Source organism: Yersinia sp. 2553 StPb PI (genome assembly GCF_052217105.1).
GTDB lineage: Bacteria > Pseudomonadota > Gammaproteobacteria > Enterobacterales > Enterobacteriaceae > Yersinia > Yersinia enterocolitica_E.
Genome location: NZ_JAZGPX010000002.1, coordinates 746,176 through 803,846, shown reverse-complemented (window position 1 = coordinate 803,846; position 57,671 = coordinate 746,176). Strand labels below are relative to the sequence as shown.

Below are 57,671 nucleotides of genomic sequence, written 5' to 3'. Positions count from 1 at the left end.
CAAAACAAGCGAACTATTACCGTTGCCTGCAAACCCTATTGTTACTGACTCAGGAGCCGGATCGTGAAGCGGCACAATATTACACTGCCTTTGTGAAAATGTATGGTCAGGAGGCGGTAGATGCAGCCTCAGCAGCCTTGGTGGGTGAGGCGCGCTTCAATGGCCTGTTCAGTGTTGATGAGGATCTAAAAGCCTTACCAGCTCATCAGGCACTACTAGGTGCTTATGAGAAGTTGCAAACTGCCAAACGCCGCTATTGGGCTAAAAGCGAGTAAACATTTTCTGCCAGCAAATAGCTAAATGCTAATCAGCAGAAAACGACCCACGGCGTTGTCTTTTGGCAGCGCCGTTTAATTTAGTACTGCAATTAATCCTGACGAAAATAAATACAAATCGCCGCGCTCAACAATTGTTTTTGTCATAAAAAAACGTTATTTTCTGACGCCGTAATAGCACCTTTAGACAAACATTATTTAGCGACCAGATAAAATAGATAAATAGGTGAATGAATAGTTAATTTTTAATGACGGATAATAATAAAAATAACTACAAATACCCCTTTTAGTTAACCTTCTCAACGGCTTTAAAACAGTCCAATCAAAATTATTTGCAAATCTTAAAATATTTTTTTAAATTAATAATCAATAAGTTAATCGCATCACCCCTATGTTTTATGGTGTTTCACAGCTAACTAAACTCGCGCAATATGATCCATATCAATTTTCACGCTATACTGCTTTGCTAGTATCTCGTTGTGCTTTATTAACCCTTAAGAGAGAGTTAGTGTGAAAGCTGACAACCCCTTCGATGCATTATTACCTGCGGCAATGGCTAAAGTAGCCGAAGATGCCGGTGTCTATAAAGCCACCAAGCATCCGCTAAAAACCTTTTATTTAGCGATTACTGCTGGTGTGTTTATTTCAATTGCGTTTGTTTTTTATATTACAGCGACTACCGGTACTGCTGGCGTGCCTTTCGGCTTTGCCAAGTTGGTTGGTGGTATTTGTTTCTCCCTGGGGCTAATGTTAGTGGTGGTGTGTGGGGGTGATCTTTTCACATCGACCGTACTCACAACTGTCGCTAAAGCCAGCGGCCGTATCACATGGCGTCAACTGGCATGTAACTGGGTTAATGTCTATATTGGGAATCTGTTCGGTGCACTATTCTTTGTGTGTCTTATTTGGTTCGCAGGCCAACATACTGTGGCAAATGGTCAATGGGGTCTGAATGTTTTGCAAACAGCCGACCATAAATTGCACCATACTTTTATTGAAGCGGTGTGTTTGGGTATTTTAGCTAACCTGATGGTCTGTCTGGCGGTATGGATGAGTTACTCCGGCCGTACCATAATGGATAAAATGTTCGCGATGATCTTACCGGTGGGGATGTTTGTTGCCAGCGGCTTTGAGCATAGCATCGCAAATATGTTTATGATTCCTATGGGTATTGTGATTAAAAATTTCGCTTCGCCTGAATTTTGGCAATCCATAGGATCAACACCTGAGCAATTTGCTCACTTAACCGTAAGTAACTTTATTATTGATAACCTGATCCCAGTCACTATCGGTAACATCATTGGTGGCGGATTATTGGTTGGGTTGACTTATTGGGTAATTTATCTGCGCGGTGACCAGCAACATTAGTATGTGGCCGCTACGTCTGGTTTTCGAAGAAATTAACATTAAAAGGTAGATGCATTATGACCGAACTTAATGAAAAATTGGCCAAAGCATGGCAAGGTTTTACCAAGGGTGACTGGCAGAACGGTGTAAACGTTCGTGACTTCATCCAGAAGAACTATACCCCTTATGAAGGCGATGAGTCCTTCCTTGCCGGCCCTACCGATGCGACCGACAAACTGTGGGCGCAGGTTATGGAAGGCATCAAACTGGAAAACCGCACCCATGCGCCAGTTGATTTCGATACCGACGTAGCTGCAACCATCACATCTCATGATGCTGGCTATATTAATAAAGATCTGGAAACCATCGTTGGCTTGCAGACTGAAAAACCATTGAAACGTGCACTGATCCCATTCGGTGGCATTAAAATGGTAGAAGGCTCTTGCAAAGTTTATGGTCGTGAACTTGACCCACAACTGAAAAAAGTCTTCACCGATTACCGTAAAACACACAACCAAGGTGTGTTCGACGTTTATACCAAAGACATCCTGAACTGCCGTAAATCTGGTGTACTGACTGGTTTGCCAGATGCCTATGGCCGTGGCCGTATCATCGGTGACTATCGTCGTGTAGCCGTTTACGGTATCGACTTCCTGATGAAAGACAAACTGGCCCAGTTCAATTCATTGCAAGATGATTTGGAAAACGGTAAAGACCTGGAAATGACTATCCAGTTGCGCGAAGAAATTGCTGAACAGCATCGTGCTCTGGCTCAAATCAAAGAAATGGCGGCCAAATATGGCTGTGATATCTCAGGTCCGGCAACTAACGCCCGTGAAGCAGTACAGTGGACCTACTTCGGCTATTTAGCTGCGGTTAAATCCCAAAACGGTGCGGCAATGTCCTTCGGTCGTGTATCTACCTTCCTTGACGTGTACATCGAACGTGACATGAAAGAAGGTAAGCTGACTGAAATTGAAGCGCAGGAATTGATTGACCATTTGGTTATGAAACTGCGTATGGTTCGCTTCCTGCGTACCCCTGAGTATGATGAACTGTTCTCTGGTGACCCAATCTGGGCAACTGAGTCTCTGGCCGGTATGGGCGTTGATGGCCGTACTCTAGTGACCAAAACCAGCTTCCGCTTCCTGAACACCCTGTACACTATGGGGCCGTCTCCAGAGCCGAACATGACCATTCTGTGGTCTGAAAAGCTGCCACTGAATTTTAAAAAGTATGCTGCTAAAGTCTCCATCGATACTTCATCTGTGCAATATGAAAATGATGATCTGATGCGCCCTGACTTCAACAACGATGACTATGCTATCGCTTGTTGTGTTAGCCCGATGATTGTCGGTAAACAAATGCAGTTCTTTGGTGCCCGTGCCAACCTGGCAAAAACCATGTTGTACGCAATCAACGGCGGCGTTGATGAAAAAATGAAGATCCAGGTTGGCCCGAAAGAAGCGCCAATGATGGATGACGTGCTGGACTATGACAAAGTCATGGAACGCATGGACCACTTTATGGATTGGCTGGCTAAACAATACGTTACCGCGCTGAACATCATCCATTACATGCATGACAAGTACAGCTATGAAGCTGCGCTAATGGCACTGCATGACCGTGATGTTTACCGTACTATGGCATGTGGTATTGCAGGTCTGTCTGTTGCGGCTGACTCCCTGTCTGCTATCAAGTATGCCAAAGTAAGCACCATCCGTGATGCTGACGGCCTGGCTATCGACTTCAACATCGAAGGCGAATATCCACAGTTTGGTAACAACGATTCACGCGTTGATGATATCGCTTGTGACCTGGTTGAGCGCTTCATGAAGAAAATTCAGAAGCTGCGTACTTACCGTGGTGCAGTGGCAACTCAGTCCGTGCTGACCATCACCTCTAACGTGGTTTATGGTAAGAAAACCGGTAACACCCCAGATGGTCGCCGTGCTGGTGCGCCATTCGGTCCAGGTGCTAACCCAATGCATGGCCGTGACCAGAAAGGTGCTGTTGCCTCTCTGACTTCGGTTGCTAAACTGCCGTTTGCTTACGCGAAAGATGGTATCTCTTACACCTTCTCTATCGTGCCAAATGCATTAGGCAAAGACGACGAAGTACGTAAAGCTAACCTAGCCGGTCTGATGGATGGTTACTTCCATCACGAAGCGTCCATCGAAGGTGGTCAACACCTGAACGTGAACGTAATGAACCGTGAAATGCTGTTAGACGCGATGGAAAACCCGGAAAAATATCCGCAGTTGACTATCCGTGTATCGGGTTACGCAGTACGTTTCAACTCGCTGACCAAAGAACAACAGCAGGATGTAATTACTCGTACCTTTACACAGTCGATATAATTCCCTGCCGCAGTAAAATGGCATAAACTTAAAGGCTCCACTTTAGTGGGGCCTTTATTCATCCAGCGTTGGAGAAATCCTGCTATGTCAGTACTTGGTCGTATTCACTCATTCGAATCCTGTGGCACTGTTGACGGCCCTGGTATCCGATTTATCGTATTCTTCCAGGGCTGCTTGATGCGTTGCCTGTATTGCCATAACCGTGATACTTGGGATACCCACGGCGGTAAAGAAGTTACCGTTGAAGAATTAGTCAAAGAAGCCATCACCTATCGCCACTTTATGAATGCCTCTGGCGGCGGTGTGACTGCATCAGGTGGCGAAGCTATTTTGCAGGCCGAGTTTGTGCGCGATTGGTTTCGTGCGTGTCATGAAGTAGGCATCCATACCTGTCTGGATACCAACGGTTTTGTACGCCGTTATGATCCGGTCATCGATGAGTTACTTGATGCCACAGATTTAGTGATGCTGGATTTAAAACAGATGGATGACAGTGTGCATCAGAATCTGGTGGGGGTATCGAATCATCGAACACTGGAGTTTGCCCGTTACTTGGCAAAACGTAACCAGAAAACCTGGATCCGCTATGTGGTGGTGCCGGGTTGGTCAGATGATGATAAATCGGCGCACATGTTAGGTGAGTTTACCCAGAACATGACTAATATCGAGAAAATCGAATTACTGCCTTACCATGAGTTGGGTAAGCACAAATGGGTCGCCATGGGCGAAGAATACAAACTGGATGGGGTGAAGCCCCCTACTACAGAGATCATGGATCGGGTGAAAGGCATTCTCGAAAGCTATGGTCACAAAGTAATATATTAAGTCATTACAGTTGCAAGCAGCTAATGGTGCGGCAACTTCAAACAAGAAGGGGGGCGTAGTCAGTTAATTAACGCATCCCCATAGATACCGCCAAATTGGGTTATGCCACTGGCGGTATTTTTTTGGTTGTTATATGGCAGCGTAAGGGGTCTGTTGTTTACCTGGCTTACGCAGCAACATCATCAAATACACTAAGGCGACAGCGGCTATCATGATAAACAGTAAATTATCGGAATAGCGCTGCATCAGCAGCGAGGTCATTGTCGGGCCGGTCAGACTACCGAGGGTATAACTCATCAGTAATGCCTGATTCATTGCCACTAATTCATCAGCGCTGGCCTTTTCACACGCCCAGGCCATGGCGACCGGATAAAGGGTAAAACCGGCACACCCCAGAATAAATAATGCCGGGGCCAAGGCATAATTACCTAAAATGGCTACACTGCCGAGGATGACGACAAACACTTGAATGCGCAGCACCAGTAAACGACCATAACGGTCCGCCATTTTGCCTATCGGCCATTGACCGATAATGCCTGAGCTAACCAGCAAAGCCATCCACCATCCAACGCTGGCATCACTCATGCCCTGATGCGATAAATAGAGCGGCAACAGGCCATAGAGCGAACCTAACAGTACCCCTGAGATAATGCAGCCATTAATACCCAGGCGAGCGCTACGGCGCTTAAGCATCGGCCAAATGGCAATGTGTGAGGACTCACTGCTACCCTGATGTGAGAAGTGGGCAAACAGCAGCGGCAGCATAGCTGTAATAACCAATGTACTGACCGAAGGGATAACATTGAGTAATTGCGTTGACACGACACCTAATAATAATTGCCCGGTGACGGTTCCCAGATAGTAGACCATCATATAAGCTGCCAGCAGTTGCCCACGGTTAGCTAACGTGCCGCTGCGCAGTAACGCACTTTCGACAATGACCCAAATCAGGGCGCAAGCCACGCCGGCCAAAAAGCGCCACCCCAGCCAACTCCAGAAATCCACTGATAGCATTAATCCGCAAGTCGCCAACGCAAATAAAAAACAGGCGTAATGGTAGCTGCGATTAAATCCAAGTTGCTGGATCAAGCGCCCCGCAATCAGTGTCCCAACCAGATTCCCACTAAAATAAGACGAGCTAACCATCCCCACCTGCCAAGTCGGCAATTGTTGATGGGATAACCATAAGGGAACCAATGTATTTAGCACTGCGATAGAAATCGTAAACAGCAAAAGCCCACAGAGCAGAAGCAGAACCGGGCGAGAATATGCGGACATAATAAGACAGGAGCCGTCGGGACGATAAAAGTGAGCGCATCATGCCACCGGCGATATAAAAGTCAATTACTGCGCGGGAGGGGATAGCACGATATGTTGGAAGCACCTACGAGCAACCTTCAGCCTTTACTCTGGCTATACGCCAAAAAGAAAAAGCGCCCTGGGGCGCTTTCTGCATATTGGATTAGTGATTAATCCGTATGTTATTAACCGATAAAGTCCAGGCCACCCATATATGGGCGTAATACTTCTGGAACCTCAATTCGGCCATCTGCCTGCTGGTAGTTTTCAATCACTGCAACCAGGGTGCGGCCAACCGCCAAACCAGAACCATTCAGGGTATGAACTAAACGGGTTTTTCTATCGGTTTTATTGCGGCAACGAGCTTGCATACGGCGCGCCTGGAAATCCCACATGTTAGAACAGGAAGAGATTTCACGGTAAGTATCCTGCGCTGGCAGCCATACTTCCAAATCGTAAGTCTTGCTGGAACCAAAGCCCATATCACCAGTACACAGCAGCACTTTGCGGTATGGCAGGCCCAGTAATTGCAGAACTTTCTCTGCATGACCGGTCAACTCTTCCAGTGCCGCCATCGAATCTTCCGGGCGAGTAATCTGCACCATCTCAACTTTGTCGAACTGATGCATACGAATCAAGCCACGGGTATCACGACCATAGGAACCCGCTTCAGAACGGAAGCATGGGGTATGGGCCGTCATTTTCAATGGCAGAGTGTCTTCTTCCAGAATCTCATCGCGTACCAGATTGGTCAGCGGCACTTCAGCGGTCGGAATCAGTGCATAGTTACTGCTATCTGACTCTTCTTCCAGCGGTTTGGTGTGGAATAAATCTTCACCAAACTTAGGTAACTGGCCAGTACCATACAAAGTGGCATGGTTAACCAGATAAGGAACATAAGCTTCTTGATAACCGTGTTTTTCGGTATGCAGGTCGAGCATAAACTGGGATAACGCACGGTGCATACGGGCTATTTGCCCTTTCATCACCACAAAACGCGCACCGGTCAGCTTCACTGCAGCAGCAAAATCAAGACCACCGGCCATTTCGCCCAGCGAGACGTGATCTCTCACTTCAAAATCATACTTACGCGGCTCACCCCAACGGCTGACTTCAAGATTGTCTTTCTCATCTCTCCCCACAGGGACAGAATCATCCGGCAGGTTAGGAATAGACAACGCCAGTAAGCGGATTTCGTTTTGCAGTTTGTCCAGCTCAGCCTTAGCCGCATCCAGCTTCTCACCCAGCGCATTCACTTCCAGACGTAATGGTTCGATATCTTCGCCACGCGCCTTGGCCGCACCAATCAATTTCGATCGGGAGTTACGTTCTGCTTGCAGACTTTCTGTTTCAACCTGTAAAACTTTGCGGCGCTCTTCTTGTTGGCGCAACATCTCAACATCAAGTTTAAAACCTCTGCGAGCAAGTTTTTCGGCGACTGCGTCTAGCTCATTGCGCAGCATATTGGGATCGAGCATGCTAGTCCTGTGCTTGTAGTTATAGAATGCCTTTCATCTTTGAAGTTGCAGCGGTATTAGCAGCGTTCTCTCACCCGAATCACTTACCTCAGTAAACTCATCGAGACTCGCTTACTTGCTGCCTACCTGCCACTTCAACTATTTTGGGCATAATGGTTATTAAAGGAGAATTTCATGACATAAGCGGTATAAACAGCCACTTACCATATAGCGCTAACCTTACCGCAACAGCAAGACTAGCGGTAGCGTTTTATCGGGCTATTTTGATCCTGCTCAGCCAACCATGCCAGCTTTTCACCGATTTTACCTTCCAGACCACGGGATGAGGGTGAATAGTAGCGAGTCGCGGCCATTTCTGGCGGGAAATAGTTCTCACCTGCAGCATAAGCATGCTGTTCATCATGGGCATATCGGTACTCCGCCCCAAGCCCCATCTCTTTCATCAGTTTGGTCGGTGCATTACGTAGGTGTTCTGGCACATCAAAGTCAGGCTTATCACGCGCGTCCTGCATCGCTGCTTTAAACGCGGAATAAACCGCATTACTTTTTGGTGCACAAGCTAGATAAACAATGGCCTGAGCAATCGCCCTTTCACCTTCTGCCGGACCGACTCGAGTAAAGCAGTCCCACGCTGATATAGCCACTTGCATGGCACGAGGATCGGCATTACCGACATCTTCCGAGGCAATAGCCAATAAACGGCGGGCGACATAAAGGGGATCCCCCCCTGCAGTGATAATACGCGCATACCAATATAGCGCCGCATCCGGGGCCGAGCCGCGAATGGATTTATGCACCGCCGAGATCAGATCATAATAACGATCACCTTTGTTATCAAAACGGGCGCTCCGCTCGCCAGACACTTCTTTCAGCAAATCAGGGGTTAATACTCGCACCCCGTTGGCATCTATTTCTGCCATATCTGCCATCATCTCAAGGCTGTTTAACGCGCGACGAGCATCACCACCAACCAGCTCCGACATCATGCGGCGGGTCTCGTCCGGCAGTTTGATATTCTGCCCACCGTAACCACGGCTGCCGTCTGACATCGCTTGATCAATCACTTTCTCGATATCTGCGGCGGTTAATGCCTTAAGCAAATAAACCCGCGCTCTGGAGAGCAATGCCGAATTCAGTTCAAACGAGGGGTTTTCAGTCGTAGCACCGATAAAGGTAATAGTGCCATCCTCAATATGCGGCAAAAAAGCATCCTGCTGGCTTTTATTGAAACGATGGACTTCGTCAACAAACAAGATAGTGCGCCGACCAGCATCACGGTTTTGCCGTGCGCGTTCGATAGCCTCACGAATCTCTTTAATACCGGAGGTCACGGCAGAAATGCGTTCCACATCAGCTTGGCCGTAACGACCAATAATTTCGGCCAATGTGGTTTTGCCCGTCCCAGGTGGCCCCCAGAGGATCATGGAGTGTAACTGCCCCGCAACGATTGCCCGTGGTAGCGGTTTACCCGGTGCCAGCAAATGTTGCTGACCAATATATTGATCCAACGTCAAAGGCCGCATCCGCGCGGCCAGTGGTTGAAACTCATTTTGGGAAAAGTCGAGGGACATATTACTCACGCAAACCTCACTGCCGCTGGTCGTCCAGCGTCACCCCTTTTGGTAGGGTAAATTTAAATTTGCTGGCGTCAGCCGAGCTATTTTGTTGGCCTTTCAGGGTGTAAGCACTGCGCTGCCCATCTTGCTCAACCGCAGTAAAACTCTTGATAGTCCCCGTCGGCGTAACCGTAATGGCAAATTGCTTCAGATTACCGCTGGCACTTTTAGGTGTCAGTTCAAAATCATCGCCTTTCTGCTTAACATTGTACTGTTTCCAGTCATCCGGGTTGTTGCGGGTAATCAGCATAAACGGAGTGTTACCGGTTGCATTCTTCAACCAGGTTGCCGTGGCCTGCTCAACAAAGGGGTTGTAGAACCACAAGGTTTCCCCGTCTGAGATAAGTACGCTTTCATCCGGTGAGGTCATATGCCAGTTAAACAGATTTGGCCGTTTCACCCATAGCTCCCCTTCACCTTCCTGCACCGTCGCGCCATCAGCGCTGGTCACTTTTTGCGAGAAATTAGCATGGAAACTGTTCACCTTACTCAGACGACCTTGCAAATCGGTACTGACATCCGCCAGAACTGAAGCTGAAATTAAACCCGATAACAGACAGCAAGCAACAAGCAGTTTTTTCATTATTCTAAATACCTTATAAAATTCTCTGATAAATACGGGGTTATGCTTCTTTGCATAAGGGCCGCAAAGCGGCCCTGTCTATACCCGTCATCTTTCAAGATGCAGGGGTGTTAGCTGCCATCACTCACCCAACTCATTGAGTTATCTCAACTCCTTGGGTTCATTTCGTTGCCGCCTACCTGCAACTCGAAATCTATTGGGTATATGTTAACTTCCTCAGAGCAAAATATGACTACTCATGTGGCGGCGGGGCCAACACTTCACGATTACCATTATGGCCCGGCGTACTCACAATCTGCTGGGCTTCCATCTGTTCGATAATACGTGCAGCACGGTTATACCCAATACGGAATTGGCGCTGCACGCCAGAAATTGACGCCCGGCGTTTCTCTAACACAAAGCTCACGGCCTGATCAAACAGTGGGTCCAGCTCTTCATCACTGTCCAATCCAAGACTACCGCCTTCCCCTTCTTCACTACCACTAAGAATGCTCTCAATGTATTGAGGACGACCTCGGGCTTTCCAATCATTAACCACGGCATGCACTTCTTGGTCACGGACAAAGGCACCGTGCACACGTACCGGAATCGAAGAGTTTGGTGCCATATACAGCATGTCCCCCATCCCCAGCAGTGATTCCGCGCCGCCCTGATCGAGGATAGTCCGTGAGTCGATTTTACTGGAAACCGTAAATGCGATACGGGTTGGAATGTTAGCTTTTATCAAACCGGTGATGACATCTACCGATGGACGCTGGGTAGCCAGCACCAGATGGATACCGGCAGCACGGGCTTTCTGTGCCAGACGTGCTATCAACTCTTCAACTTTTTTGCCCACTGTCATCATTAAATCGGCAAACTCATCCACCAGCACCACGATATAAGGCAGTTTCACCAGCATCGGCGGTGAGATGTCCATGCTATCGGATGGCTTCCAGAATGGATCAGGGATTGGCCGCCCCATAGCTTCAGCCTGAGCTACGCGCTCGTTATAGCCTGCGAGATTACGCACGCCCAGCGCCGACATCAATTTATAGCGCCGTTCCATCTCGCCGACACACCAGCGCAATGCATTCGCGGCATCCTTCATATCAGTAACCACTTCGGTTAGCAGATGAGGAATGCCTTCATACACCGATAACTCCAGCATTTTCGGGTCAATCATGATAAAGCGCACCTCATCTGGTGTGGCTTTATACAAGATACTGAGGATCATCGCGTTCACCCCAACCGACTTACCAGAACCGGTAGTACCGGCCACCAGCAAGTGTGGCATTTTGGCTAAGTCTGCCACCACCGGCTGCCCGGCAATATCTTTACCAAGCACAATAGCAAGCGGAGAAGGGTTATCACGGAATTTGGCACAGTCGAGCACTTCCCTCAGGTAGACCGTTTGACGATGCTTATTCGGCAATTCAAGCCCGACATAAGGTTTGCCCGGAATAACTTCCACTACACGCACAGCGATAGCTGATAGAGAACGGGCCAAATCGCGGGAAAGATTGGAAATGCGCGACGCTTTAACACCTGGAGCCAAATCCAACTCAAAGCGAGTAATGACTGGCCCTGGAGAAATACCCACTACTTCCGCTTTTACCCGATAATCACCTAAACGTGCTTCAACCAGACGAGCTGTTTGCTCTAAAGCAAACATATCAACTGGTTCTTCCTCCGCTGGCGGAGAAGAAAGTAAATCAAGCGTAGGCAGTGGTGTGGTCGGTTTAATCAACGGCTGATCATTACGCATCAGGAACGGGTGAATCAAGCTGTCCATTGCTGGCGTTGGTTGCACGGGGGCGACAGGTGGTACCGGTATTGTTGGCTCAACAGCAGACGGGGCTATTGCCGGAACATGTGCTGTTGTCGGTGCATAAGTAGGCGTTGCCGCAGACTGCGTATAGGGTGCTGGCACCGATGTGACTTGCCCTGAATGCGTTTGATGCACTGATGGCTGCTGATATTGCGCTGGTTGCTCAGGCGAAATAGCGTCTGGAGAAGCGACGTGGTCCTCTTCATCAACATAGGGAGAAAGCGTGAACAAGGGCTCACGAGGGCTATCATCAACAAGATCTGCGACCGGCGAGAATGTATAGGCGCGGCGGATATCAACAGGCTGCATTCCTTCTGCGGCACTGTTTTTGTGATGAGTAGAGTCTTCGTGATGAACAACGTCTTGGTGCTGAACCGCCCCATAACGATGCTGTTGTTGTGCTGCGAATGCCTGCCGTAATGCGGCTTCTTCTAAAGCTTGCTCATCTTCTGGCTCAGGGGCGGTGAACGTATTACCCCCTGCGTCTGATGATTGCTCGTAACGCTCGGATTGCTGGTCGGCAAACGCTTTACGCAAGATAGCCTGCTGCAACGCATCATCATCTGCTGATAGAGGCTCGCTGTCGAACGACGCTGCAGTAACCTGAGGATTTTGCGCTTCTTGTTCGCGTTGTTCCTGTTCCGCCATACGTTGTGAAGGCAACTTGATACCGTAAGAGGCCAACTCACGCCGCGTTGGAATACGCACAGGGTTAGGCCGTGGTAACTCAGGACCGATACCCTGTTTTACCTGAGAACCGGTGTCACTAGTAGCAGTAAATGCTGGCATAAACGTCGCTGCTGCACTCACAGCGGCGATGGCTGTTCCCGACAAACCGTGATGAGACAATGGGTTATTTGACAAGCTGCTATTGATCAATGGGTCACTAATCAGTGGATCACTGGCCGAACTTACTGCGGCCAAACCATCAAGGGCACGGCCAAAACCAGTGTTCGCATTAGGAACACTATCGACCTGATCACTATGGCGCTGTGCTGTTGAGAAATCGAACGGCGAATGGCTGACAGGTGCAGGTGGTACATCCCATGCCCCCATTTGTGGCTCTGGCCGCTCAACAGGCGTGGCAACGCGAGTCTGAACCGGTGATGGCGTCTCTTGCGGAATTTCAAACGAATATAACGGCGGTGTCGCTGTCGAGTTAGCCGTCATCGGTGCCGTGCTATGGCTGCTAACAGACTCGGCTATCACCCTAGGAGCAGGTTGATAGTCATCATCTGTTGCCCGCAGGCTGCTTAATAGAGGATCATAGTCGCCATTGGACCCCGGCGCTGGGGATAAGGCCGGCTCAGGCGCATTGGCGATGGCGTCGGTTGCTGATGGCGCGGAGAATAGCACGTCGTCATCAGCATGAGCCGCAGATGCCGCAAGTGCGGCGCTAGCCGCGCCTACTGCTAGCGCTTTATTTGAAGCCGCCCGCTGCTCTTGTTCAGCAACGTCGGAATCTTCAACCTGATAATCGTCATCTTCATCGTCATAGCGTTCTTCACGACGTGAGCGATTAGTCATAAATGTCAGTGAGCCTAAGACCACTCCGCCAATTTTCTCAGCAATGACCAACCATGACCAGCCGGTAAACAGCGTCAGGCCAACAGCCCAGATACAGAGCAATGTCAGTGTTGCACCGACACCATTGAACCACGGCAACATGGCATTACTGAACAAACTGCCAATTACCCCACCAGAGGCAAAGTAATAAAGATCGTCAACATTCAATGCGGCCAGGCCACATGACGTTAAAATCAGGGCTAATGTGCCAATCAGACGTAAAGAAAGAGCAAAGTAATCAACGTGTTCATTGGCATCGCGCTGACGGAAAGCCGCCCAGCACAATATCACCATAATCACAGGGATTGCGTAAGCCAAAACACCAAAGGTGAAGAACAGTGTATCGGCCATCCAAGCACCAATACCCCCACCAAGATTGTGGATAGGCTCATGCCATGCAGTTTGGGACCAGCTTGGGTCCGAAGGATTAAAACTGAGCAGCGCCGCCATCAGGTAGGCTGCCAAAATTGTTACCACAATCAAAACCGCCTCAAGTAAACGACGCCCGCTGCTGAGTTTTTTCAGGGTAACTTCTTTATCTTCTGTATATTCCTGGCTCAAGAAAGGCTCTCCAGGTTCCTGTTAACTGGTATGAGTGACAACGCCGAGAACCCTCCCGGCGTTGAAACTGTATGAATAAACAGGAGTGTAACCAAATTACTCAGGTTTTGCACCTGCCTGTTTACCGCGTTTTAATGACTAGGCGGTTACTCTGCTTCACTTCTTCCATGACCACATAGGTACGAGTGTCATTGACGCCCGGCAGGCGAAGCAAGGTCTCACCGAGTAATGTACGGTAAGCAGACATATCAGGTACGCGGGTTTTCAACAAATAGTCGAAATCGCCGGAAACCAGGTGACACTCTTGAATTTCCTCAAGATTTTTAACAGCGGCATTAAATTGCTCAAACACATCCGGAGCGCCACGATTCAGAGTAATCTCAACGATAACCAGCAGCGATGCATCCAAATACTGTGGATTAAGCAGTGCGGTATAACCTTGGATGAAACCCTGACGCTCTAAGCGGCGAACTCGTTCCAAACATGGTGTTGGTGATAATCCTACTCGTTTTGAAAGCTCAACGTTAGAGATGCGCCCATCCTTTTGTAATTCATTCAGGATGTTACGATCTATACGATCAAGCTCTTTCCCCGGGCGTTTTTTATTATCTATCATCTTATAGTCTCTCTTAATTTCCTTGAGTCTGTGACATGCTCTCATCGTGCTTATACTTCGAGCCTGCTACAGACAACGACCCGCAGCCTGTTTTATGCAAATATATCAACACGTTGTTATCTCACACCCTGTCTGTCCAACTGTATGCGAGGTACTCGATGATTATTAGCGTTGAGGAAGAGATAGCACATCACGAACCGCCGTAGAAACTCCCCCCTACAGTTGTTCGAGAACTTACTTCACACGCCATCCAGCATTAATCGAAAACGTTCCAGGGTTTTCGCTTGGCATCACTGATACCAAATCTGAAATTTATGGCGCGCAGATAATTTCTTCTTCCTATGATGTTTTCGCAAATGCACAGCCGATTGTCAAAGTAAAAGAAGTTAAATCAGTAGAACGTGCCAGAATTAAAATCCCAGAGTGTTTCCCTTAGCTATTTTTTCGTCCTAAATTTGCTATAAAATGGTGCAAAAAGGTGGTTTTGTGTCATGGCTATTTTTTGCTCAATCGGCTTGCAAGCCACATTTTTTATAGGGTCAAAGCTTTTCAGCGCGAATTGGCGCGTAACGTAAAAATTAATTTGGGTCCAATTTGCCCGCAGCCTGACGTCACTTCACCGCTAACTGCCGATTCTTAATACATTTAGTTCATTAAATAGGCATCACCTATCAAACAAATCGCTAACAACATTTTTGTCTGCTTTTTTTAATGCCCAATTTTCCCTACAATCGCTAACATTGTCCGCCATTGTGGGAAAGAGGTATTCATGAGCACGGCTAAACATAGCAAATTGATTATTCTGGGTTCTGGCCCTGCGGGTTACACTGCGGCGGTTTATGCTGCACGCGCCAACCTGAAACCTGTATTGATTACCGGAATGGAGAAAGGCGGTCAGTTAACCACCACTACTGACGTGGAGAACTGGCCTGGTGATCCTGAAGGCTTGACTGGTCCTGCTCTGATGGAGCGGATGCATGAGCATGCAGAAAAATTCCAAACAGAGATTCTATTCGATCATATCAACTGCGTTGATTTGCAAAACCGCCCATTCCGCCTGTTTGGTGATGGTGCTGAGTACACCTGTGACGCGCTGATTATTGCTACAGGGGCTTCTGCCCGCTATCTGGGAATGGCGTCAGAAGAAGCCTTCAAAGGCAAAGGGGTCTCTGCCTGCGCGACTTGTGATGGTTTCTTCTATCGGAATCAGAAAGTGGCGGTAGTCGGTGGCGGTAATACTGCGGTTGAAGAGGCGTTGTATCTGGCGAATATCGCAGCTGAAGTTCATTTAATTCATCGTCGTGATAGCTTCCGCTCAGAGAAAATCCTGATTGATCGCCTGATGGAAAAAGTAAAAAACGGCAACATCGTATTGCACACTGATCGCACCTTGGACGAAGTTTTGGGTGATGATATGGGTGTCACCGGTGTCCGCCTTAAATCCACCAAAAACAGTGAGACAGAAGAGATTGCTGTTGCTGGCGTCTTCATTGCGATTGGTCACAGCCCAAATACCGCCATCTTTGATGGTCAGTTGGCACTGGAAAACGGCTACATCAAAGTTCAGTCAGGTCTGCAAGGCAATGCCACACAAACCTCCATTCCGGGTGTGTTCGCTGCGGGCGATGTTATGGACCATATTTATCGCCAGGCAATTACCTCCGCCGGTACCGGCTGTATGGCGGCACTGGATGCAGAACGCTATCTGGATGGGCTAGTAAACGATAAGTAACGATTCCGCATGGGGATCCAAGCGCTATGTGGCGGGTGGTTTACGATAAGTGAACCACCCGTTTTTTATTTTCACTCGCCCGCATCCCAATTAAAAACAGTAAATTACTCCTGTTGTGGAATGCGGCGACTATCACAACCTAATGGTTTCACCTCTCGTCATGACAAGGTAATATTGCCTTTCGCGAGTTTGCCACCGTCAACGGTGACAGACACTTTTTGATATTTTCTAGCTCCCTGCGCAGATAAATTGCCTGATGAATAAAACAAGACAGTATGAGTTGATTCGTTGGCTGAAAAAACAAAGCGCCCCCGCGCAACGTTGGCTCCGCCTGTCCATGTTACTTGGCCTCCTCAGCGGGTTATTGATCATCGCTCAGGCATGGTTACTGGCCACCCTGCTGCAATCTCTGATTATAGACCAACTCCCCCGATCGGCATTGACTGCTGATTTTTGGCTACTGGCCGGAACCTTTGCATTGCGCGCCGTGATCAGTTGGTTGCGTGAACGGGTGGGATTTATCTGCGGAATGAAAGTTCGCCAGCAGATCCGTAATGTCGTTTTAGACCGATTAGAACAGCTCGGCCCTGCGTGGGTGAAAGGTAAGCCCGCGGGCAGTTGGGCAACCATCATTCTGGAACAAATTGAAGATATGCAGGACTACTACTCCCGCTATCTACCACAGATGTATCTGGCCGTATTCATTCCATTGCTTATCCTGATTGCCGTCTTCCCTATCAACTGGGCGGCAGGTTTGATCTTGTTTGTCACCGCGCCATTGATCCCGCTGTTTATGGCACTGGTCGGGATGGGTGCCGCCGACGCCAATCGGCGTAACTTTGTCGCACTGGCACGGTTGAGTGGCAACTTCCTTGATCGCTTACGCGGATTAGACACGTTACGGTTATTTAACCGCGCTAAAGCAGAAACCGACCAAATTCGTGATGCCTCAGAAGATTTCCGCCGCCGCACCATGGAAGTGCTGCGTATGGCATTCTTATCTTCAGCCGTATTAGAGTTTTTCGCCGCCATCTCTATTGCCGTGGTTGCCGTCTACTTTGGTTTTTCCTATTTGGGTGAACTGAATTTTGGTAGTTATGGTTTTGGCGTCACCCTGTTTGCGGGTTTTCTGGTATTGATCCTGGCCCCTGAATTCTTCCAACCGCTGAGAGATTTAGGCACGTTTTACCACGCAAAAGCTCAGGCAGTTGGCGCAGCAGAATCGCTGGTCACATTTTTGAGTAGTGAAGGCGAAGCGATTGGCCAAGGTGACCAAGTGCTGACAGGTAACCAAGCTATCACCCTGGAAGCCGACCAACTGGAAATTCTGGCCCCTAATGGCACCCGGTTGGCCGGACCGTTGACGTTCTTATTACCCGCAGGCAAACGCGTTGCCATTGTTGGTCTGAGTGGCGCAGGTAAAAGTTCATTACTCAACCTGCTGCTGGGCTTTTTACCCTATCGCGGCTCACTGAAAGTGAACGGGGTTGAATTACGCGAACTGGAAGCACCAGCGTGGCGTAGACAATTAAGCTGGGTTGGCCAAAACCCATATTTGCCGGAACAGACGCTGGCGGCCAACATTTTGCTGGGCCAGCCAGATGCGTCACACAGCCAATTACAACAGGCGGTGGAGCGTGCCTATATCAATGAATTCCTGGCTGATTTGCCACAAGGGCTGAATACTGAAGTCGGCGACCATTCTGCACGTCTCTCCGTTGGGCAGGCGCAACGTGTTGCCGTTGCCCGCGCCTTACTGAATCCGTGCCGCTTATTGCTACTGGATGAACCCACCGCCAGCCTTGATGCTCACAGTGAACAGTTGGTGATGAAAGCACTAGAGGAAGCCTCTCGCAGGCAGACGACGCTACTGGTTACCCATCAGTTAGAAGATACGCTGGGTTATGATCAAATCTGGGTAATGGATAGTGGCCTTCTGATTCAGCAAGGTGATTACTCCACCCTCAGCCAGTCTGACGGTTCATTTGCCAATCTGCTGTCCCATCGCAGTGAGGAGCTTTAATTATGCGCGTACTTCTTCCTTTTTTGGCGTTGTATCGCCGCCATTGGTTCCTGATTTGTCTGGGTATCGTGCTGGCAATTGTCACGCTGCTGGCCAGTATCGGCTTGCTGACATTATCCGGTTGGTTCCTTGCGGGTACCGCCATCGCTGGCCCTGCTGGATTATATACGTTTAACTACTTACTACCGGCAGCCGGTGTCCGAGGGGCCGCAATTACCCGTACGGCGGGCCGCTACGCAGAGCGAGTTGTCAGCCATGACGCGACATTCCGTGTACTGGCACATCTGCGGGTCTTCGCTTTCCAGAAGATCCTACCACTCTCCCCTGCCGGTATTGCCCGTTTTCGCCAAAGTGAACTGCTGAACCGGTTGGTCGCCGATGTTGATACCCTCGATCATCTCTATCTGCGCGTCATCTCACCGCTGGTGGCCGCCATCGCAATTATTGCTGCCGTGACGTTTGGTTTAAGCTATCTGGATGTCAATCTGGCCCTGACACTCGGTGCAATTCTGCTGGGGTTATTACTGCTCGTCCCATTGATCTTCTACCGTGCCGGTAAGCCCATTGGTCGTGACCTGACGGACCTGCGTGGTCTTTATCGTTCGCAACTGACCTCTTGGTTACAGGGGCAGGCAGAGTTATTGGTATTCGGTGCGTTGCAGCAATTCCGTGCCTCGTTGCAGGATATTGAACAACGCTGGATGAAACGCCAACAACAGCAAGCATCCTTGGCTGGTTTAGCGCAGGCGCTAATGATTCTGGCTACTGGCCTAACGGTCACGCTAATTTTATGGCTCGCCGCTGAAGGTATTGGCGGGAATAATCAACCAGGCGCATTACTGGCGCTCTTTGTTTTTACCTCTTTAGCCGCATTTGAAGCCTTGCTGCCGGTGGCTGGTGCATTCCAACACTTGGGGCAAGTTATCGCTTCCGCAACCCGCGTTGCGCAATTGATGGAACAACAGCCTGAAGTGACATTCCCGACCCATGGTCCAGAGGTGACCGCACAGGTGGCGCTAGAAGTGACAGGGTTGAGTTTTACCTACCCACAGCAGCCTTTACCCGTTTTGCAGAATATATCGCTGTCACTGGCCGCAGGGGAGCATATTGCGCTACTTGGGCGCACGGGCTGTGGAAAGTCCACACTGTTACAATTATTAACCCGGGCCTGGGATGCCAGCCAAGGCAGTATCACGCTTAATGGGGAACCATTGGCCAATTATGACGAAAATACCTTGCGCCAAATGATGACAGTGGTCAGCCAGCGGGTACATGTCTTCAGCAGTACGTTACGTGAAAATCTGTTGCTGGCTTGCCCTACGGCATCTGATGCACAGTTGAAAACGGTTTTGGAACACGTCGGGTTAGCCAACTTACTTGATAACAGTGAGGGACTGAATGCCTGGATGGGGGATGGTGGCCGGCCACTCTCTGGCGGTGAACAGCGTCGTTTAGGAATTGCCCGTGCCTTGCTACATCCAGCGCCTCTTTTGCTACTTGATGAACCTACCGAAGGGTTAGATGCTGAAACAGAACAACAAATTCTGGCTCTGCTGCGCCAACACTGTCAGCACAAGAGCCTGATCATGGTCACTCATCGTTTATACGGTCTGGAATATATGGATCGAATCTGCGTGATGGATGGTGGCAAGATAGTCGAGCAAGGCAATCACCACAGTTTATTGCAACACAAAGGGCGCTATTACCAATTCCATCAACGCCATTGAACAGTGGGCTGCGTGAATTGTGAATGAGTCACCTGATGCGAGCAGGTAATTAGCATAATTCGCGCTAATATGAATAAAAACCACTGAAGAAAAAGTGGTATTCATTGTTATTTATTATACCCAGCGAACTGAGCGTAACAGCTAACAACGCTGTGGCTTCAAGTACCAAGGCTATGGAGCCTGAAGATATCATCAGGGGGATTTATGCGCATTACACAGCTATCTTCTCAGTCATTTGCATTCCCCTCACCTGAGCTGGCTCTGCGCGAACCTAATGGTTTGCTGGCTCTTGGGGGCGATTTAGCCGCTCCTCGCCTGCTGGCAGCTTACCAAAAGGGGATTTTTCCTTGGTTTAGCCCCGGAGAGATGATCCTATGGTGGTCACCGGACCCGCGCGCGGTGTTATTCCCAGAAGATTTGCATATTAGCCGCAGCATGCGCCGCTTTCTGCGCCGTTGTCCTTATCGCCTCACACTTAACCATGCTTTTGCCGATGTGGTCAGCGCTTGTGCTGCGCAACGTGATGAGGGGACGTGGATTGGCGAGGATGTACAGCAAGCTTATTGCCAATTACATGCATTAGGGCACGCGCACTCAGTTGAAGTTTGGTTGGAAAATGAACTGGTTGGCGGATTATATGGCATTGCAGTAGGTAAACTGTTTTGCGGAGAATCGATGTTTAGCCGAGCTGACAATGCTTCAAAAAGCGCATTAATGGTTTTTTGTCATCATTTTACCCGTCAAGGTGGAGAACTGATTGACTGTCAGGTCCTCAACGCTCACACTGCGTCGCTGGGTGCGATTGAGATCCCACGAAACTTTTTTATGCAGCAGTTGAGTCAACTCCAGTTTAGTCCACTACCGGCTGAATGCTGGTTACCGCAATCGTTGAATTTTTCATCCGCGATGCAGTAAAGATCAACCGTTGAGAAAGTACCCCACATTAGGCTTTATCCCCTCTTACCGGCAGACTAATTTTGCTGAAATGGTGCGATGACCGCCAACACTTCTTTACATAATGTGGGTTTTTCGGCATTATCTTGCCGGTTAAAAACTAAGGTAGTAACACCTAGAGGATTCGATGGCCAAAGAAGACAATATTGAAATGCAGGGCACCGTTCTTGATACGCTGCCGAACACCATGTTCCGCGTTGAATTGGAAAACGGGCACGTGGTAACCGCTCATATCTCCGGTAAAATGCGTAAAAACTATATCCGCATCCTGACGGGTGACAAAGTCACTGTAGAGCTGACCCCGTACGACCTGAGCAAAGGCCGCATTGTCTTCCGTAGCCGTTAATCGGCTAATCTGTCGCCAGTTTAAGACTGGCGAGCTCTGAGGATGTAGTCCCCCTCCGGCGCCCTTCCCATTTATGGCAAGGGCGTTTTGCGTTTTCTTTTTTATCGATTGAGTAGGTTTATTCATCGTGAAATAAACAGCAAAATGCAAAAGTCACTAATCGTGGAAAACAAAAAGGGCGATAAGTTTATAGCTTATCGCCCTTTTTTATTGCCCGGTATACTTGACGCAGTAGTCGTGTAACGCCGATATCCCCCGAATCACTCAATACTCACTCATCGGGAATCTTTCATTTGCCATCGACTGCAACGCCACTTATTTCGGACATCTTACATTTAATGAACGGCACCTTCAGTTTTGCGTTTTTGCGCACTCTGAAACTCATAAGCCAGTTGTTGTTTTTCTTTATCCAGCCCAACAGTGACCGAGCCACCATCAACCAGAGAACCAAACAACAGCTCGTTTGCCAGCGGTTTCTTCAGATTCTCCTGAATCACCCGCGCCATTGGTCGTGCACCCATCGCTTTGTCATAGCCTTTATCAGATAACCAATTACGGGCTTCTTCACTGACTTCCAGCGACACGCCTTTAGCATCTAATTGCGCCTGCAACTCAACAATAAATTTATCGACCACCTGCTGAATAACAGTAGGTGACAAGTGGTTGAACCAAATAATGTTATCCAACCGGTTTCGGAATTCCGGGGTAAACACTTTTTTGATCTCTTCCAGTGCGTCAGTGCTGTTATCTTGCTGTTTAAAACCAATTGAGGTCCGTTGCGTTTCACGCACACCAGCATTGGTGGTCATCACCAGAATGACGTTACGGAAATCAGCTTTACGCCCATTGTTATCCGTCAGAGTGCCGTTATCCATCACCTGTAGTAACAGGTTAAACACATCTGGATGGGCCTTTTCAATTTCATCCAGCAGCAGAACTGCATGAGGATGTTTGATAACCGCATCGGTCAACAGACCACCTTGATCGTAACCTACATAACCCGGAGGCGCACCAATCAGGCGGCTGACAGTATGGCGCTCCATATATTCAGACATATCAAAACGCAGCAGTTCGATATCCAGTGCTTTGGCCAATTGCACCGTAACTTCTGTTTTACCAACCCCTGTTGGGCCAGCAAACAGGAACGATCCGACCGGCTTATGCTCGTGCCCTAATCCTGCGCGGCTCATTTTGATCGCCTCAGATAGCGCATCAATGGCTTTATCCTGACCGAATACCAACATATTCAGCCGATCACTCAGATTTCTCAGCACATCGCGATCACTGGCAGAGACGGTCTTCTCAGGAATACGGGCGATACGAGCCACCACGGATTCAATATCCGACACATTGACAGTTTTCTTACGTTTGTTAAGTGGCATCAGGCGGCTACGAGCACCAGCCTCGTCAATCACATCAATGGCTTTATCCGGTAAATGGCGGTCATTAATATACTTAACCGACAACTCCACCGCTGCGCGTATCGCTTTCGCGGTATAACGCACATCATGATGTGCTTCATATTTCGGTTTCAGGCCGTTAATAATCTGAACGGTCTCTTCCGGTGTCGGCTCAGTAATATCAATTTTCTGGAAACGCCGTGCCAGTGCACGATCCTTTTCAAAGATATTGCTGAATTCCTGATAAGTGGTAGAGCCAATGACCCGGATCTTGCCACTAGAAAGCAGTGGTTTAATCAGGTTAGCTGCATCCACTTGCCCACCGGAGGCAGCACCTGCGCCGATAATAGTATGAATTTCATCGATAAACAGGATGCTATCTTTGTCATTTTCTAACTGTTTCAGCAGCGCTTTGAAACGCTTTTCAAAGTCACCACGGTATTTGGTTCCGGCCAGCAGTGAACCGATATCCAGTGAGTACAGAGTGCATTCCGACATCACTTCAGGAACATCGCCCTGCACGATACGCCAGGCCAGGCCTTCTGCGATAGCCGTTTTACCGACACCGGACTCTCCGACCAACAGCGGGTTGTTTTTACGCCGACGGCACAATACCTGAATAGTCCGTTCCAGCTCTTTGTCGCGACCGATAAGTGGGTCAATGCCCCCCACCCGAGCCAGTTGATTCAGATTGGTGGTGAAGTTTTCCATACGGTCTTCCCCTCCTGCCTGCTCTTCATTTACCGGGTTTTCTGCATTCGGTGCTTGACCCGGTTCGTCCTTACGAGCGCCGTGGGAAATAAAGTTCACTACATCCAGACGGCTGACATCATGCTTACGCAGCAGGTAGGCCGCCTGAGACTCTTGTTCACTGAAGATGGCGACCAACACGTTGGCACCCGAGACTTCATTGCGCCCAGAGGACTGGACGTGGAAAACTGCACGTTGTAACACGCGCTGGAAACTGAGCGTAGGCTGGGTGTCACGCTCTTCTTCGCTAACAGGTAATGTTGGTGTGGTTTGTTCGATAAACGCTTCCAGCTCCTGGCGTAACGCTACCAGATCAACCGTACACGCCTCCAGCGCTTCCCGCGCAGCCGGATTGCTTAGCAATGCCAGCAATAGGTGCTCCACGGTCATAAACTCGTGTCTGTGCTCACGCGCTCTGGCGAAAGCCATATTGAGACTGAGTTCAAGTTCTTGATTGAGCATAGGCACCTCCCAATAATTGCCTTAATCAGGCTTTTTCCAGCGTACAAAGCAATGGATGCTCGTTCTCCCTGGCGTATTGATTTACATGTGCGACTTTCGTCTCTGCAACTTCAGCAGTAAAAACACCGCAAATCGCCTTTCCTTGATAATGCACATTGAGCATCAGTTGTGTTGCACGTTCAATATCATAAGAAAAGAACTTTTGCAGAACGTCAATCACAAATTCCATCGGTGTGTAATCGTCGTTGTTAAGTATAACTTTATACATAGACGGCGGTTTGAGCGCCTCTTTCTGTTTATCTTTGACTAAATGTTCAAAATTTAGCCAATCGTTGTTGTTACCCATTGCCTGCCCATCGTTTCACAGAACCATACAGGAGCAATACCTCACTCCGGTTATAAGACCATTTCATGCAGATATCTATTATTATTTTAACATCACTTATGCCATAACGCCGCCAGAGAAAGAAGTCGGTTTTTTTGCGTTAAAAGTGATTAAATTGTAACCAGATAAACACAATAGCGTTAGCTACATCAAACTTTGAATAACTGCCTTGGTCAGACAAAAGCCCTCCCCTTGACGTTAAGGCCATTTCCACTAGAGTGTATTTTCGTGAGCTGTTGGAGTTTTAACCAATTCGCGCTCACTTTAACCAGTTATTACCTCATCTCAAACTAGAATAGCCTTGCGAGGAACGTAGAAGTATGGAGACGGGTACTGTTAAATGGTTCAACAATGCCAAAGGTTTTGGCTTTATTTGCCCTGAGGGCGGCGGCGAAGATATCTTCGCTCACTATTCAACTATTCAGATGGATGGCTACCGCACATTAAAAGCCGGTCAGATGGTTAACTTTGATGTCCATCAGGGACCAAAAGGAAACCATGCCAGCCTGATAGTTCCACTCGGGTTAGAGGTCCTATTGCAAGAAGCCATACCGCAGGAGCTCGCTGCAATGGCCTGACACCACGCATTCACTCGCCTGCACCTGCCCATCAGCGAAACAGTCTGGTGCCAACGGTATTTCCCGGGCGGCGTGTTGCTACTAACATCGATTGCGTTTCAAAATGCCAGCCAACGATGACTGGCATTTTTATTTCTCATACTTCTAATATGCGGCCATATGAACCAAGTTCAATCCTTTGACTGATCTATTCACCAGCTAATTTATTCTCGAGCCAATTTATTCTCGAGCTAATGCATCAATCGGGTTTAGTCGAGCAGCACTGCGGGCCGGTAGATAACCAAACACAACACCTATCACTGTAGAGCACAAAAATGCGCTGAACAATGCAACCGGCGGGAAAGCTATCTGCCAGTTAGGCAGAAACATCTCTACAACCAGACCGATGGCAAAGGATAGCGTGATACCCAGAGCTCCACCGACCAGGCAAACCAGAATCGCTTCAATTAGGAATTGCTGCATAACATCACTGGATCTCGCCCCTACAGCCATGCGAATACCAATCTCTCGAGTGCGTTCGGTCACCGAAACCAGCATAATATTCATCACCCCAATTCCCCCCACCACTAATGAAATTACTGCCACCAGTGTCAGGAACAATTGCATGGTACGGGTAGTTTTTTCCGCCGTTTGCAACAAACTATCCATGTTATAGGTGAATATGTCTTTCTTGCCGTGGCGCATCGTCAACAACCGCACTAGCTGCTGCTCAGCTTCTTTGCTGCTATACCCCTCTTTAATGCGGATAGTTATCGAATCAAAGTAGGCACGCCCCATCAGACGGCTCGCCATGGTGCTGTAAGGTACCCATATTCGCAGCGCTTTACTGCTACCAAACATAGATTGCTTTTCTTCTACCACCCCAACCACGGTGGCAGGCATATTCCCCACCAATATGACCTGCCCTACGACGTCTTTCATATGCGGGAACAAGCGGCGCTGGGTATTACGGTCAATAACAGCAACTTGCGACTGGCGTTCAACCTGCTCACGGGTAATGGCCGTTCCCTGTTCGAGTTTCATACCATATACACGGAAATACTGTTCACTGACCCCCGATACGCTGGCGGCAACATCAATATTGCCATAGCGGAGCCGCATACTGCCTGCGATGGTCGGGGATACAGCACTGACGTAGGACTGTGCTTTCAGTGCTGCCATGTCGTCATAAACCAATGCCTGCCGGGTACTGGGGTCGTCATCACCGAAATCTTTGCCGGGATAAACATCAATAGTATTGGTGCCAATAGCCCGGATATCAGCAAGAACGAGTTGTTTGGCCGCATCCCCAACTACCAAGATAGAGACAACAGAGGCAATACCGATAATGATGCCCAACATGGTCAAGGCCGTGCGCATTTTATTGGCCGACATAGCACGCCAGGCCATTAATAAAGCCTCGCGGAAACGACCCGCCAGTTGCTGCCATGATGGAGCGGGTGGCGTCAGACTAATTGCCTCAGAAGCGGCCACTGCTTGCACCGTTTTCGAGCCTGAATCCGCCATAATGCGGCCATCTTTTATTTCGATAACCCGCTCAGCTTGAGCCGCAACAGTAGGGTCATGAGTCACAATAATAACCGTGTGCCCCTGCTGCTGTAGCTGTTTCAGAATAGCCATAACTTCAACGCTGGAATGACTATCCAGTGCACCGGTTGGCTCATCAGCCAAAATCACCTGCCCACCATTCATCAGAGCACGGGCGATACTGACACGCTGCTGCTGCCCACCAGATAGCTGGTTGGGTTGGTACCCGACACGGTCGCCCAGCCCCAGACGGGTGAGTAACATATTGGCCCGCTCGCGGCGTTCATTTTTACCCAAACCGGCATAGACCGCCGGTACTTCGACATTGTGGGCAGCACTGAGATGCGGCAGCAAATGATAACGCTGGAAAATAAAGCCAAAGTGCTCACGGCGCAGAGCCGCGAGTGCATCATTATCCAATACCGCCACATCCTGCCCTGCGACGCGGTAAACACCAGCACTAGGCTTATCCAGACAACCCAGAATGTTCATCAGCGTCGATTTACCCGAACCGGAAGCGCCGATAATTGCTACTAACTCACCGGCATTAATTGTCAGTGAGACATCCTGCAATACATCCACGGTCTCTTCACCGGACTGATAGCTACGACGGATGCCTTTTAACTCAAGCAATGCCGTCATTACGTCTCCTCCGTGCCACCGCGGCTAACGATGACCTCATCACCGATATTCAAACCAGAAATCACCTGTGCATCAACGTTATTACGGATACCAATCGTCACTTCACGTTTCTCTTCTTTACCGTCTTTCAGCACCGCGACCTGATAACGGTTAGTCCCTAACTCATCACCCAAGGCCGATAACGGAATAACCATTGCCTGTTTTACATTGGCAAGTTGAATTGAAACCTGCGCAGTCATTTGCAGGCGCAATAAGCGATCTGGATTCGGCACCTCAAAACGTGCCGAGTAGAAAATGGCATCATTTACTTTTTCTGGTGTTGGTTGAATATCTTTTAACACCCCATCAAAGTGTTTCCCAGGATCACCCAGCACGGTAAATGAAGCTTTCATCCCCGGTTTAAGATGAATGACATCCGCTTCGGATACCTGCGCATTCACCAACATAGTGCTCATATCCGCCAACGTCAGAATATTAGGCGCTTGCTGAGCGGCGATCACTGTTTGCCCCTGCAAGGTGGTGATTTGCACCACATCGCCATCCATTGGCGCAGAAATTTTGGTGTAATCGAGATTAATATTGGCTGTATCCAAACTGGCTTTAGTTTTATTAATTTGCGCATTAATCGTCTCTACCTGCGCTTTTTTCACTGCCAGCGTGGTACTGGCCTGATCCAAGTCTTGGCGTGATACCACCTGTAATTTTGCCAAATCCTGTTGGCGGCGCAGGGTGACCGCGGCCAGTTGCATTTCAGCCTTCGCCTGTGCCAACTGAGCATTCAAATCCTGTAATGTCGCCTCTACTTCTTTAATTTGGTTCTGTGCCTGTTGCGGGTCGATCATCGCCAGCAATTGTCCTTGCTTAACTTGATCGCCAATCTCCACATACAGTTTTTCCAACTGGCCACTGACCTGTGCACCCACATCAACTTTACGTACCGCATCGAGTTTGCCGGTTGCCAGAACATTCTGTTGCAAGTCACGATTGGCAACTTTTACTGTTTGGTATTGCACCGGGGCTGGGGCCGTCAGATGTCTGATGAGGAAAAAACCCCCGATAATTAACACGGCAATTATGGTAAGCCATCGGCGCTGACTGCGACTGAACTGAATCAAATCAATTACCTTCCCTATTCGTCAATTTTTCAATCTGCTGAAAATAGCATCAGAAATTCTCATTTAACTAAACCAAATATCAATACAACCGTGCTATAGGCGAAATCTAAGATGCATTGAGCCTCTGTTTAGTTCCCGTTTGTTTGAATAGCGCCAGAAACACAGCGATATTACGGATTTAATCATGCATAACATCAATAACACAGCATCAATCCCCAACAATATTAACCGTTGGGGGTTAATTACATTGCTATTCAAAGGTAGTCAGGCTCTGGGTGGCTCATGGCAAAAATTGCAGTTTCGGCTTAAATTTATCGCCCGGACCCTTATCAGCCCAAAACTGACCTTTCGTTTATTGGGTGTACTGGTAAAACAACCGTTACTAAACAGTATACTGCGCGCACAACCCGATTTGCCTTGTAAGTTGCATCGTCCTTATCTGACTAACACGTTCAATAATCGCCAAAAACTGGGGGTGCTACAGGATCATTTCCTCTTGGTAAACCAATGTATGCCTGCAGCATTACGTCGCAACTACTTGCATACTTCGCCCTATAAACTGGCTGAATTAATTGGCAAGAATGAGGAAAAGTATTCTCTTTATTTGGGTGTTATTCCAAAACTCAATAAGGAAGGAGAAATTACGCTGATGCTGGCAAATGAGCAACAGCAAACGCTGGCGGTGCTGACTTTCAGCCTATTTTACTATCAACAGCAAAAAACATTGTTTATTGGTGGGTTACAAGGTGCCGATAATGGAACACCACACAGCGCAATTCACACCAGCACTAAAGCTTGTCATGGTTTATTCCCTAAACGTTTGGTATTGGAAGCCGCATGCTGTCTGGCAGAGTTAATGGGAATAACACAAATTAAAGCCGTGGGGAATGAAACGCACATTTATCAAAACTGGCGCTATCGGGCCAAGAAAAAAGAGAAATTGCATGCTGACTATGACAGTTTTTGGTTGTCTGTTGGCGGAGTAGCGTGCACAGAAGGCCATTTCAATTTACCGACCAAAATCGCGCGTAAACCGATTGAAGATATTGCTAGCAAAAAACGGGCAGAATATCGCCGCCGCTATGAGTTACTTGCACAACTTGAGGGGGCGTTAGCCACGCATTTTACTCACGACGTGGCGTGACCCGTGTTGAAGTGATCTGGTGCTAATCGGCTCGACCACGCGCCAGCCAAACTACTTGAGAGAACATTTTTTTCAGTAATAGGGGGACAGATTCTACCCCCCTCTCTTTGGCCTGACTGGCAACCTCAATAGCCAGATCCGGCTTGGAGGTACGGTGAATCGCCTTTTCAATCACTCTACGCGGCTGCATTTTGGCATTGGCAGGAATTGCTGAGATCCGATGATAGACATCATCAAAGCCAGCGCGATATAAAAAGTGTTCCATATCTGGTGCTGGCAATATGGTCAGGCGATCCCGTTCATGATCGCGCCCATTGTCCGCCATATTACGCACCGTGGCGGCATACTTTTTACCGGCATCATCGCCATCAGTCAGAACATGCCATTGAATGCCCATCCGGTTGGCAAACTTAAGCAGCGGGCGCAAACCACTCTGAGCGAACTCAATCACTTTTACCCCTTCAGCTTCAAAGTGGTAACCACACTGGCGAGCAAACTCATTGAGTAACCAGATCTCTGTTTCACCTTCCACCAGCAGCCAGCAACGAGCAAACAGGGCTGAGGGCCGATTGAAACGAATATGGAAAGCGATACGGCGGCTATCTTCAGGGCTCATGCCACGAGAGCCAATACGATAAGTCGCGACTTTTGCCGATTCGCGCACCAATCGGCAAATGCTCTCTATCGGCACTAATGACACTAACTCACCGGAATTTGTCGTGGTAATCCGTTGCAGAGGGAGCTGGCTGAGCAACCCCCAGGCGACGGACAGCATTATCGGATGCAAGCGGGTTTCAGGGTCTTCTACCAGTAGCAAGGGCCGAGAATGGGGATCGAGACTCAATGGCCCTTTAGCCTGCAATAACGTTGAAAACATCCCTAAAAGTATCAACCGCATACTGCGGCTGTTCGGCTCAGCCACCATCCGGTTTATATTGTCGAGGGCCAGCCAAGCTTCACGTTCCGGTTGTGGCCGATAACGGTGATTACGCAAACCGGCGGACTGCGATCCAGACTCGGCAAAGTAGTGTTCCAGCAGTTGGCGCATCGCCTCCAAGCCCCGGCGTAATTCTGAATTAGTCAGTTTCTGTGGGTTACGGACCAACTCACGGCTTAATTGATCCAATTGCTGGTTCAACGCCACTTTATCAGGTGCATGGCTGTTTTCGGTGCTGCTACGGAGCCGGCGCATAAAGCGCGCATCACGCAATCGCAATACCGGGTGGATACGAATAACGCCACGTGCCAACTTCTCAATATCGTGCAAAGACAGTGGCTGGCCTTCTAAATCAAGGAACGTACGCCAGGTACACACCGTGCCATCATCAGCCAGTTCCCCCTCGACCCGATAATAAATACGATGCAGACCATCATCATTTTTTATCCATAATGGGGCTAAATGGCGGTAACGTGGGGAGTGCCAATGACCAATGTCTTTCTCACAAAAGGTAAAAATAACCTGTAAATGGCGCTCTTTAGCCGTCTCGTCCCCTGCCGGATAATAAAAATCCTGCACGGTAAAATGATAGAGTTGAGGTTCGGGAGACAACAGCAACGTGAGCGCATCTAATAAGCTGGATTTACCCCAGGCGTTCTCACCGATTAGCACAGTATTATCGTCAAGGCTCAATGAAATACGATTAATACCGCGAAAACCGACAATATCAACACGTTCAAGATACATGCTACGCCTCCGGTGCGAATTTATTCATACTGATACTACAGATAACACTGTTAACTCAGCAATCATAGTCGATTGTCTTGACGCCAGACGCAAAAAAACCTTACGGGTCAAGTGCCGCGGCCCGTGCGTACTGCTTTACTCTGCCGCTGATTTTAGATAGCTTATTGCGCCACAGCTCATTATTCATCTGCTCATGATAACCAAAGTCATTGGCGTTACAACAAGTCCACAAACGAATGATTAATCGGTCTCGAACCGATTTGCATAACATTCATGCTCGTTCACAGGGTGAGTCTCAAGTAGGTTCATTCATTCCGATGAGCTTACATCGATAAGTGATTCGGGTGGGCAAGTGCAGCTAACACCACAGTAACCTCAATGAAGAAGGGTATAGGACGGTATAACTCGTGTATTCAGGATTGTTGATCATACTTTTGCCGTTAATTATTGGTTATCTGATCCCACTTAGTCGCAAACCATTAATTCAATTAATCAACCGCTTATTAAGCTGGATGGTTTACGTTATTTTATTTTTTATGGGGATCAGCTTGGCCTTTTTGGAAAACCTCAGCGCTAACCTGCTGCTCATTTTCCAGTACACCGGCATCTTTTTTCTGTGTATTTTTTGTGCCAATTTGCTCGCACTGTTTTTGCTCGAACGCAAAATACCGTGGAAGAATACTCATCGGCAGGAAGCATTACCCTCACGTCTGCATATGGCGCTAGAGTCATTAAAACTGTGCGGCGTAGTCATTGTTGGCTTCCTGTTGGGTCTAAGCCAATGGGAGTGGTTGCAGTTTGCCGCCAAAGGCAGCGAGTTGGCACTGATTTTCCTGCTGTTCTTAGTGGGGATTCAATTGCGTAACAGTGGTATGACACTCCGCCAGATAGTGTTGAACCGCCGTGGCACCATGGTGGCATTTGTGGTAGCAATCAGTGCCTTACTCGGTGGTATGCTTGCTGCACTACTGATCGGTTTGCCGGTTAAAACCGGGCTGGCGATGGCCTCTGGCTTTGGTTGGTATTCACTGTCTGGTATTTTGCTGACTGATGCGTTCGGCCCAGTAATTGGTAGTGCCGCATTCTTTAACGATTTGGCGCGTGAATTAGTGGCCATCATGCTGATTCCAACCTTAGTCCGCAGTAGCCGCTCCACGGCGCTTGGCTTATGTGGCGCCACTTCTATGGACTTCACCTTGCCGGTATTGCAGCGCAGTGGTGGGCTGGAGATGGTCCCTGCCGCTATCGTCCACGGTTTCTTGCTAAGCTTACTGGCCCCGGTATTGATCGCTTTCTTTTCTTAATCACTTTATTACCCAGCGCCGTGGATCAGCCGATTCACTGTGCGCTGTTCCTACCTAATAGTGAATAAATTCTCATTCGCAGCAAAAGTTGCGCCAAATCAAAACAAGTGGAAGTTGCATTAAAAAAGCCTTTTTAAACCTCGGGTGCACCTCTATGCTTTTAAATACGCATTACAAATGCAACTTTAAAAGGAAAAATAATTATGTTCTGTGTGCAATGTGAACAAACTATCCGAACACCTGCGGGTAACGGCTGCTCTTACGCGCAGGGGATGTGCGGAAAAACCGCCGAAACCTCTGATTTACAAGACCTATTAGTTGCTGTACTGCAAGGGCTTTCCGCATGGGCATTGACCGCCCGCGAACTTGGTATTATCGATCATCAGATTGATAGCTTTGCACCCAGAGCTTTTTTCTCGACCCTGACCAATGTGAATTTCGACTCAGACAGAATCGTCGGTTACGCGAAAGAAGCCATCTTATTGCGCCAATCACTGGCCATTCGTTGCCGCTTGCTTGATAGCACTATCACGGTTGATCACCCACTGGCTGAGCTACAACTACTGTCCGACGATATCCCTACCCTGCAACAACAATCGCTGCAATTTGCGCTAAACAACGATAAAGCTGACGTCGGTGACGATATCCACGGCTTGCGCATGCTGTGCTTGTATGGACTGAAGGGGGCGGCGGCCTATATGGAACATGCCCATGTCCTGGGGCAGTTCGATGAGCAGATTTATGCTGATTATCATGCTTATATGGCCTGGTTGGGTACCCAACCGCGTGATGTCGACACGCTACTGAATAATGCAATGGGTATTGGCAAAATGAACTTCAATGTGATGGCCATTTTGGACCACGGCGAAACCCAAGCCTATGGCGATCCACAGCCAACGTCGGTGAATGTGCGCCCGGTTGCCGGTAAAGCTATCTTGATCTCCGGTCATGATCTCAAAGACTTACAAATGCTGTTGGAGCAAACTCAGGGAACCGGCGTTAATATTTATACCCACGGTGAAATGCTGCCTGCTCACGGCTACCCTGAGTTAAAACGCTATCCACATCTGGTGGGTAACTATGGCAGTGGCTGGCAGAATCAGCAGACCGAATTCGCCAAATTCCCCGGTCCGATCCTAATGACATCTAACTGTATCATTGACCCGAACGTAGGCAATTACGGTGATCGTATCTGGACCCGCAGTATTGTTGGCTGGCCGGGTGTTAATCACCTGGATGGGGAAGATTTCACCCGCGTCATTGAACAGGCATTGGGGATGGCTGGCTTCCCGTATAATGAGCTGGAACACTTGATTACTGTCGGTTTTGGCCGCCAGACCTTGTTGAATGCGGCAGATACCGTTATTGATTTGGTCGCCACTAAAAAGCTGCGTCATGTATTCCTGGTCGGGGGATGTGACGGTAGCCGTACAGAACGTAGCTATTTCACTGATTTTGCCCGCAGTGTGCCACAAGATTGCATCATCATGACACTGGCTTGCGGCAAATATCGCTTCAACAAACTGGATTTTGGTACCTTGGAAGGCTTGCCACGCCTGCTGGATGTCGGCCAGTGTAATGATGCTTACTCCGCCATCATGCTGGCGGTTAAATTATCAGAAAAACTGGGTTGTACCGTCAATGACCTGCCACTCAGTCTGGTACTGTCATGGTTTGAACAGAAAGCCATTGTCATTCTCCTGACCCTGTTGTCATTGGGTGTCAAAAATATTTATACCGGCCCGACCGCGCCAGGTTTCCTGACTGACAACCTGATGGCCATCCTCTACGAGAAATTTGGTATGCGTCCTATTACCACCGTAGAGCAAGATATGAGTGCGATTTTGGGGAGTTAAGTCAATATTTTGGCTCATTAAGTAATGGCACATTGCCCGGCCAGAGTGGTTTATTGCCACTGGTCGGGCACTATTAATGGCTTTTTGCCCGAAAATGACCTGATTCGTTGTGAGGTTTTGATGACTGATTTTATCCCAACCGCTGATTTTATCCCAACCGACTGTCCTACCGCCCTGTGCCCTAACCGCATGCAAGTTCATTCCATCTGGCAAGAAACACCCGATGTCTGGAGCCTGCGGTTAATTAATCACGATTTTTATCCTTATTTGCCGGGCCAATATGCCTTGGTAAGCATTCGCAATAGTGATGAAACGTTGCGGGCATATACGCTTTCCTCGACACCCGGTTTAAGTCCGTTTATCCAGCTCACCGTGCGCTGTTTAGCTGATGGGGAAGGATCTCGCTGGTTGACCCAGCAAGTCAAGGTGGGGGATTACCTGTGGCTTTCCGATGCTCAGGGCGATTTTACTTGTGCTCACGCTGATGATGACCACTACCTGATGCTAGCTGCTGGCTGTGGTGTCACTCCCGTGATGTCGATGTGTCGTGACTTACTGGCACGGCGTGCACAAGCAGATATCCGGGTGATATTTAATGTGCGCTCACCAGCAGATGTCATTTTTGCCGCTAGCTGGCAAGCCTTGTTACAGCGCTATCCACAACAATTACAGCTCACATTGATGGCTGAATCAGAGGCCAGCGATGGGTTCGTTGCAGGTAGAATCAATGCACAAATAATGCAACAGGTAGCACCTGACATTGCCCACCGCCGGGTGATGACTTGTGGGCCCGCGCCCTATATGGATTGGGTTGAGCAGTATTGCCGCGAACAATCAGTTCCAGCAGATCATTTCCAGAAAGAGCAGTTCCGCACCCGTGACGACGTTGTCGATAGCGGTAATGAATTGACGATGACCATCAGCCATCCTTTGCGCAGTGTTAAAGTCCCGGTGGGTACGTCCCTGCTATTCGCCTTGGAACAACACAAAGTACCGGTGATGGCCGCCTGCCGCGCGGGTGTTTGTGGTTCTTGTAAAACCCGTATTCTGCATGGCGAATATACCACCAGCAGCACCATGACGCTGACAGCAGAAGAGATTGCTCAAGGTTATGTGTTAGCTTGTAGCTGCCAGTTACAAGGTGATGTCCAACTGGCCTGAATGCCGATTAGCCTCCATTAATGGCGCAATTATTGCCAAACGCGCCATACTTTGACCTCATAGAATAATGACTCGCCATTAATCCTTGAGGGAACACAACTATGAAGCAAACTGTGGCAACACTGGTCGCAAAAACGTTGGAACAAGCAGGTGTTAAGCGAATATGGGGTGTAACCGGCGACTCACTCAATGGCCTGAGTGATAGTCTGCATCGGATGGGCACTATCGAATGGCTGGGTACTCGCCATGAAGAGGTGGCCGCCTTTGCCGCCGGGGCTGAGGCACAACTCACCGGGCAGTTAGCAGTCTGTGCCGGTTCCTGTGGCCCGGGTAATTTGCATTTGATTAATGGCCTGTTTGACTGTCATCGTAATCATGTCCCCGTATTGGCTATTGCCGCACATATTCCCTCCAGTGAGATTGGCAGTGGTTATTTCCAGGAAACCCATCCGCAAGAACTGTTTCGCGAATGCAGCCACTATTGTGAGCTGGTTTCTAACCCGGAACAGTTGCCACGGGTGCTGGAAATCGCCATGCGTCAAGCTATCCTCAATCGCGGCGTATCAGTGATCGTATTGCCAGGTGACGTGGCGTTACAACCTGCACCAGAAGATGCCGCCATCGTGTGGCAAACACCCAAATTACCGCTAGTTCAGCCGCTGATGAGTGAGTTGAACATTTTGGCGCAAACGCTTAATCAGGCGAAAAATATCACGCTAATGTGTGGTAGCGGCTGTGCTGACGCCCACGATGAAGTGGTGAAGTTAGCTGAAATGCTGCAAGCCCCGGTAGTACATGCCCTACGCGGGAAAGAACATATTGAGTGGGATAACCCTTACAGCGTTGGCATGACAGGGCTGATTGGTTTTGCCTCCGGTTATCATGCCATGCTCAATGCCGATACCCTGATTCTGCTGGGAACACAATTCCCCTACCGTGCATTCTATCCAACCAACGCCAATATCATCCAAATTGATATCAACCCCGGCAGTATTGGTGCGCATTGCCCGGTCAATATGGCGCTGGTCGGCGATATCAAAACCACGCTTAGCGCGCTGTTGCCACAACTAGAAGTCAAAAGTGACAGCACATTTTTGCAAAAAGCGTTAGAGCACTACCGTACCACCCGTAAAGATCTGGATGGTTTGGCGATCGCCAATGATAATCAACCCATCCACCCGCAATATCTGGCACAACAGATTAGCCGCCATGCCACTGATGACGCAATATTCACCTGTGATGTCGGCACACCGACGGTATGGGCGGCCCGCTATCTGGAAATGAACGGTAAGCGGCGTTTACTGGGATCGTTTAACCATGGATCGATGGCCAATGCCATGCCACAAGCCATTGGCGCGCAAGCAACGGCCCCTGACAGGCAAGTGGTTGCCTTATGCGGTGACGGTGGTTTCACCATGCTGATGGGGGATTTTCTCACTCTGGCACAATTAAAACTGCCGGTGAAAATTGTGGTGTTTAACAACAGTGTTCTGGGGTTTGTCGCCATGGAGATGAAAGCCGGTGGCTATCTGACCGATGGCACTGACTTGCATAATCCAGACTTTGCCGCCATTGCCAATGCCGCCGGTATCAAAGGGATTCGGGTCGAGAAAGCCTCCGAATTAGATGCCGCACTAGAGAGTGCTTTCGCTCATCCGGGGCCGGTTTTGCTCGATGTGGTCACCGCCAAGCAAGAGCTGTCGATGCCACCACAAATCAAATTTGAGCAAGCCAAAGGATTCAGCCTTTACATGCTAAGGGCTATCATTAATGGCCGTGGCGATGAGGTGGTCGAGCTGGCAAAAACCAACTGGCTCCGCTGATTCCCTAAGCCATCTGGTAACAGAATAATTAGCAATGAAAGTGGTTTTTTAATCACTTTCATTGTTTCCCCCCTCCAGTTTCTGATTGAGACAGAAATTATCCTTATATTTTATGTGTCATAAACGACATTTTTTACTCGTCACCCAGCAAAATAGCAAATAGAGGCGTACTGTCTTTTAATCAGTGGTTGCCATTATTTATCAGGATAATTGTTAGTAGCTATATAAGCAGCACGCTAACTTTATTTATGGTGGTGTCATTATGTCAAAGAGAGCCAAATCAGGGACTTCGGCTACGGCTGAATTAACCTGTTTACTGCGGGCAAAGTCATACGGTGATAAACGGCCTTATTTTAAAAGTGATGATTACGTGGCGGTTATTCTAAGCCAGACCTTCCATTCATTCTTTTCTATGATGCAGAAAACCTTTCTATTGGGCGATGATAGTTTACATATCGCTACCCCGGCAGGAATTTACCCTTATATTGTCGCCAGAACCTTGTATATCGATGATCTATTTAAGAAAACCGCGGGTCGATTTAGTAAAATATTTATTCTGGGTGCGGGCTTTGATTCAAGAGCAATTCGTTTCTATCACGCACTGCAACATAGCCGGGTTTATGAGATAGACCATCCAGCCATGCAACAATCTAAAATAGAGAAACTCCGTGAGTGCGATATCACCCCACCTACCAATCTAACTTTTTTACCCCTTGATTTTAATCTGCAAAGTCTGGCGGACATTCTGGCGGATATCCCGTTACAGGCGGGTGAAAAATGCCTGTTTCTGCTGGAGGGGTTATTGATGTACCTCGAGCCAGAACAGGTAAAAACACTGTTTAGTGCCATAAGTGACTACTGCAATGAAGGTAGCCAAATTATCTGCGACTTTGTTTACGCTCATCTGTTGACGGAACTCTCGGTATTAACCGACGAAGAAGGCTTACCCCAGCACAACCCGGAATATGGCGCAAAAGAGAGTGTTGAACGTGTGCGCAGTATTGGCGAAGAGTGGACGTTTGGTATCACTACCCGCGGCATAGATACCTTGCTGGAGCAATACGGTTTCATATTATTGGATAAGGCTGATGCCCACGAACTGGAAACGCGGTTTTTTACCGATAAACAAGGCAAATGCCTGGAGGAAATTAATACATCTTCGTGTTTGGTCTATGCCCAGCGAGAAAAATCCTAATAAATCAGCCAATAATGCCAATTCGAATTAATTATCAGTTATCACGATAAATATTACTCACCAAATAGCTAAATAATACCTTTCACTCCTTTCTTGTTTTATCAATCTGGCTATGATGAAGAATATCTTCTTATTCTGACCGCGAGAAAATTATGCTGATCGATTTACGTAGTGACACAGTAACTCAACCTGACACCGCAATGCGCAATGCGATGGCTAACGCTGAAGTGGGTGATGATGTCTATGGCGATGACCCAACGGTTAATGCCTTGGAAGCTAAAGCCGCCAGCCTGTCAGGTAAGGAAGCGGCACTGTTCCTACCAACCGGCACCCAGGCCAATCTGGTGGCACTATTAACCCACTGCCAGCGGGGTGAAGAGTATATTGTCGGTCAGAAAGCCCATAACTATCTGTATGAAGCTGGTGGCGCGGCAGTGCTTGGTAGCATTCAGCCACAACCTATTGAAGCCAATGATGACGGTACCCTGCCACTGGATAAAGTGTTGGCAGCCATCAAACCCGATGATATTCATTTTGCTCAGACCCGGCTGTTGAGTTTGGAAAATACCCATAGCGGCAAAGTGTTGCCTCTTCGTTATTTACAGCAAGCTTGGGCGCTGACTCGAGAGAAGAAACTGGCACTGCATATCGATGGCGCACGTATTTTTAATGCTGCCGTCGCCTTAAATGTGCCACTAAGCGAGATCAGCCAGTATTGCGATACCCTGACGATTTGCCTCTCAAAAGGGTTGGGCACACCGGTGGGTTCCCTGTTGTGCGGCAGTGCTGAGTATATTCAACGCGCCCGCCGCTGGCGTAAAATGACCGGTGGCGGTATGCGTCAGGCGGGTATTCTGGCCGCGGCAGGCTTGTATGCCTTAGAGCACAATGTCAGCCGGTTAAAAGATGACCATGACAATGCAATATGGCTAGAGCAGCAACTGCGCGCATTGGATATCGAAATTGCAGCACCCGGAGCGCAGACCAACGTACTGTATATTAAGCAATCCGCCGAGGCTGCCGCCAAGCTTGGCCCTTGGATGCGTGAACGCGGTATATTGATCAGTGCAGGCCCGGTAACTCGAATGATTACTCACCTCAATATCAGCCGCCATGATCTGGAGAAAGTGGTTGCGCTGTGGCGTGAATTTTTGACCGAGCAGCGCTCATGACACCGCAACGGATATTGGTATTAGGTGCCAGTGGCTATATCGGCCAGCACCTGGTTCCAAAGCTCAGCCAACAAGGACACCATGTTATTGCCGCCGCCCGCCGCATTGAGTGGTTAAAAGAGCAACAGTGGTCGGGAGTCGATTGTCGCTTCGTTGATCTTTATCAGCCAACCACCCTCAGTGCTGCGTTGCAAGATATTGATGTCGTTTATTATCTGGTTCATGGTATGGGCGACGGGCAGGACTTGATTGAACAGGAACGTATTGCTGCTAATAATCTGAAAACGGCGCTACAACACAGCGCCGCAACCTCATCGCCCACGGTGAAACAGATTATTTATTTAGGTGCATTACAACCCGAGGATAACAGCTCGCCTCATCTGATTGCGCGTAAGTTAACCGGTGAACTGCTGCGCCAAAGCGGCATTCCGGTCACCGAACTGCGCGCCAGTATTATCGTCGGCCCCGGTTCGGCCGCGTTTGAAGTGATGCGCGATATGGTTTATAACCTGCCCATCCTCACCCCGCCACGCTGGGTTCGTTCTAAATCTTCGCCCGTTGCACTGGATAACCTGCTGGTGTATTTGACTGAATTACTCAACCATCCGGCACAAGATAACCGAATTTTCGAGGTTGCCGGGCCGGAATACATCAGTTATCAGACCCTGTTTGAGCGCTTTATTGCGATCAGTGGTAAACGGCGTTGGCTGATTCCGATCCCACTCCCTACCCGGTTTATTTCGGTTTATTTCATCAATCTGGTCACCTCGGTACCCACGTCGATTGCCAGTGCATTGATTGCCGGATTGAACCATGATTTACCAGCCAATGGTGAGGCTTTGCAGGCGATTATCCCACAACAGCTGATAAGTTTTGACGACGCGGTCAAAGAGACACTGCGCCGTGAAGATGAAGTGGTCGACTCCGCCGACTGGGGCTACGACCCCGAGGCCCGCGCCCGCTGGCGGCCCGGCTACGGATTTTACCCTAAACAGGCCGGTTGCCAGCTATCGACTACCGCCTCCAGTGAGGCGCTGTGGCACGTGGTGCAACAAATCGGCGGTAAAGAAGGTTATTTTTATGGCAATCCGTTATGGAAAATCCGCGCCTGGATGGATGACATCGCCGGTGGTGGCGTGGTATATGGCCGCCCAGAGCGGGAAACACTGGCATTAGGCGACCTGATTGATGGTTGGAAAGTCATTACAATCAAACCATTACGCCAATTAGCCATGATGTTCGGCATGAAAGCGCCGGGTCTGGGCCGTCTCACTTTTACTATCAAGGATTTAGGTGGCTGCCGAAGCATTGATGTGCGGGCGTGGTGGCATCCGGCCGGTTTTAGCGGTTTACTGTACTGGTTTGTAATGATGCCAGCACACCTGTTTATTTTCCGGGGAATGGCAAAACGCATCGCGGCGCTGGCCGAGCAATATGATCGTGAACCTACCGCACCCGCGCACAACGAATCAGAGCCTTAAATCAAACGGCGTGATGCATCCCCTATTTAATGGGCGTTGCAGCTAATAACGCTGCAAATTCAAGTAAGCAGGGGATTCTGATTGCATAGCACCGCATTTCACGAAAGAATGGCATCTTATTTGCTGGGCGAATGATTCCAAACGCTAGCATTCTGATTTTTGGTGGGAACCGAATTCGCTATGAAGGTATTGGTCACCGGTGCAACCTGTGGGTTAGGCCGAAATGCCGTTGAATATCTCCGTCGTCAGGGTATTAAAGTCATCGCCACCGGCAACAATCCGGCGATGGGCGCATTGTTGACAAAAATAGGTGCTGAATTTATTCATGCAGATTTGACAAACCTGGTCTCCTCGCAGGCGAAAGCCATGCTGGCAGACGTCGATACCCTATGGCATTGCTCTAGTTTTACCTCTCCTTGGGGCACCGAACAGGCGTTCGAACTGGCTAATGTGCGCGCCACACGCCGTTTGGGGGAATGGGCCGCAGCCTATGGTGTGGAGAATTTTATTCATATCTCCTCACCTGCTATCTATTTCGATTATCACCACCATCGAAATATTCAGGAGGACTTCCGCCCGGCACGTTTTGCTAACGAGTTCGCCCGCAGTAAAGCTGCCGGTGAAGAGGTTATCAAACAATTAGCACTTTCCAATCCACAAACCCATTTCACTATTTTACGTCCGCAGGGGTTATTTGGCCCTCACGACACCGTGATGCTGCCGCGCCTGTTACAGATGATTAAGTATTATGGCACTTTGCTGTTACCCCGTGGCGGTAATGCGTTGGTGGATATGACTTACCTGGAAAATGCAGTGCATGCGATGTGGCTGGCGACTCAACGTGAGAACACGCTGTCCGGTCGCGCTTATAATATTACCAATCAGCAGCCCCGCCCGTTGCGCACCATCGTGCAACATTTACTGGAAGAGTTGGATATGACATGCCGTATCCGCTCCGTGCCCTACCCGATGATGGATATCATGGCCAGAGCCATGGAGAAACTGGGGAATAAAGCAGAAAAAGAGCCGGTGCTGACACATTATGGCGTCGCTAAGCTCAATTTTGATCTAACGTTGGATACCCACCGAGCTGAAGAAGAATTAGGCTATCGGCCCATTGTCTCACTGGACGAAGGGATTATCCGTACCGCCCGCTGGCTGAAAGAGCACGGTAAGTTATGCGCTAAGTAAAACAGCACCCTAGGTAAAAATTGGTGGAAATGGTTGATTTACTGACCAACTGCAACTCTGATGACTTTGGGTATATACTGAAATAACTTTCATAACAGATTCTTTCACCTAAGGTCATCATATGAAAAAGAAAAATATTGCCGTTGTTCTTCCTCTTGCCATTCTACTTAGCGCCTGTACCAGCACCGTTGATCCCGCTTATAAGGATATCAGCAGCCGTACTGCACCTTGTGTTGAAGGTGGGCCGGATACCGTAGCGCAAAAATTCTATGACCTCCGCGTGCAACAAATTGGTCATCAAAGTGGCTTGCCTGATGATAATCTCTCGGCCCAATTTCGCCCTTATTTGAGTCAGGCGTTGTACGAACAAATTCAGATTGCCAGAAAACAGACTGGCAACCGCACTACGACCCAGGTGAATAAAACTCAAACCATAAACGGCGATATTTTCACCAGCCTGCGGGAAGGGAGTACCAGTGCCGACGTTGCCAGTGCCTCAACCATTCCCAATACCGATGCCAGAAATATTCCGCTGCGGGTTAATTTGACGCATCAAACTGCAGGTGGCCAATCGGTGATGTGGCAAGACGAAGTGCTGATGATACGTGAAGGGACATGCTGGGTTGTCGACGATATCCGTTTTATGGGGGTATCTGCACCGGCAGGGAGCTTGCGGCAGCTACTGGGTGATCACTAACCAGCCCAAAATGCCACCAACACCCCTGCAATTTGAAAGAAAATGAGTATCCCCTATAGATTTCGGATTGCAGGTAGGCGGCAAAAGAGTGCATCCCGATGAGCTTACACTGGTAAGTGATTCGGGTTGGCGAGAGCAGCCAACACCCCTGCAATTTGAAAGATAACGGGGATAGCTCTGTCAGATTTATGCATCGCGTGACAAATTCCCTCGGATATCAGTCAAATCCAAATGTTATGCTGTTTTGCTGGGTTTATTCTGGTTATTAATAAATTTTAACGCACAAAGATTGCATAAGTATGCCGCGGAAGTTACCATTCACCGCATCATTGGCTATTCAGATTTGGCGCATGAGTATTCAACTTAACGGAATTAACTGTTATTACGGCGTACATCAGGCGCTGTTCGACATTACATTAGACTGCCCGGCCGGCGAGACCTTAGTGCTATTAGGGCCAAGCGGTGCAGGTAAAAGCTCATTACTGCGCGTACTCAATCTGTTGGAAATGCCCCGTTCAGGGACTTTGCAGATCGCCGGTAATCACTTCGACTTTACTCAGGCTCCCGGTGCAAAAGCGATTCGCGAATTGCGCCAAAATGTGGGTATGGTGTTTCAGCAATATAATCTTTGGCCACATCTGTCAGTGGTACAAAACCTGATTGAAGCCCCTTGCCGTGTGCTGGGTCTATCAAAAGATGAAGCCATGGCACGGGCGCAGAAGCTGCTGTCACGGTTGCGTTTGACTGATTTTGCTGACCGCTTCCCCCTGCACCTTTCTGGTGGCCAACAACAGCGAGTGGCGATTGCCCGCGCGTTGATGATGGAGCCGCAAGTTTTGCTGTTTGACGAACCCACAGCGGCACTTGACCCGGAAATTACCGCACAAATCGTCAGTATCATCCGTGAATTGGCTGGCACCGGCATCACTCAGGTGATTGTTACCCATGAGGTTGAAGTGGCCCGCAAAACGGCCAGCCGTGTGGTCTACATGGAAAACGGTCATGTGGTGGAACAAGGTGATGCCAGCCACTTTACACAACCAACAACCGAAGCTTTTGCCAGCTATCTGTCACATTGATATCTATTTGGGAATTTGCGATGAAAAAATTAATAATAGCGGCCGTCCTTGCCAGTATCAGTCTGTCCGCCTCTGCCGCGGAAACTATCCGTTTCGCGGCTGAAGCCACTTACCCGCCATTCGAATTTATTGATGCTAATAATAAAATGCAGGGCTTCGATATCGATCTGGCTAATGCGCTGTGTAAAGAGATGCAAGCCGAATGTACCTTTACCAACCAAGCCTTTGACAGCTTGATCCCAAGCCTGAAATTCAAACGTTTTGATGCGGTGATTTCAGGTATGGACATTACCCCTGAGCGCCAAAAACAAGTAGCCTTTACTAAACCTTATTACGATAACTCCGCACTGTTTATCGCTGAGAAAGGTAAAGTGGCTGATTTGGCGGCCCTGAAAGGCAAACGAGTCGGGATGCAGAATGGTTCTACCCATCAGAAATACCTGATGGAAAAACACCCTGAGATTACCGCCGTACCTTATGACAGCTATCAGAATGCTATTCTTGATTTGAAAAATGGCCGTCTGGACGCAGTATTTGGCGACACTGCGGTCGTCAACGAGTGGTTGAAGCAGAATAACCAACTCGCTGCGGTGGGTGACAAAGTGACTGACGCTGACTATTTCGGTACCGGTTTAGGTATCGCAGTGCGTCAGAACAACACCGAGTTACAGGGTAAGTTAGATGCTGCACTGGCGAAAGTTAAAGCAGATGGCACCTATCAGACAATTTATAAAAAATGGTTCCAGCAGTAATCTAAACACCCATGAATGAATTTCAACCTTTAGCAAGCGCCGCCGGTATGACCGTCGGCCTTGCCGTTTGTGCACTGGCCCTCGGTCTGGTTCTGGCGATGCTGTTTGCCGTCTGTGAATCATCACGGGTGAAAGTGGTCAGCTACCTGACTACCGGCTGGGTCACCATTTTGCGTGGGCTACCGGAGATTCTGGTGGTCCTGTTTATCTATTTCGGCTCCTCCCAGTTGTTGATGATGCTGTCGGACGGTTTTACCCTGAATCTTTATCTGTTTGAGCTACCCATTAAGCTCAATATCGATAATTTTGAGGTGAGTCCGTTCTTGTGCGGTGTTATCGCACTCGCCCTGCTCTATTCTGCTTACGCCTCGCAAACCTTACGCGGCGCACTGAAAGCAGTGCCTATCGGGCAGTGGGAGTCCGGTCAGGCATTGGGTTTGAGTCAGGCGGCCATCTTCTTCCGTTTGATCATGCCGCAGATGTGGCGTCATGCATTGCCAGGCTTGGGCAATCAGTGGTTAGTGCTGCTGAAAGACACGGCGTTAGTGTCACTTATCAGCGTCAATGACCTGATGCTACAAACCAAAAGTATTGCAACCCGGACCCAGGAACCTTTCACTTGGTATGTAATTGCAGCGGCAATCTACTTGGTGGTGACTCTGCTGAGCCAGTATGTGCTCAAATGGATTGAACTCCGTACCACTCGTTTTGAACGGAGCCCATCCTGATGCTGGAATATTTACCCGAGATCCTTAAAGGGCTGCATACCAGCCTGACGTTGACGATTGCATCACTGTTGGTGGCACTGGTGTTGTCGCTGCTGTTTACCATTGTGTTAACGCTAAAAACACCGATTATCACGCCACTGGTTAAAATTTATATCACACTGTTCACCGGCACCCCGCTGCTGGTGCAGATCTTTTTGATCTATTACGGTCCAGGTCAATTCCCCGCTATCCGTGAATATCCGTGGTTATGGAGCTTATTGTCGCAACCTTGGTTGTGCGCAATGATTGCGTTGGCATTGAACAGTGCGGCCTATACTACGCAACTGTTCTACGGTGCAGTTAGGGCAATTCCATCGGGTCAGTGGCAATCTTGCGAAGCATTGGGGATGTCAAAAGCCCAATCGTTACGCATCCTACTGCCATTTGCCTTTAAGCGCGCATTATCATCCTATTCCAATGAAGTGGTCTTGGTATTCAAAAGTACCTCATTGGCTTATACCATCACATTGATGGAAGTTATGGGCTATAGCCAACTGATGTATGGCCGTACCTATGACGTGATGGTGTTTGGTGCCGCCGGGATTGTCTATCTGTGCGTGAATGGTTTGCTGACGTTGCTGATGAGATTGGTGGAACGCAGAGCACTGGCGTTTGAGCGGCGCAATTAAGATTATTCTTTTGATTTTGTGACCAATTTGGTTGTTAGCTGTTTAGTTATCATATTCGGTTGTTAGGGCTTCACAGCTCACCTGACCTCCAATGAACCAACCGGCAAAGGGGCCATAAGCGTGGCCCCTTATGCAATCCCGCGCTTGCGCGAAATATTGCCCTGTGGGTAAACCTCCTGCGTCTTTCGGGCTAACGAGCCAGCGCGATTCGCATCCCTGCTCAAGCGCGCTTTTCGCGGGGGTAATTTGTCCCATCCCTGGAACTCACCCCTTCGGGGCCGCTGCTAGCAGCGTTCAAATCTGCTCCCGGCAGATTTGTCCATGCCCGCTCACTCTACCCTCCCTCCTGGTCGGCAACATTCCTGATTGCGCTCAACGTCAAAAGCCAATTCAAAACCATGGTTTTTAGGTTTTGATGTTTAAAAGCACATTTGAGCAGCCGAGTGAAGAGTGGAGTAAGGGAAATCCGCCATGGACGGCGGGTTGAGGCGTCATGAGCAGGGACGCGACAACACTGCGAAGCAGTTTTGAACAACGCTTGCGTTGGCCCGGAGGCTAGCCTCAAAGAGGCCATAATAAAGCCGTCCGCTAGCCGAAATGATGAGCCGAGGGTACCTGCGAAGCAGGCTGGGGATACGTGCGCAAGCGCAGGGGTTCCAAGGGGTTACGCGCTTGTAACCCCCTTGGCGGTTGAGGCACCACATGGCGAGGTGATCACCGCACTCATGTCAACCAAACCCAAACATCTCGCCTGTCCTGTCCTTCCAGTGATTAAAATAAAATTAAATTTTTAATCACATTACTTGCATATAAATTCATAAAATGGCAATGTAAATACCATAATTTATCCGAATAGAACGTGATGAAAAACCACCAGTTATAATAAAATCAATAACTAATAGCTCATTTTATTTAAAAAATTCAGACAGGAGTTTAAGCATGAAAAAGTTACTATTGGCAACCCTACTAAGTGGTATGGTTTTCAGCGCGACTGCCGCAGAAACTATTCGTTTTGCTGCCTCAGCCACCTATCCGCCATTTGAATCAATGGATGCCAATAACGAAATCGTCGGCTTCGATATGGATCTGGCAAAAGCGTTGTGTAAACAAATGGAGGCCAACTGTACCTTCACCAATCAGGCTTTTGATAGTCTTATCCCAGCGCTGAAATTCAAACGTTATGATGCCGTCATTTCTGGCATGGATATTACCCCTGAGCGTAGCAAGCAGGTCGCGTTCACCCAACCTTACTATGCAAACTCCGCCATTGTGATTGCACCAAAAGGTAAATTCAGTTCTTTTGCCGATCTGAAAGGCAAGAAAATCGGGATGGAAAATGGCACCACTCATCAGAAGTATTTGCAAGACAAACATCCTGAAATTCAGACGGTGGCTTATGACAGCTACCAGAATGCCATCATTGACCTGAAAAATGGCCGTATTGATGGGGTGTTTGGTGATACTGCGGTAGTGAATGAGTGGCTGAAAACCAACCCGAACCTGGCATCAGTTGGCGAACATGTGACCGACCCACAATACTTCGGCACTGGCCTTGGCATTGCGGTACGCCCGGAGAATACCGCATTGTTGGAGAAGTTGAATAAAGCCATTGATGCAGTGAAAGCCGATGGGACATATAAAGCTATCAATGATAAGTGGTTTCCAAACTGATTTAATAACTTCCCCAAAGTCATTGCAGTTGTAGGTAGGCGGCAAACGAACGCATCCCGATGAGTTTACTCAAGTAAGTGATTCGGGTGAATGAAGGTAGCTAACAACCCTACAACTTCAAGGCCGCAGGGTAAGTAAGATTAGAACTTCATAGTGGGCGGTATGCGGAAACATATCAAACAACTGCACCCGCTCAATATGGTAATCGGCTAATAGGCTGATATCTTTCGCCATTGTCTGCGCATTACAGCTTGAATAGAGTATGAATTCAGGTGCCATCTGAGCAAGATAGTCACACAGTTCAGCACCAATGCCACGCCGTGGGGGGTTAACCAATACCAACTGCGGCACTTGCGTTTCTGCGGTGGCGAAACGGGTGGAATCCAGTGCAGCAAAACTGACATTCTTTAATCCCAACTGCTGCGCCGATTGGCGTGCGCAGGCGATGGCTTCCGCGTTGATTTCAATACCGATGAGTTGCGTCTCGGTGCTGGCACAATGCAAACCAAAACCACCTACTCCGCAAAACAGATCCCACATACTGCTGATATCCAGCTCCCGCACCCATTGCCGTGCCGTGGCATACAGTGAGGCGGCAACCTGAGGATTGGTCTGGAAAAAACTTTGTGGCCGGATAAACAGCGGCACCTGATTAAACAGTTCGGGCAGCGCCTGCTGTTCAGTTAACGGGACTTCTTGCTCCCCTTCCAAGATTGCCATATGCACTGGCTGAATATTAGCCGAGATAACAGCCAGTTGAGGCAATTGCTGCTGTAACCATGGCAGTGCTGCGCGTAATTGCACCAGCTTGGTTTCAGAACGCAGTACAAAGCGCAGCATTAACTCACCGCTATAAGTACTTTCAGTCAATAACAGGAATTTAAGCTCGCCGCGTTTACGTGCAACGTTATAGGGTGTGAGACCGGCGCGGGCTATAAACGTTTTCAGCACGGTAAAGACCGGGGCAAAACTGGCCGGGTAGAGTGGACAGTCAGATAAATCGACCGGGGTACCGTCACGATGCAACATCCCTAATAGCGGCCGTTCAACACTACCACTGACCACCATTTTCGCTTTATTACGAAAAGCGTTCTCACGCCCGAAAACCGGCGCTAACCACTGAACCACAGGGTGACCAGCTAGCAGACTCTCCAAATGATGTTGTTTGTCAGCCAGTTGTTGTGGATAGGGTTTATCCAGCCACTGGCAGGAACGACAGCGACCCGCCGTATACTGTGCGCAATGCATTAATATTGACCGTTATAATCTGAGAAGTTGAATAATTTGCAGCCGAGGCTGTTGATGAGGCGAATTGTAGCATTGTGCCGCGCTAAACACTCATTTTGACTGAGGGAAATAGCGGTACCAGGGGAAAAACAGCAAACCGATAATCACCACATCAGGGATCTTCTGTAACAGTAGGCTATGTAGAATTTCGCTGCCGGTATCACCTTCAACCCGAAAAACATCTAAATACAACCAGTCCAGTGATACCATCAACAAATAAACACTCGCGATAATCTGACACGCCAAATAGCACCAACGCGCCCAGTTCTTGCGATAACACACCGCAGCGCCGCAGACAATCTCTAACAGCAATAGCACCACACTGGCCAAGAAGATCAGGCCAAAATCCCAGCTTTGCAGACTTTCACTGATAAATTCACCGGTACCCACCCACCCCAGAGTCGCAACCAATAATAATACGCCGAGGATACGGGTAGCAATAATGGCAGTACCGGCGATGAGGACCGGTACTGGCGTCGTTGCAGAGGATGAAAATGCTAAGGATGAAAATAGTTTTCTCATGTCGCCCTATCTGCCCTCAGTCCGGTTGCTGCAACCTAATGTTATCCCTGACAATAACGCCGCTGGTCAGCGGCGTTAAAGCAGAATGAAGCCTAACAGTTTTAACGGCAATCAGCTACGGGCAGCTTTTCGTAATTCACGCAACCGCTGCTTTTCCGAACGGGACATAAACCACCACGCGATTAAACCGATTATCCCAACCACCAGCAAGATAAGTGTGGCAAGGGCATTAATCTCTGGATTAACCCCCATCCGCACACTAGAAAAGACCAGCATCGGCAAGGTTGTCGCCCCTGGGCCGGCAACAAAGCTGGCAATCACTAAATCGTCCAGCGATAAAGTAAAGGCCAATAACCAGCCGGAGATTAATGCCGGTGCAATCATCGGCACGGTAATCACGAAGAACACTTTCAGTGGTGTGGCCCCCAAATCCATGGCGGCTTCTTCAATAGAACGGTCCAGCTCACGCAGACGAGAACTTATCACTACCGTCACATAGGCAGTACAGAAGGTGACGTGCGCCAGCCAGATGGTGAACATGCCGCGCTCTGCTGGCCAACCGATAGCATGCCCCATAGCAACAAACAGCAGTAGCAATGATAAACCGGTAATCACATCGGGCATCACCAACGGCGCTGTCAGCATAAAAGCAAAACCGGTTGAACCGCGAAAACGGCCAAAACGCACCATCACCACCGCGGCTATTGTCCCCAGAACCACCGCCATCGTGGCGGAGGCGGCGGCAATAGTCAGACTCAGGCCAACGGCAGATATCATCGCTGAATCATTAAATAGCTCTGTATACCAACGGGTTGACCACCCCGCCCATACGGTTACCAGTTTAGAGCTGTTAAATGAGTAGATAACCAGCATCAACATCGGCGCATACAAGAAGGTATAACCGACAATAAGGATCACCCGACGCCAGACCGAACGTACTTCCGGTAGGTTATTCATACCGGGCCTCCTATCTCTTTATTCTGATGCTTGTGGAACCAGAGTATCGGCACAATCAGCAGCACTAACATCACCGTCGCAACCGCCGAGGCAACCGGCCAATCGCGATTGTTAAAGAACTCTTGCCACAAAATACGACCAATCATAATGCTGTCCGGCCCACCGAGCAGTTCAGGGATAACAAACTCACCCACCGCAGGGATAAACACCAACATGGAACCGGCAACAATGCCACCTTTGGTCAATGGCACAATGACACTGATAAAGGTCTTAAATGGCTTGGCCCCCAGATCCAGCGCCGCCTCCACCAACGAATAATCCAGTCGGGTCAGCGCAGTATAGATTGGCAGTACCATGAATGGCAGATAGGAATAGACCACACCAATGTATACCGCCAGATTGGTGTGCAGAATAATCAGCGGTTGATCAATAATCCCGGCCCACATCAGGAAATTATTCAAGATTCCATTGTTTTTCAGAATACCCATCCAGGCATAAACCCGAATGAGGAATGAGGTCCATGAAGGTAAAATCACCAACAGCAATAAGATATTACGAGTGGATGATTTACTGTGTGCAATCGCCCAAGCCAATGGATAGCCGATAATCAGGCAGCATAGCGTCGACACCGCAGCCACTTGCAATGATTGCAGGTAAGCATCGATATACAGCGGATCATCGAGCAGTTGCAGATAGTTACCAAGATTGAGCGAGATATCCAACTTGCCGTCCAGCCAGGTAACCAGATCGGTATAAGGGGGTACGGCGCGCGCCATCTCGGCCAGACTGATTTTGAATACAATCAGGAACGGCAACATAAACAACAGAAATAGCCACAAATAAGGCATGGCAATAACCAGTTTACGGCCATGCGCCATTTGGTAACGCTGGACAAAAGCCTTAATCGGCCCGACAGTACGGGTCGGTGGTTCTGCTGCCCCACGGGTAGATTTAGACATCACGATATTAACTCCCCAAGGCTCTTAATTACCCAAAACCACGCAACTGTCAGCATCCCAACATAATTGCACTTCATCGCCCCATGTTGGCATCCCTTTACGGTAGCGATGACCATTTTGTAGCTGTGCACTCAGCATCTGCCCGCTGTGTAACTTCACATGATAAATGGATAAATCCCCCAGATAAGCAATGTGTACCACTTCACCGACCGCGAAGTTGCAGCCATCTTCTGGCACTTGTTCACACAACATCACTTTTTCCGGGCGCAGAGCCACAAATACCGGGACACCGTCTACCACCGAGGCATCAGAATCCACTTTCAATGGATGGCGCAGACCGGGGCTGTCAATCACCAATGCATCATCCAGCCGCTCTTTTAGTACTCCCTCAAATACATTCACCGAGCCGATAAATTCAGCGCTGAATCTACTGTTCGGATGTTCATAAATCTCTTCCGGTTCGCCAATTTGCACAAACTTGCCACGGTTCATAATGGCGATGCGCCCGGCCATCGTCATCGCTTCTTCCTGGTCATGGGTAACCATCACACAGGTCGCCCCCACCCGCTCCAGGATATCAACCACTTCCAGTTGCATCCGATCACGCAGCTTTTTATCCAACGCCCCCATGGGTTCATCCAGCAACAGCAGTTTTGGCCGTTTGGCCAAGCTACGGGCCAGAGCCACGCGCTGACGCTGCCCGCCAGAGAGTTGGTGTGGTTTACGCTTAGCAAACTCTTGCATGTGCACCAATGTCAGCATCTCTGCGACGCGGCTTTTGATCTCATCAGCAGGTAACTTGTCTTGCTTCAAGCCAAACGCGATATTTTGCTCAACCGTCATATGGGGAAATAACGCATAAGACTGGAACATCATATTGATCGGGCGCTGATACGGCGGCACATGAGACAAGTCCTGCCCATCGAGCACTATCTGCCCCTGAGTCGGCTGCTCAAAACCGGCCAGCATCCGCAACAGGGTGGATTTACCACAGCCTGAAGCCCCTAACAGCGCAAAAATCTCACCTTTGTAGATAGTCAGATTGACGTCATCTACCGCGGCCTGACCATCAAATGACTTGGTTAAGTTGCGGATCTCCAACAAGGGTGTAAACACCTTCTGGGATTTTGGCTGCGGGCGGGGAATTACATCATTCACTCAGCGTGCTCTCCGTAAAAGCAGAACAGGCCGCATTTAAGGTGCGGCACAATAAAAAACAGGAACAGGAAGATAAACTCCCTGCCCCTACCCTCGTTCATTTCACTTTCCATCAATGTGATATCAGCCACGCGTTGAGCGCAAGCTACTGATTCACACCAATGGGTTATTTACCACTTTTCACTTTTGTCCAAGCCCGGGTGATCACACGATCAATTTTCGGGTCTTGTACTTTCAGCGTGAACATTTTGGCGCGCACATCCGCTGGCGGATAAATACCAGGGTTATCACGTACTTCTGCATTTACCAATGGCGTTGCCGCTTTGTTGGCGTTGGCATAGAACACATGATTACTGATATTAGCAATCACATCAGGGCGCATCAGGTAATTCAGGAACTGATAGGCTTCATCCTGATTTTTAGCATCAGATGGCATCGCAAACACATCAAAGAACGCTAATGCGCCTTCCTTCGGAATGCTGTAGGCCACATTCACGCCATTTTTCGCTTCTTTGGCCCGATTAGACGCCTGCATGATGTCACCGGCCCAACCGACAGCGACGCAGATGTCACCATTTGCCAGATCATTAATATATTGTGAAGAGTGGAAGTAACGGATGTTCGGCCGCAGTTTCAGCAACAATTCAGTGGCAGGACCGGTGTAGTCGGTCGCCTGAATACTGTTTGGGTCTTTACCTAAGTAATTGAGTACAGTTGCAAAGATCTCACTTGGTGCATCCAGGAAAGAGACACCGCAACTTTTCAACTTCTCAAGATTTTCAGGTTTCAGTACCAGATCCCAACTGTTTACTGGCGCATCTTTCCCCAGAGCAGCTTTCACTTTCTCGACGTTATAGCCGATACCTGTTGTCGCCCACAAATAAGGAATAGCATATTTATTTTCTGGGTCGTGTTTGCTGACCAGCGCCAACAACTCAGGATCGAGATTTTTATAATTAGGTAGCTTACTTTTATCTAACGGCTTAAAGACACCCGCAGACAATTGGCGCTCAAGGAAACTAGCTGATGGCACCACTAAATCAAACCCGGTACTCCCGGCCATCAACTTACCTTCCAACACCTCGTTGGAGTCAAACACATCATAGACAACCTTAATGCCGGTTTCCTTTTGGAAATTAGCCAGCGTATCGGGTGCGATATAATCGGACCAGTTGTAAACGTGCAGTGTTTTTTCCTCAGCAGATGCTGAGACGGACGCGGCCATTAATAAGCCAGCAGCAACACCCGATAACCACTTTTTACGATGGGTGAACATCCGTTAACTCCTCCAGAATAGGGGGTGAAGTCGTGCGCTAAATTTGTATCCGCTAGGATACAACACCTTTGCCCTGCCGAGTGCTATTGCCACCTGCACCAGATGCATGACTATGCACGGTGAGTGATTATTCACCTAGTAAGAATAATCACTGTTTAGGCGGAGGAATATTATGCCCTTTGCAGAAACAGCAGCATAACCGCACTTGGCAATCCGTACCATACTCTAGGGTAAAAAACGCCTTTTATCGATTTTTTATGCACATTCTATCTATGTAATGCGCCACTAATGGCATAAACGGCGATAAATATCTGGCAAAGTAGGGTAAAAAGCAGAATATCTTATGGTTTACAGGGGAAATAACAGTGTGCCACCGCTATCAGCGGCACATTTAATGAAGGGATATTAGTGGATAACCGGATAAGCCGTCGCCGTCTGTAGCGATTCATCGTCGTCACTGTTGCCAATAAACAGTAAATCATTGGCACGCGCTTCCAGAATGATCATCGAAATCTGCTCTTCACACTGCTGCATAAAATAGCCAAATTGAGCAAATGTGACACCCACTTCTACCGTCAGTGACTGGCAGACAATCAATTTCGGCAAATTATCATCCTGAATATCGATAAAGGCTTTAACCGTCAGCGAGCTGGCATTTATTTGACTCAGATCCGCGACTAACGGGATAAGGGCCGTCGGCCTGACTTCAGCCAGCGCCGAGAACAAGATGATGTTATCAACCAAATCAACTTTGGCATCAAACACGCCCTCAAAGTTCTGCATATGCGGCAAATGCAGCGCCTGACAGGAGTCGCACTCAAAAAATGAGATACCGAGTTGATCCAGCCAACGCCGTAATAAGGCTAAATCCGGGACGATGAGTGAATCCATAACTACCTACCTCACGATTCTCATAAGACGAAAAGTGGCATAGCTTACGGAATATTAACCGACAGTGCTATGATCAATACCGACAAATTTAATGCCCTTATAAAGACTCAGTCATTATCCTGATCGGGTTTATTATCCTTTTTGCTCTGCTCTGCCTCTGATTCTTTGTTGGATGGCGGCCTTGATATTCTATCGGCGCTACCTAATAGTGGGCCAAAACCACTCGCTACGCGCCAAACAATACACGCAGCGGCAGGGAGCATCAGGCCAATCCCGACAAAAATCATAATAATGGCGACAGCTGGTGTTCCCATTGAACCAGATAATGACAAGTAGCCATTAATACTTAGGTAGGCAACAACCAGTAACAGCATCCCCAGCACTTCTGAAATAATCACAATGCGGGGCATATCTCCTAACGAGCGCATCTTTACCTCCGATAGGCTCTGCATAAGCGTTTATACAGTGTATTGAATCCCCACAACTTGTAACAGTACCGATAAGCAAATAGGTACGATTAATCAAACTAACAGGCAAATCCTGCTTTTTTTTCACCGCGTCAAAGGGCATAGTAGACCGCAGTAAGAGTGAGTAATGCGCTAGAAGTCATTTAACAGTTGAAGATAGAAAGAGCTGTTGGCGAAGTGATTACCCCTGTTTGAGAAATGGCGGGGATAGCTCAATTTAATTAAGGAGTTTTACATGTTTGCTGTGATTTTCGGGCGTCCTGGATGTCCTTATTGTGTCCGTGCTAAAGAACTGGCAGAAAAACTGGAAACTGAACGCGACGATTTTAAATTCCGTTACATCGATATTCATGCGGAAGGTATCACCAAAGCTGATTTGGAAAAAACCGTCGGCAAACCGGTAGAAACCGTACCGCAAATCTTCATTGATGAGAAACACATTGGCGGTTGCACAGATTTTGAAGCATACGCTAAAGAAAATCTGAGCCTATTCCAGTAATCTGGTCAGCCGCACAGAGCGTTTCCTCGCCAATATTATTTGGTTTTATTCGAAAAAGGGTGCTTAGCGCCCTTTTTTTATTGCTGGGACTCTAGTACCACACAGTAAAAACCGCCTCAGGAAACCAGACGAAGCGACCTACAAACAACATATAAGCCCATCTATAATTGGTAACAAAGCATATCCTTCTAGCGAGACCAAACTTCCTGCTTATTACTGGCTGTCTCGCAGCAGACAGATTAGAATAACTCCCACTATCGCCTGCCTTTATGTGCTGTTTAGCGATAAATATTCTGAGTTTAAAGAAATGCCCCTTCTACCTTTAAACCAAGAGCGTATACATCGTGGTCATTCGAGCTAAATAGAAAGTCATACTCGTGAATATAAACGTCGCAAATCTGTTAAACGGCAATTACATCTTGCTGTTATTCGTAGTTTTAGCCTTGGGGTTGTGCCTGGGTAAACTGCGACTCGGCCCTATTCAATTAGGTAATGCTATTGGTGTGTTGGTGGTATCACTGTTGCTTGGGCAACAGCACTTTACCATCAATACTGAAGCGCTGAATCTGGGCTTTATGCTATTTATTTTTTGTGTCGGTGTTGAAGCCGGTCCAAACTTTTTCTCTATATTTTTCCGCGACGGTAAAAACTACCTGATGCTCGCTCTGGTCATGGTAAGTAGCGCAATGATTCTGGCGTTGGGGCTGGGTAAATTATTTGGCTGGGATATTGGCCTTACTGCCGGGATGCTGGCAGGCTCCATGACCTCCACACCGGTTTTGGTCGGTGCAGGTGATACGTTGCGCCATACCATCGCCAATAACCCGGCGTTGCAACACGCGCAGGATAATCTGAGCCTCGGGTACGCCCTAACCTATCTTATCGGGCTGGTGAGCCTGATTTTGGGCGCACGTTATTTGCCCAAACTCCAACACCAGGACTTACCGACCAGTGCTCAGCAGATTGCTCGGGAGCGCGGTCTGGATACCGATAGCCAGCGTAAGGTCTATTTGCCTGTCATTCGCGCTTACCGGGTTGGCCCGGAACTGGTGGCATGGGCAGATGGTAAAAATCTACGTGAATTAGGTATTTACCGCCAGACGGGTTGTTATATTGAGCGTATTCGCCGCAATGGTATTTTAGCCAACCCAGATGGTGATGCGGTGCTGCAAGTGGGAGACGAGATTTCACTGGTCGGTTACCCTGACGCTCACTCCCGTCTTGATCCCAGTTTTCGTAACGGTAAAGAAGTTTTCGACCGTGACCTGCTGGACATGCGCATTGTTACCGAAGAAATTGTGGTTAAAAATAGCAATGCTGTTGGAAAGCGACTCAGCCACTTAAAATTGACTGACCACGGCTGTTTCCTAAACCGGGTGATCCGCAGCCAAATTGAAATGCCGATTGATGACAACGTAGTATTGAATAAAGGCGACGTACTGCAAGTCAGCGGTGATGCACGGCGCGTTAAAAGCGTGGCAGAAAAAATTGGCTTTATCTCTATTCACAGTCAGGTCACCGACCTGCTGGCTTTCTGTGCCTTCTTTATTCTCGGATTGATGATTGGTTTAATTACCTTCCAATTCAGTAATTTCAGTTTCGGCATTGGTAATGCTGCCGGCCTATTAATGGCTGGCATCATGCTCGGATTTTTACGTGCTAACCACCCTACTTTTGGCTATATCCCGCAAGGTGCGTTGAATATGGTGAAAGAGTTCGGGTTAATGGTCTTTATGGCTGGCGTCGGATTAAGTGCAGGTGGCGGTATTAATAGCAGCTTGGGCGCGGTCGGTGGACAGATGCTTATCTCTGGCCTAATCGTGAGTCTGGTCCCAGTCGTCATCTGCTTTCTCTTTGGCGCTTATGTATTACGCATGAACCGTGCTCTGCTTTTTGGTGCCATTATGGGTGCTCGCACTTGCGCACCGGCCATGGACATCATCAGCGATACTGCCCGCAGTAACATCCCGGCACTAGGATACGCAGGGACTTATGCCATCGCCAACGTACTATTAACATTGGCAGGTTCGTTGATCGTTATTATCTGGCCGGGAGTATTAGGCTAGTACACT

Annotated in this window: 46 protein-coding genes (1 of these 46 running past the window's edge); 27 read left to right on the top strand and 19 right to left on the bottom strand. The window is 48.7% G+C overall.

Annotated elements, in window-relative coordinates:
- The 4 genes from ycaO to pflA all read left to right on the top strand — a co-directional run.
- On the top strand, window positions 1–275 hold the end of the coding sequence (gene ycaO / locus V2A84_RS04875) for a 30S ribosomal protein S12 methylthiotransferase accessory factor YcaO (RefSeq protein WP_083158434.1). The gene continues 1,492 nt to the left of window position 1, outside the view; only the last 275 of its 1,767 coding nucleotides appear in the window; its start codon lies off the left edge, out of view; it ends in the stop codon at window positions 273–275.
- A gap of 510 nt (window positions 276–785) precedes the next feature.
- Window positions 786–1,643, top strand: coding sequence for a formate transporter FocA (gene focA / locus V2A84_RS04870; RefSeq protein ID WP_050084953.1), 858 nt, complete (start codon window positions 786–788; stop codon window positions 1,641–1,643).
- A gap of 56 nt (window positions 1,644–1,699) precedes the next feature.
- Complete coding sequence (gene pflB, locus V2A84_RS04865; RefSeq protein ID WP_083158433.1) at window positions 1,700–3,982, top strand: formate C-acetyltransferase; 2,283 nt, start codon at window positions 1,700–1,702, stop codon at window positions 3,980–3,982.
- 84 nt (window positions 3,983–4,066) lie between these two features.
- Window positions 4,067–4,807, top strand: coding sequence for a pyruvate formate lyase 1-activating protein (gene pflA / locus V2A84_RS04860; protein ID WP_083158432.1), 741 nt, complete (start codon window positions 4,067–4,069; stop codon window positions 4,805–4,807).
- Window positions 4,808–4,936: 129 nt separating this feature from the next.
- Here the strand turns inward: pflA and V2A84_RS04855 are convergent, their stop codons facing one another.
- The 6 genes from V2A84_RS04855 to lrp form a co-directional block, all read right to left on the bottom strand.
- Window positions 4,937–6,085: an MFS transporter gene (locus V2A84_RS04855; protein WP_442848634.1), complete on the bottom strand. Its 1,149-nt coding sequence runs from the start codon at window positions 6,083–6,085 to the stop codon at window positions 4,937–4,939.
- 206 nt (window positions 6,086–6,291) lie between these two features.
- On the bottom strand, window positions 6,292–7,584 hold the full coding sequence (gene serS, locus V2A84_RS04850) for a serine--tRNA ligase (RefSeq protein WP_083158430.1): 1,293 nt from the start codon (window positions 7,582–7,584) through the stop codon (window positions 6,292–6,294).
- 236 nt (window positions 7,585–7,820) lie between these two features.
- Entirely contained in the window at window positions 7,821–9,164 is a 1,344-nt protein-coding gene (locus V2A84_RS04845) for a replication-associated recombination protein A (RefSeq protein ID WP_372569320.1), read from the bottom strand.
- Window positions 9,165–9,171: 7 nt separating this feature from the next.
- Window positions 9,172–9,783 (bottom strand): outer membrane lipoprotein chaperone LolA, encoded by a 612-nt coding sequence (lolA, locus tag V2A84_RS04840; RefSeq protein ID WP_083158429.1) that lies wholly within the window; start codon window positions 9,781–9,783, stop codon window positions 9,172–9,174.
- A gap of 232 nt (window positions 9,784–10,015) precedes the next feature.
- Window positions 10,016–13,720, bottom strand: a complete 3,705-nt coding sequence (locus tag V2A84_RS04835) for a DNA translocase FtsK 4TM domain-containing protein (protein WP_442848633.1) — start codon at window positions 13,718–13,720, stop codon at window positions 10,016–10,018.
- Between the two features lie 121 nt (window positions 13,721–13,841).
- Window positions 13,842–14,336 (bottom strand): leucine-responsive transcriptional regulator Lrp, encoded by a 495-nt coding sequence (gene lrp / locus V2A84_RS04830; protein WP_005184714.1) that lies wholly within the window; start codon window positions 14,334–14,336, stop codon window positions 13,842–13,844.
- A gap of 769 nt (window positions 14,337–15,105) precedes the next feature.
- On the opposite strand from lrp, the gene trxB reads away from it, so the two are divergent.
- The 5 genes from trxB to infA all read left to right on the top strand — a co-directional run bounded on the left by trxB (window position 15,106) and on the right by infA (window position 21,118).
- Window positions 15,106–16,068, top strand: coding sequence for a thioredoxin-disulfide reductase (gene trxB, locus V2A84_RS04825; RefSeq protein WP_083158427.1), 963 nt, complete (start codon window positions 15,106–15,108; stop codon window positions 16,066–16,068).
- 256 nt (window positions 16,069–16,324) lie between these two features.
- Window positions 16,325–18,091: a heme ABC transporter permease/ATP-binding protein CydD gene (cydD, locus tag V2A84_RS04820; protein WP_442848632.1), complete on the top strand. Its 1,767-nt coding sequence runs from the start codon at window positions 16,325–16,327 to the stop codon at window positions 18,089–18,091.
- 2 nt (window positions 18,092–18,093) lie between these two features.
- Window positions 18,094–19,818, top strand: coding sequence for a heme ABC transporter ATP-binding protein/permease CydC (gene cydC / locus V2A84_RS04815; protein WP_083158425.1), 1,725 nt, complete (start codon window positions 18,094–18,096; stop codon window positions 19,816–19,818).
- Between the two features lie 204 nt (window positions 19,819–20,022).
- Window positions 20,023–20,733, top strand: coding sequence for a leucyl/phenylalanyl-tRNA--protein transferase (gene aat / locus V2A84_RS04810; protein WP_083158424.1), 711 nt, complete (start codon window positions 20,023–20,025; stop codon window positions 20,731–20,733).
- 166 nt (window positions 20,734–20,899) lie between these two features.
- Window positions 20,900–21,118 carry a translation initiation factor IF-1 gene (infA, locus tag V2A84_RS04805; protein WP_002211347.1) on the top strand — a complete coding sequence of 73 codons (219 nt, stop codon included), beginning with the start codon at window positions 20,900–20,902 and terminating at the stop codon, window positions 21,116–21,118.
- A 335-nt stretch (window positions 21,119–21,453) separates the two neighbouring features.
- Here the strand turns inward: infA and clpA are convergent, their stop codons facing one another.
- Window positions 21,454–23,730, bottom strand: coding sequence for an ATP-dependent Clp protease ATP-binding subunit ClpA (gene clpA / locus V2A84_RS04800; RefSeq protein ID WP_050084965.1), 2,277 nt, complete (start codon window positions 23,728–23,730; stop codon window positions 21,454–21,456).
- Between the two features lie 25 nt (window positions 23,731–23,755).
- Window positions 23,756–24,076 (bottom strand): ATP-dependent Clp protease adapter ClpS, encoded by a 321-nt coding sequence (clpS, locus tag V2A84_RS04795; RefSeq protein WP_005184739.1) that lies wholly within the window; start codon window positions 24,074–24,076, stop codon window positions 23,756–23,758.
- A gap of 359 nt (window positions 24,077–24,435) precedes the next feature.
- On the opposite strand from clpS, the gene cspD reads away from it, so the two are divergent.
- Entirely contained in the window at window positions 24,436–24,693 is a 258-nt protein-coding gene (gene cspD, locus V2A84_RS04790) for a cold shock-like protein CspD (RefSeq protein WP_083158423.1), read from the top strand.
- Between the two features lie 219 nt (window positions 24,694–24,912).
- Here the strand turns inward: cspD and macB are convergent, their stop codons facing one another.
- Window positions 24,913–26,862 carry a macrolide ABC transporter ATP-binding protein/permease MacB gene (macB, locus tag V2A84_RS04785; RefSeq protein ID WP_083158422.1) on the bottom strand — a complete coding sequence of 650 codons (1,950 nt, stop codon included), beginning with the start codon at window positions 26,860–26,862 and terminating at the stop codon, window positions 24,913–24,915.
- Window positions 26,862–27,974: a macrolide transporter subunit MacA gene (gene macA / locus V2A84_RS04780; RefSeq protein ID WP_193784808.1), complete on the bottom strand. Its 1,113-nt coding sequence runs from the start codon at window positions 27,972–27,974 to the stop codon at window positions 26,862–26,864. The genes macB and macA overlap by 1 nt, the downstream gene beginning before the upstream one ends.
- Before the next feature lie 187 nt (window positions 27,975–28,161).
- On the opposite strand from macA, the gene V2A84_RS04775 reads away from it, so the two are divergent.
- Complete coding sequence (locus tag V2A84_RS04775; protein ID WP_083158420.1) at window positions 28,162–29,121, top strand: VirK/YbjX family protein; 960 nt, start codon at window positions 28,162–28,164, stop codon at window positions 29,119–29,121.
- A 22-nt stretch (window positions 29,122–29,143) separates the two neighbouring features.
- On the opposite strand, the gene V2A84_RS04770 is transcribed toward V2A84_RS04775, so the two are convergent.
- Window positions 29,144–30,805: an ATP-dependent endonuclease gene (locus tag V2A84_RS04770; RefSeq protein WP_083158419.1), complete on the bottom strand. Its 1,662-nt coding sequence runs from the start codon at window positions 30,803–30,805 to the stop codon at window positions 29,144–29,146.
- A 407-nt stretch (window positions 30,806–31,212) separates the two neighbouring features.
- Between V2A84_RS04770 and V2A84_RS04765 the strand changes: the two genes are divergently transcribed.
- The 14 genes from V2A84_RS04765 (at window position 31,213) to artJ (V2A84_RS04700) (ending at window position 47,583) form a co-directional block, all read left to right on the top strand.
- Entirely contained in the window at window positions 31,213–32,109 is an 897-nt protein-coding gene (locus tag V2A84_RS04765; RefSeq protein ID WP_083158418.1) for a lysine exporter LysO family protein, read from the top strand.
- 203 nt (window positions 32,110–32,312) lie between these two features.
- Window positions 32,313–33,965, top strand: coding sequence for a hydroxylamine reductase (gene hcp, locus V2A84_RS04760; RefSeq protein WP_083158417.1), 1,653 nt, complete (start codon window positions 32,313–32,315; stop codon window positions 33,963–33,965).
- Between the two features lie 189 nt (window positions 33,966–34,154).
- The gene (gene hcr, locus V2A84_RS04755) at window positions 34,155–35,126 is read left to right on the top strand and encodes an NADH oxidoreductase (protein ID WP_420072793.1); all 972 of its coding nucleotides are present in this window, start codon (window positions 34,155–34,157) and stop codon (window positions 35,124–35,126) included.
- Window positions 35,127–35,227: 101 nt separating this feature from the next.
- A complete protein-coding gene (gene poxB, locus V2A84_RS04750) occupies window positions 35,228–36,949 on the top strand; it encodes a ubiquinone-dependent pyruvate dehydrogenase (RefSeq protein WP_083158416.1) in 1,722 nt (573 codons plus the stop codon).
- A 262-nt stretch (window positions 36,950–37,211) separates the two neighbouring features.
- Complete coding sequence (locus tag V2A84_RS04745; protein WP_372559353.1) at window positions 37,212–38,144, top strand: class I SAM-dependent methyltransferase; 933 nt, start codon at window positions 37,212–37,214, stop codon at window positions 38,142–38,144.
- A gap of 152 nt (window positions 38,145–38,296) precedes the next feature.
- A complete protein-coding gene (gene ltaE / locus V2A84_RS04740) occupies window positions 38,297–39,316 on the top strand; it encodes a low-specificity L-threonine aldolase (protein WP_083158414.1) in 1,020 nt (339 codons plus the stop codon).
- Window positions 39,313–40,797 (top strand): DUF2867 domain-containing protein, encoded by a 1,485-nt coding sequence (locus tag V2A84_RS04735; protein WP_083158413.1) that lies wholly within the window; start codon window positions 39,313–39,315, stop codon window positions 40,795–40,797. Before ltaE ends, V2A84_RS04735 begins: the two co-directional genes overlap by 4 nt.
- A 180-nt stretch (window positions 40,798–40,977) precedes the next feature.
- Complete coding sequence (locus V2A84_RS04730; protein ID WP_083158412.1) at window positions 40,978–41,988, top strand: NAD-dependent epimerase/dehydratase family protein; 1,011 nt, start codon at window positions 40,978–40,980, stop codon at window positions 41,986–41,988.
- A gap of 121 nt (window positions 41,989–42,109) precedes the next feature.
- Window positions 42,110–42,685 (top strand): lipoprotein, encoded by a 576-nt coding sequence (locus tag V2A84_RS04725; protein WP_372569329.1) that lies wholly within the window; start codon window positions 42,110–42,112, stop codon window positions 42,683–42,685.
- Between the two features lie 350 nt (window positions 42,686–43,035).
- The gene (gene artP / locus V2A84_RS04720) at window positions 43,036–43,764 is read left to right on the top strand and encodes an arginine ABC transporter ATP-binding protein ArtP (protein ID WP_050074082.1); all 729 of its coding nucleotides are present in this window, start codon (window positions 43,036–43,038) and stop codon (window positions 43,762–43,764) included.
- 20 nt (window positions 43,765–43,784) lie between these two features.
- Window positions 43,785–44,516: an arginine ABC transporter substrate-binding protein gene (gene artJ / locus V2A84_RS04715; RefSeq protein WP_005184779.1), complete on the top strand. Its 732-nt coding sequence runs from the start codon at window positions 43,785–43,787 to the stop codon at window positions 44,514–44,516.
- 11 nt (window positions 44,517–44,527) lie between these two features.
- A complete protein-coding gene (artQ, locus tag V2A84_RS04710) occupies window positions 44,528–45,244 on the top strand; it encodes an arginine ABC transporter permease ArtQ (protein ID WP_005184781.1) in 717 nt (238 codons plus the stop codon).
- Complete coding sequence (gene artM, locus V2A84_RS04705) at window positions 45,244–45,912, top strand: arginine ABC transporter permease ArtM (RefSeq protein WP_032899150.1); 669 nt, start codon at window positions 45,244–45,246, stop codon at window positions 45,910–45,912. The genes artQ and artM overlap by 1 nt, the downstream gene beginning before the upstream one ends.
- Window positions 45,913–46,851: 939 nt before the next feature.
- Window positions 46,852–47,583 carry an arginine ABC transporter substrate-binding protein gene (gene artJ / locus V2A84_RS04700; RefSeq protein WP_083158405.1) on the top strand — a complete coding sequence of 244 codons (732 nt, stop codon included), beginning with the start codon at window positions 46,852–46,854 and terminating at the stop codon, window positions 47,581–47,583.
- 117 nt (window positions 47,584–47,700) lie between these two features.
- Here artJ (V2A84_RS04700) and rlmC read toward each other — a convergent pair whose 3' ends face one another.
- From rlmC to V2A84_RS04660, 8 genes are all read right to left on the bottom strand, one after another.
- Window positions 47,701–48,831: a 23S rRNA (uracil(747)-C(5))-methyltransferase RlmC gene (rlmC, locus tag V2A84_RS04695; RefSeq protein ID WP_083158404.1), complete on the bottom strand. Its 1,131-nt coding sequence runs from the start codon at window positions 48,829–48,831 to the stop codon at window positions 47,701–47,703.
- A gap of 90 nt (window positions 48,832–48,921) precedes the next feature.
- The gene (locus V2A84_RS04690) at window positions 48,922–49,392 is read right to left on the bottom strand and encodes a YbjO family protein (protein WP_083158403.1); all 471 of its coding nucleotides are present in this window, start codon (window positions 49,390–49,392) and stop codon (window positions 48,922–48,924) included.
- 111 nt (window positions 49,393–49,503) lie between these two features.
- Window positions 49,504–50,349 carry a putrescine ABC transporter permease PotI gene (gene potI, locus V2A84_RS04685; RefSeq protein WP_050084992.1) on the bottom strand — a complete coding sequence of 282 codons (846 nt, stop codon included), beginning with the start codon at window positions 50,347–50,349 and terminating at the stop codon, window positions 49,504–49,506.
- A complete protein-coding gene (gene potH, locus V2A84_RS04680; RefSeq protein ID WP_372569332.1) occupies window positions 50,346–51,308 on the bottom strand; it encodes a putrescine ABC transporter permease PotH in 963 nt (320 codons plus the stop codon). The genes potI and potH overlap by 4 nt, the downstream gene beginning before the upstream one ends.
- A gap of 24 nt (window positions 51,309–51,332) precedes the next feature.
- Window positions 51,333–52,466 carry a putrescine ABC transporter ATP-binding subunit PotG gene (gene potG / locus V2A84_RS04675; RefSeq protein ID WP_083158401.1) on the bottom strand — a complete coding sequence of 378 codons (1,134 nt, stop codon included), beginning with the start codon at window positions 52,464–52,466 and terminating at the stop codon, window positions 51,333–51,335.
- Window positions 52,467–52,632: 166 nt separating this feature from the next.
- On the bottom strand, window positions 52,633–53,742 hold the full coding sequence (gene potF, locus V2A84_RS04670) for a spermidine/putrescine ABC transporter substrate-binding protein PotF (RefSeq protein ID WP_083158400.1): 1,110 nt from the start codon (window positions 53,740–53,742) through the stop codon (window positions 52,633–52,635).
- A 405-nt stretch (window positions 53,743–54,147) separates the two neighbouring features.
- Window positions 54,148–54,633 (bottom strand): YbjN domain-containing protein, encoded by a 486-nt coding sequence (locus tag V2A84_RS04665; protein ID WP_083158399.1) that lies wholly within the window; start codon window positions 54,631–54,633, stop codon window positions 54,148–54,150.
- A gap of 107 nt (window positions 54,634–54,740) precedes the next feature.
- Window positions 54,741–55,061 carry a YbjC family protein gene (locus V2A84_RS04660; RefSeq protein ID WP_083158398.1) on the bottom strand — a complete coding sequence of 107 codons (321 nt, stop codon included), beginning with the start codon at window positions 55,059–55,061 and terminating at the stop codon, window positions 54,741–54,743.
- A 274-nt stretch (window positions 55,062–55,335) separates the two neighbouring features.
- Between V2A84_RS04660 and V2A84_RS04655 the strand changes: the two genes are divergently transcribed.
- Entirely contained in the window at window positions 55,336–55,599 is a 264-nt protein-coding gene (locus V2A84_RS04655) for a GrxA family glutaredoxin (protein WP_004873700.1), read from the top strand.
- A gap of 377 nt (window positions 55,600–55,976) precedes the next feature.
- The gene (locus V2A84_RS04650; protein WP_083158397.1) at window positions 55,977–57,665 is read left to right on the top strand and encodes an aspartate:alanine antiporter; all 1,689 of its coding nucleotides are present in this window, start codon (window positions 55,977–55,979) and stop codon (window positions 57,663–57,665) included.
- The last annotated feature ends 6 nt before the right edge of the window (window positions 57,666–57,671 follow it).

What these genes read in the sequence shown, in the direction of transcription:
- pflB (WP_083158433.1), top strand. Translation starts at nt 1,700, where the DNA reads ATGACCGAACTTAATGAAAAATTGGCCAAAGCATGGCAAGGTTTTACC.
- pflA (WP_083158432.1), top strand. Translation starts at nt 4,067, where the DNA reads ATGTCAGTACTTGGTCGTATTCACTCATTCGAATCCTGTGGCACTGTT.
- V2A84_RS04855 (WP_442848634.1), bottom strand. Translation starts at nt 6,085, where the DNA reads ATGTCCGCATATTCTCGCCCGGTTCTGCTTCTGCTCTGTGGGCTTTTG.
- serS (WP_083158430.1), bottom strand. Translation starts at nt 7,584, where the DNA reads ATGCTCGATCCCAATATGCTGCGCAATGAGCTAGACGCAGTCGCCGAA.
- lolA (WP_083158429.1), bottom strand. Translation starts at nt 9,783, where the DNA reads ATGAAAAAACTGCTTGTTGCTTGCTGTCTGTTATCGGGTTTAATTTCA.
- lrp (WP_005184714.1), bottom strand. Translation starts at nt 14,336, where the DNA reads ATGATAGATAATAAAAAACGCCCGGGGAAAGAGCTTGATCGTATAGAT.
- trxB (WP_083158427.1), top strand. Translation starts at nt 15,106, where the DNA reads ATGAGCACGGCTAAACATAGCAAATTGATTATTCTGGGTTCTGGCCCT.
- cydD (WP_442848632.1), top strand. Translation starts at nt 16,325, where the DNA reads ATGAATAAAACAAGACAGTATGAGTTGATTCGTTGGCTGAAAAAACAA.
- cydC (WP_083158425.1), top strand. Translation starts at nt 18,094, where the DNA reads ATGCGCGTACTTCTTCCTTTTTTGGCGTTGTATCGCCGCCATTGGTTC.
- aat (WP_083158424.1), top strand. Translation starts at nt 20,023, where the DNA reads ATGCGCATTACACAGCTATCTTCTCAGTCATTTGCATTCCCCTCACCT.
- infA (WP_002211347.1), top strand. Translation starts at nt 20,900, where the DNA reads ATGGCCAAAGAAGACAATATTGAAATGCAGGGCACCGTTCTTGATACG.
- clpA (WP_050084965.1), bottom strand. Translation starts at nt 23,730, where the DNA reads ATGCTCAATCAAGAACTTGAACTCAGTCTCAATATGGCTTTCGCCAGA.
- clpS (WP_005184739.1), bottom strand. Translation starts at nt 24,076, where the DNA reads ATGGGTAACAACAACGATTGGCTAAATTTTGAACATTTAGTCAAAGAT.
- cspD (WP_083158423.1), top strand. Translation starts at nt 24,436, where the DNA reads ATGGAGACGGGTACTGTTAAATGGTTCAACAATGCCAAAGGTTTTGGC.
- macB (WP_083158422.1), bottom strand. Translation starts at nt 26,862, where the DNA reads ATGACGGCATTGCTTGAGTTAAAAGGCATCCGTCGTAGCTATCAGTCC.
- V2A84_RS04775 (WP_083158420.1), top strand. Translation starts at nt 28,162, where the DNA reads ATGCATAACATCAATAACACAGCATCAATCCCCAACAATATTAACCGT.
- V2A84_RS04770 (WP_083158419.1), bottom strand. Translation starts at nt 30,805, where the DNA reads ATGTATCTTGAACGTGTTGATATTGTCGGTTTTCGCGGTATTAATCGT.
- hcp (WP_083158417.1), top strand. Translation starts at nt 32,313, where the DNA reads ATGTTCTGTGTGCAATGTGAACAAACTATCCGAACACCTGCGGGTAAC.
- hcr (WP_420072793.1), top strand. Translation starts at nt 34,155, where the DNA reads ATGCAAGTTCATTCCATCTGGCAAGAAACACCCGATGTCTGGAGCCTG.
- poxB (WP_083158416.1), top strand. Translation starts at nt 35,228, where the DNA reads ATGAAGCAAACTGTGGCAACACTGGTCGCAAAAACGTTGGAACAAGCA.
- V2A84_RS04745 (WP_372559353.1), top strand. Translation starts at nt 37,212, where the DNA reads ATGTCAAAGAGAGCCAAATCAGGGACTTCGGCTACGGCTGAATTAACC.
- ltaE (WP_083158414.1), top strand. Translation starts at nt 38,297, where the DNA reads ATGCTGATCGATTTACGTAGTGACACAGTAACTCAACCTGACACCGCA.
- V2A84_RS04735 (WP_083158413.1), top strand. Translation starts at nt 39,313, where the DNA reads ATGACACCGCAACGGATATTGGTATTAGGTGCCAGTGGCTATATCGGC.
- V2A84_RS04730 (WP_083158412.1), top strand. Translation starts at nt 40,978, where the DNA reads ATGAAGGTATTGGTCACCGGTGCAACCTGTGGGTTAGGCCGAAATGCC.
- V2A84_RS04725 (WP_372569329.1), top strand. Translation starts at nt 42,110, where the DNA reads ATGAAAAAGAAAAATATTGCCGTTGTTCTTCCTCTTGCCATTCTACTT.
- artP (WP_050074082.1), top strand. Translation starts at nt 43,036, where the DNA reads ATGAGTATTCAACTTAACGGAATTAACTGTTATTACGGCGTACATCAG.
- artJ (WP_005184779.1), top strand. Translation starts at nt 43,785, where the DNA reads ATGAAAAAATTAATAATAGCGGCCGTCCTTGCCAGTATCAGTCTGTCC.
- artQ (WP_005184781.1), top strand. Translation starts at nt 44,528, where the DNA reads ATGAATGAATTTCAACCTTTAGCAAGCGCCGCCGGTATGACCGTCGGC.
- artM (WP_032899150.1), top strand. Translation starts at nt 45,244, where the DNA reads ATGCTGGAATATTTACCCGAGATCCTTAAAGGGCTGCATACCAGCCTG.
- artJ (WP_083158405.1), top strand. Translation starts at nt 46,852, where the DNA reads ATGAAAAAGTTACTATTGGCAACCCTACTAAGTGGTATGGTTTTCAGC.
- rlmC (WP_083158404.1), bottom strand. Translation starts at nt 48,831, where the DNA reads ATGCATTGCGCACAGTATACGGCGGGTCGCTGTCGTTCCTGCCAGTGG.
- V2A84_RS04690 (WP_083158403.1), bottom strand. Translation starts at nt 49,392, where the DNA reads ATGAGAAAACTATTTTCATCCTTAGCATTTTCATCCTCTGCAACGACG.
- potI (WP_050084992.1), bottom strand. Translation starts at nt 50,349, where the DNA reads ATGAATAACCTACCGGAAGTACGTTCGGTCTGGCGTCGGGTGATCCTT.
- potH (WP_372569332.1), bottom strand. Translation starts at nt 51,308, where the DNA reads ATGTCTAAATCTACCCGTGGGGCAGCAGAACCACCGACCCGTACTGTC.
- potF (WP_083158400.1), bottom strand. Translation starts at nt 53,742, where the DNA reads ATGTTCACCCATCGTAAAAAGTGGTTATCGGGTGTTGCTGCTGGCTTA.
- V2A84_RS04665 (WP_083158399.1), bottom strand. Translation starts at nt 54,633, where the DNA reads ATGGATTCACTCATCGTCCCGGATTTAGCCTTATTACGGCGTTGGCTG.
- V2A84_RS04660 (WP_083158398.1), bottom strand. Translation starts at nt 55,061, where the DNA reads ATGCGCTCGTTAGGAGATATGCCCCGCATTGTGATTATTTCAGAAGTG.
- V2A84_RS04655 (WP_004873700.1), top strand. Translation starts at nt 55,336, where the DNA reads ATGTTTGCTGTGATTTTCGGGCGTCCTGGATGTCCTTATTGTGTCCGT.